Consider the following 40991-nt stretch of genomic DNA (forward strand, 5'->3'; position numbering starts at 1 on the left):
CATTGATGAAATCAATTTGCCGATTTCGTCGCTGGAATGTGCTTGCAGGTCTTGTGTCAGATCACCTTGGGCGATGCGTTCAGAGGCACTGACAGCTTTATTTAAACCACGAACGATGCTGCTGATAATGGCTAATGACAGGGTGACACCGATAATCATGCCGACGATGGTGACGATGCTCATCGTACTGATGGCCTTCGCTTCTTCTTTTTCCACGGTGTCGATAGCGTCTGCGGTGAATTTTTCAACTTCAGCCAGCACGTTGCTGAGATCCTTGTTGAGCTGTTCTTCCAGTTTTTCCACTTCTTCTGCAGCTAAGGCAGCTTCGTGCAAATTATTTTTTGCTACCAGTTGGAAAATCGCTTCTACTTTTCGATCGTAGCTGGCATGGGCTTTTTCCAACGCGATGATTTGTGTCAACAGCTTGGTGAACTCTTCGATTTGCTCTTTGTTGTGCGCGGTGTCCAAGCCCTGTTTTGCAATTTTCTCAGCTTCTTTTAGTTCTTCATCAACAGTGGCTCCCAGCTTCTTAAATTCTTCCAGCGCTTTTTGGTAACCTTCACGCGCGGTTTTTTCTTCAGCCAATACGTTGCCATAGCGCAAAGCTTTTTCCATAGTGATGGATTGTTCCAACTGATGTTCGGTAATACTCGTCATGCTCTTGGTTAGAGGCATGTCGTTGCTGGTGATATCGTGAAGTTCATTACCGATGGATTGCAAACTGCTGATGCCGGTGGCAGTCAGGGTCAGCGCGGCGATAATCAGGGTGCTGGCGAGAATAATGATTTTTGATCTTACAGACAGATTGATAAGCATGTTCATAGTACTCTCCTGATCCAGAATTAAAGCGTCACTACCATGTTGTTGTTGAAGTACAGCAATGCTTGGTTTGGATGTGCTGGTTACTACTGTTGCATGGTAGGTTTTCGTCTGCCGCCGGGATGGTTGAATGTAACTCAAATGTAAACTGCGAGATTAGTCTCAAACAAAACGTGACGTTTTTTGAGGATTTGAAGTTTTTTGTCTTGTAAATGCCTGGTTTTGCCGGCCAGTTCACAGTTTGTTGAGCAGAAAGTGAACTAGTCACTAATGGTGGGCATATGCCCGCGCAGGATTTACAATAGCCGTCTCCCTTAATTTCCAGTGAATTGTAAATTGCATGCTCTATCCCCTGATCAAACCAGTGTTATTCCGTCTTGATGCTGAGCGCGCGCATCAATTGACCCTGAAATCATTAGACTTGCTCCAAGGTCTTGGGCTGGCCGGTTGTCTGGCCAAAGCCAAGGTTGAGGATAGCGTCGAGGTCATGGGCATCCGCTTTCCCAATCGGGTGGGTTTGGCGGCGGGCCTGGACAAGAATGGCGAGCACATTCTCGGGTTGGCGGCGCTGGGGTTCGGTTTTGTCGAGATCGGTACCGTGACGCCGCGCCCGCAGCCGGGCAATCCCAAGCCGCGTTTGTTCCGGGTGGTCGAAGGCGAGGGCATTATCAATCGCATGGGGTTTAATAATCTTGGGGTGGATTACCTGCTCGAGCAGGTGAAGCGGACGCCCTTTGATGGAGTGCTTGGCATTAACATCGGCAAAAATTTCGATACGCCCATTGAAAAAGCCACCGATGATTATTTGATTGGTCTGGAAAAGTCCTACGATCTGGCCAGCTACATCACGATCAACATTTCTTCGCCCAACACCAAGAATCTGCGCCAGTTGCAGCAGGGTGACGAAATGCAACTATTGCTCAGCTCACTGAAAAATCGCCAGCAGCAATTGGCTGCCGAGCGTGGTCGCTACGTGCCGCTGGTGGTGAAGATTGCCCCCGATCTGGATCACGAGCAAATTAAAACCATTGCCCGTCTGCTGAAAGAAAACGGCATCGACGGCGTGATTGCCACCAACACCACCATCGGTCGCGAAGGCGTCGAAGGGATGAAAAATGCCAATGAAACAGGCGGCCTGAGTGGCGCGCCGCTGACGCACAAGTCAACGGAAGTGGTGCGGGCGCTGAAAGCCGAGCTGGGCGAGGCGCTGCCCATTATCGCTGCTGGCGGCATCATGTGCGGTGCCGACGCCGTGGCGAAAATCGAAGCGGGAGCCAAACTGGTTCAAGTCTATAGCGGTTTGATTTATCGCGGTCCGGCGCTGGTGAATGACGTGGCCAGCGCGTTGGCGAAGATGCGATGACCGAATTTGTCCAGCCGGATTACCAGGGCGCAGGGCTGATTAATTTAATCAGCAGTATTCGTCTGGCCAGTGGTGATCCAAGCAGCGCACATCCGCCTTTGGCCGGGTTGCCGCTGGAACCATTGCAGCAGGCGCAGCATCTGGTGCTGCTGGTGATTGATGGCCTGGGCTACGATTTTTTGCAGCGCCAGCAAGGCAGTTTTTTACAGCGGCATTGTCAGCAGTCGCTGACATCGGTGTTTCCAACCACGACCAGTGCGGCGATTACCTCGGTGATGTCCGGGCTGGCGCCCGCGCAACATGCGCTGACCGGCTGGTTTATGTACCTGCAGGAGCTGGGGGCAGTGACTGCGATTCTGCCGTTCACCTCTCGTTGTGGCAATGTCAGTTTTCAACGGCAGGGAATCGACATCAGTCAGGTGGTGGATGCGACGGGTTATTATTCGCGGCTGGATCGTCACGTGTATGTGGTGAGTGAACAGCGCCTGTTGAATTCGCCATTCTCCAACTGTTTTACCGGATGTGAATAATCTGGGCTACGACAATCTCGCTGGCTGTTTCAAACAATTGAACAAGGTGCTGGCTCAGGATAGTCGTACGTTCAGTTATGTCTACTGGGCGCAACTGGATCACGACGGTCATGTGTACGGCATGAACAGCCCGCAGACGCAGCAGCATTTTGCGGAACTGGATGCTGCGCTGGAAGCGCTGGCCGATTCGTTGGCTGGCAGCGATGCTTGTGTGCTGATTACTGCCGACCATGGTTTGGTTGATACGGAGCTGACTCAGGTGATTCACCTGGAACAACACCCTGAGTTGCAGGCGATGCTCAGTCATCCGTTGTGTGGCGAACCGCGTGCGGCGTACTGCTATCTCAAACCTGGTCGAGAAGCTGCGTTTGAAGCCTATGTTCAAACCCATCTGCAGGAGTTTTGTGAGGCTCGTCCCAGTCGGGAGTTGGTGCAGCAGGGGTATTTTGGACCCGGCGAGATTCATCCCAAATTACTGGACAGGATTGGCGATTACACCTTGCTGATGAAATCCAACTACGTGATCAAGGATAGGCTGCTGGGGGAAAAAGCTTTCAATCAGCGGGGCGTACACGGCGGTCTGAGCCGCCAGGAGGTTTACATCCCGCTGATTTGTTTGACGGGCAGTGGCTAGCGGCTAGCCCATGGTTTCGTAGGAGTTGTTCCAATCATCGTCGTCATCCAAAAACTCGGCGGTGATTTCGTCGATCTCGGCGTCCGGTTCTTCAAGACCCCCGCTCCAGCTATCAGGCGTTGCGCATTCCTCAATGGTCATTCCTTCCCACTCAGAAAATGAAAGCTCGTCCATGGTGCCGTCAAAGTATTGAATTTCTATGGCCTCTGCATCATCGTCAATGTCAACGATCAGAAAAGGTTGCCCCTGATCCGGGTGTTGATACCACTGGTCGACGATGGGAGAAAGTTCGTTCAGCATAGCCCCGTCTCCTTTTTTGGATGATCAAACTGAGCATAGAATTGCGGCTGCTGGTTTGCAAATTCATGCCCCAAAAAACATTAGCTAAATTGGTGTAACAACCCATCCAGTATGTACTGGATGGCCAGGGCGGCGAGCAGCAGTCCGAGGACGCGACCAACCACATTGGTTCCGGTTTGCCCCAAGATGGCCATGATTTGGGCCGAAAAAATCAGGGCGATGTAGTGCAATATCAACACAAGCGCCAAGGTGCCTAGCACAATGCCGATCAACGGCGCTTGTTCTTCGGCTTCGCCGAGCAGAAGCAACAGCGTGGTCATGGCACCGGGGCCGGCGATCAGCGGAATGGCCAGGGGAAACACGCTGATGTCGGTACGCTGTTTGGCTTCGGATTCTTCGCCATGGGTGGTGGAGCGCAAACCCGATTGGCGGGCGAACACCATGTCGATGGCGAGTAAAAACAGCAGCACGCCACCGGCAATGCGAAATGCATCCATGCTGATGCCGAGGCTGCCCAACAAAACGTGGCCACCCAGGGCGAACAAAAATAATAAAATTGCTGCGATCAGTGTACCGCGCAGGGCGATGGCCCGGCGTTGGGCGACGGTTTCGTTTTGCGTCAGGACAGCAAAAATCGGCGCAACCCCGATGGGGTCCAGCACCACAAACAGCACAATAAAAGTATTGATAAAAAATTCCAGCATGAAGACTCCGCAATGCCGTGCATACACGTTAGCTGCGGCATTTTGTATGCCAGGCTTTAGTTGTTTGTCGCCTGCTGGATGAAGGTTTTGCAAACCTCGTTGAGGTAATCGCCGGCCCAGCGGCCAAAGAAATTGACCTTGCGCACGGTGTAGTGATCCTGATCATAGCGATCAGCGGGCATGAGGTAGCCGATGTAGTCGCCGTTGAATCCGGTGACCCAGGTATAAACGCCGCGCTCTTGTCCCCATTGCTCTAAACGTTGGGTGAGTTCATTGGCGTAATCGGCGGGTTGACCGAATAAAAACAGCGGACCAATGCGCAGTGCGTGGATATAGCTGTTGCGGTCATGGAATACCGCGCCAACCAACAATGGGCTGAGTCGCCATTGATCGCCGATGCGAAATTGCTGACTGGGTAATTCCACCGGAATGAGTGCAACGTCGAGCACGGCCTGATCGGCCTGCCATTGCGCTTGCTGTTTCTGTTGCGCAAACCACTGAACCAAGCGGTCGCTCATGTCCTGCATTTGTGCGAGTTGTGTTGTCACTTCGCCATCGGGAATTTTTCCGTGACCGATGGGCAAGGCACCGCCGACGCCGCCCGAGGCAAACAGCACCGGACTGTTCAATTGTTTTTCCAACAGCGATTGCAGCAGGCCAGGATAATCACCGCTGATTTGATGATTGAGTTTGCCTAAAAAAGTGGCGTGCGCGTTAAAGGTGATGAGGTTGGCCAGTGGTTGGTTTTGCGCATCACGCATTTGCAGCCAGTGCAAACTGCTGCGTTCGTTGTGGCCATCTTGGTGGAGTTGGTTGTAGACAAAACTGTCAGCCGTGGCCGCATCCATGTCCAGGCGTTGATAGCGCAATGAAATGGGTTGCTGTTGGCTGCGGCTTTGACGGGCAATGTCGGCCAGCGACTGGGTCAGTTGACGGAAGTAGCTCGCGTTAAATTCGCCCAAGGTTTGTTGTTCCACCAGACCGTGCGCGTATCCTCCCGGACCGGAATGGGTGTGGGTCGCGGTAAAAAATAATTGCTCGCGGGGAATGTGGCTAAGCCGACTGACTTCGTCGACCAATTCCGGCATGGGCAACAATAACTCGGCTCCGAGCAGCGTGACCTGCTGCGTCCCGTTACTGATGGTGATGGCCTTGGCATACACCGGGCTGAGTGCGCCCTGATTTTCTTTGGGATCACGCGCCGAATAACCACCCATCGGCGAACCCGGCGCGGGCGTAATGTCGGCACTGGCGAAGCCCCCGAATAGCGGCAAGGCTTGCTGCGGGTATTGGCGAGTCTGCAATGGTGCCAGGGTGTCGTGTGCGTAGCTGGTGTCAGTATACGGGGTATCATCGACCGGCCACGGGCCAATGCCCACAATGCACAGGCTGCAAACCAGCAACAGCAGGATGATTAAGCGGCGACGACGGGTAATCTTGTTCTTCAGCATAGCGGAGAAGTTTAGCAGATTGTCGCCGGTTATCTGCACAGACGCTGTCAGTGGTGGCTGATATAATCGCCAACCGAACGCGAAGGGAAGAAAGCATGAAGCATTTGATACTGGGGGGCGTACGCTCGGGAAAATCGGCCTATGCCGAGGACCTGGCGCAACGCAGTGGGCTGGAGGTGTGTTACATCGCCACGGCTCAGGCCTGGGACGACGAAATGCGTCAGCGCATCGAACTGCACCAGCAGCGGCGCCCTTCGGCCTGGCGTGGAATAGAGGAGCCGTTGGCGTTGGCCGAACGACTGACGGCCGAGGCGGCCAGTCACCGCTGTTTGTTGGTGGATTGTCTGACGTTGTGGCTGACGAATCAGCTGATGAACCAGCCGTCGCCGACCGCGATGGCGCAGTTACGGCAGCAATTGGTCGCTGCCGTGGTGAATGCCCCCGGACAGATTATTTTAGTAAGTAACGAAACCAGTTTAGGCGTGGTTCCCATGGGGGAGTTAAGCCGCCGTTTTTGCGATGAAGCAGGGCGCTTGCATCAGGCGCTGGCGGCAGAATGTGATCGGGTTAGTCTGGTCATCGCTGGACTGGCTCAACAGTTGAAAGGATAAATATGTGGTTTGAACAATCGGTGGCATCCGTGGATGTTGGGGCTCAACAGCGAGCCAGCGAGCGTCAGGGGACGTTAACCAAACCACCTGGTTCATTAGGTCGGCTGGAAAGTTTGGCTATTCAATTGGCCGGACTGCAAGGTCGGGAGTTGCCGCAAATTGATGGTGTTTACATCGGTGTTTTTGCCGGTGACCACGGCGTGGCTGACGAAGGTGTGTCAGCGTTTCCGCAGGTGGTGACTGGCGAAATGGTGAAAAATTTTGCCCGTGGTGGCGCCGCGATCAGTGTGATGGCGCGTATGCATCAAGCCAGGCTGGAAGTGTTTAACTGCGGCACCGTTGGCGAATTAGCACCGATGGACGGTGTACTGGATCGTCGTGTCGCCGCAGGTACGCAAAATCTTGCCAGGCAGGCGGCCATGAGCGAAGCGCAACTGCAGCAGGCTTTGGCTATTGGTCAGGAAGCCGTGACGCGGGCCAAGCAAAATGGCGCGAACGTTTTTATCGCGGGTGAAATGGGTATTGCCAATACCACTGCGGCCACGGCAGTGGCGTGTGCGTTATTGTCTAAACCGGCTGCGCAAATTGTTGGTCCAGGTACTGGCATTGATGCGGCGGGTGTGGCGCACAAGGCGCAGGTGATTGAACAGGCGTTGGCGCTGCATTCGCTGGCTGCAAATGCACCACTAGAGGCATTGCGCTGTGTGGGTGGATTTGAAATTGCCGCGATGACTGGCGCCTATATCGCTGCTGCGCAACAAGGCATGACTATCGTGGTTGATGGGTTTATTGCATCGGCGTCGGCGCTGTTGGCTTGTCGCATCAATGCTGGCGTACGCGATTGGATGGTGTTTGCCCATGCATCGGCAGAACCCGGTCATGTAGCGATGATGAATGCGTTAGATGCAAAACCGCTACTGGATCTTGGGATGCGTTTGGGTGAAGGCAGCGGTGCGGCTGTTGCTGTGTCTCTGTTGCAGGCGGCGTGTGCGCTGCATGGACAAATGGCGACGTTTGCCCAGGCCGGCGTTTCTGAAAAATCCAATTAAAAAATCGGCCCTGAACAGGGCCGATTTTTTTTCTACTGTTGTCGCTGTTAATCAAAACTCGCCGCGTAAATCGCGATGCTCACGATAAATTTCTACACACTTGTTGATCACGGCATAGAAAGGATCCCAAACTACCATGGTAGTAATCCAAAGGTAGATGGTTAATACGTGCATCGCCGCAAACCAGGTGCTGGTGATGTTCATAGCATAGGTGACGATTAGCAGCATGACACCAAAGACGACACGTAGAATTCGATCGAATGGGCCGATGAGGGATGCTTTGATCATAGGCTGTCTCCTGTCCTAGGGGGCACTTTAAGTGGTGCAATAGCCGCACCGTTGTTACCAAAAAAATTTCAGACTGCTATGTATTGCATCGTCTTCCGGACAAAAAACTAGACCGAGAGTGATCGTCTTTTTAGGGATGATTTCTTTGTTTAGCGAGGGGTTTTGCGCTGGAGTAATTGAAAAATATCCTAATTTGAACAGGTTAGTTTGATTGTTGTGAGATACAGTATTTGGTCTGGATTTGTTCTAATTTGCAGATGGACCGCTATTCAAAGACCAAGTAGCCGATCTGTTTCCTGGAGTAATTTTTGGCCATCAATGGGTTTGGTAAAATAAGCGCTGAAGCCGTGGGCCATGGCATATTCAACTTCTGCGGGCATAGCATTAGCGCTAATGGCGACAATGGGTAGTTGTGGATTGGTATGGCGCAATCGTTGAGTGGCTTCAATGCCATTAATGCCGGGTAAATTGATATCCATCAAAATCAAATCGTAATGATGCTGAGCGATGAGTGCGAAGCCTTCTTCGGCACTGGTGCTGGTATCTAGTTCAATTTGTGGATTTTTTTTATAGAACAGTTTGACTAGCTTGAGATTGGGGGCATTGTCTTCAATGTATAACACACGACGGCGTTGGTAAGTGGCGCAAGTGTGGCTCTCGGTCACAGATATCCCCCCCAAAAAATCTTTTGTATATTTCCCAGCAGCTGTCGTTGTGACAGACGAAAAATAACGACGATTCCTATTTATCTGCGATTCGGCGGAAAAGCTGAGCGGTAAAATCACAAAATGCGAATATTTACGCAAAAATTTTGTGATTACTACCGTTTGGCTTTTGGATGCAGCGTGGGAGGGGTTTTGCTGGGGCAGGGCAGGCTGATGGAAAAGGTACTGCCTTTGTTGATTTGGCTTTCGGCCCAAATGCGTCCGCCCATCTTTTCCAGCAGGTGGCGAGTGGTGATCAGTCCAATGCCGGCACCCTCCACACCCTCGGAGTAGGCGTCAAAACGATTAAATGGTTCAAACAGATGGTTGATTTGTTGGGGTTTAAGTCCTTTACCGGTATCACTAATACTGATGACAAATTCACCGTTGGGTTTAGGGTTGCAGCGAATGGTAATTCTGCCGTTTTGTCGATTGTATTTGATTGCATTGGATAGCAGGCTGATCAACACTTGTTTGAGACGCTGTTCGTCGGCATTAACCAAATTGGATTGTTGATAGGCGCGGATGATGCCGATGTTGCGTTTCTCCATCATTGGCTGTAGCTCGTTCAAACAGGTATCAAGGATTTGGTGACAATCCAGGGTGCGAATCTGCAAATTCATCTGTCCGGATTCGATTTGTGACAGATCTGAAATGTAACGAACCACCGACAGGATATGATTGCCTGAACGGTAAATTTCGCCGGCAAAATCTTTGATCTCTGCTTGAGTGATGCGATCAGACGTTAAGTCCATGATACTTGAAAAACCGATGATGGCATTCAATGGTGTCTTTAGTTCCGTGGCAACGCGGGACAGAAAATCGAAGCTGGATGGGCGAACGCTATGATTATGGGGGCGCGTTTGGACAGTGAGCAGTAGATGTTTATCCAAAGGAAGCCCAGGCATGACCAAGCGCTGCAATTTGCCACTGAGGCCGAATGTCTCCAGATTAATTTCCAAAGGCTCGGGAGCAATGCTATCCAGTTCCTTTGACAATGCAGTTCGATCGCAATGAGGTATTAATGCGTACAGATTTGTATCCTGTGGTGTGTTCTCCGGGAAAAAACGCTGTGCTGCGCGATTCATTGCAGACAGGGAGGCGTACTCGTCAAACAACAGAATGGGTTGCTGGTAAGCATTGTAAAGCGAATTAAACAAACCCTTTTGGGTATCGCAATCTGGCTTGGCAAATTTGTTAGTTGGTTTTCCGTTTTCCACGCGTTGATCCTTGCGTAAGCCGTGATGGCAGTGGGTTCTCGCAAAATCTCTAGTGGTTATCGAAATTGGGTGGGAAATAATTAGCAGACAAAAATTGAGAAAAACCGCCCTGGTGGGCGGTTTAAGCATTTAGCGAACACGTGCTGGCAGGATGTTTTTTAACTCATTGCGGGTGTTGCGAATGAGTTCTTCCGTGGTTTCCCAGTCAATACAGGCATCGGTCACCGATACACCGTATTTCAGTTGTGACAAATCCTGTGGGATAGGTTGATTGCCCCAGCCCAGGTTGCTCTCCAGCATGAATGCCAGGATGGAGTGATTGCCGTTTTTGATTTGTTGTACCAGATCTTCAGTGACCAAAACCTGTTTGGCTGGATCTTTGGACGAATTGCCGTGGCTGCAATCAACCGTGATGTTGAGTGGCAGTCGAGCCTTGCGCAATTCATTTTCAGTTTTGCCGATGTGTGGTGCATCATAATTAGGAGTACCGCCGCCACCGCGCAGAACCACGTGCCCATAGCGGTTACCACGGGTATGAAATACTGCGCACTGTCCGTTTTGGTTGATGCCGAGGAAGTGGTGTGGGCGAGATGCCGAGTGCAGTGCGTTGATCGCTACATCCAGGCTACCATCGGTGCCGTTCTTGAATCCAACCGGCGTAGACAAGCCGCTGGCCATTTCACGGTGCGTTTGTGATTCGGTGGTACGCGCACCAATCGCAGTCCAGGTGATCAGGTCGGACAAGTATTGCGGCGTGATGGGATCAAGTGCTTCAGTGGCGGTAGGCAATTCCATTTCCGCAAGTTGCAGCAGCAAACTGCGCGCAGTGTGCAGACCCTTTTCTATATTAAAAGAGTCATCCATGTTCGGATCATTGATGAGTCCTTTCCAGCCGACTGTGGTACGCGGCTTTTCGAAATAGACGCGCATCACTAGATACAATGTATCGGATACTTCGTCAGCGAGCTTTTTCAGGCGACGTGCATAGTCAAGCGCAGCGTCTACATCATGAATGGAGCAGGGACCCAACACGACAAACAAGCGGTGATCTTTGCGGTCCAGAATATTGCGCAGGGTTTGACGTCCTTGAAGGACAACCTGTTCAGCGCGGGGTGTCAGCGGATGCTTTTGCTTAATTTCATCGGGCGTGGGCAACAGCTGCTGCGAGATAACGTTGATGTTGCTGATTTCTGCTTCGGACATGACTATTAACAGGCTAACTACACTATTATAAAGGTCGTGTATTCTCCCTTTCTTTGCCCGGTTGGACAAGGTTTTTTCGCAGAGGTGGTTCAATTTTAGCCAAAAAATGGGGAGTTTGCTTTGGTTGTCCTTGGGAAAACGTCCGAGATGTGACGAAAATCCCAATCCGGTCAATATATTGCATCTATAATGGGTTCGTATGATCTGGTAGAGACACCTTTAATATGTATCCTTTTCAGGAGGGGATTATGTTTAAAAAGACGTTGTTGGTGGGCGCGGTATTGGCGGGTCTGGGGATGCAATCGGTACAGGCTGCGGCAATTGACCTTAACAGTTTGACTGGCGGACAGGCTGCGTTCAAAGCACTGAGCGAGGATTTGACCTCGGCACTGAGTTACAAGGCCATCACGCCAGCCGAGCCACTGGGAATTCTTGGTTTTGACGTGGGTGCCGAGTTGACACTGACAAAACCTGCGAACGATGACAAGTGGGCCAGTGCGATCGGTGAATCCAGCGTTTCTATGTTGCCAATGCCCAAACTGCATGCACACTTAGGTTTGCCGTTTGGTATTGATGTCGGCGCGGTGTATTCCAATTTGTCAGTCGCAGACATCAGCTATTTTGGCGGTGAGCTTCGCTACAGTTTTGTCGGCGGTAACACGCTGTTGCCCGCTGTGTCTGTGCGCGGCACCATGACCAAAATGAGTGGTGCAGATCATCTTGATCTGGATACCAAGGGATTGGAGCTGAGTATCTCCAAAGGCTTTTTGATGATCACGCCCTATGCAGGTATTGGTCAAGTTTGGGCAACAAGCAAACCCGGAGCTACATTTAAAGCTCTACCTGCTCCAGCAACACTGTCGGATGTGGATGTTAGCCAAAGCAAGTGGTTTGTCGGTGCCAATATCAACATGGGTCTGATGAACTTCGCGTTTGAAACGGATAAAACCGGGGATGCCAGCTCGTACAGTGCGAAAGTTGGTTTGCGCTTCTAAGCACAACGTTACCGCGTTTCCGAAAGCGCCCTTTTTAGGGCGCTTTTTTTTGTTTGGTGAAAACCGAGGCGAGGGCGGTGATGCAGGCTATTATTGTCAAAGCGGGTTTGTTTTGATAGTACGGACTCAAAATGTCGTTGGGTTTGAGTTGAGCCACACTATTTTTACCACAACTGATTGTGGATTCCTGTTGAGTGATGTGTTGGTTAGGGGGAAATCTTGGTTGTCGGTGTAATAAGCATGTCGAAAATTTTTTGTGTCGAGAGATTTTGTCTGGCGGAATGTTAGGGAAAAGGTTTTCCGTGTTCCTTTTTCTGATGTTGAGAGACAAAAAATCAAAATTCAGGGGACCAAAAATGGAAAAATTTGCCTCTTTGCGAAAAAAAATTGCCAAAAACTGGAAAACTTTTCAAAAAAAACCAAAATTTCTTAAAGTAATGTACAATTTTTCCGAAAAAGGTTTGCGTGAGAAGTAGTTTTTTGTGATGATAAGTTCGCTATAATCTTGGGGACGCTATAAGGAGCAAAAAGTTATGGCAAAGAAGAAAGCAGGTAAGAAAAAGGCAGCTGCTAAGAAGGCAACTTCTGCAGTTTCCAAAGTGAAAGCAGTTGTTGCCAAGAAAAAGGCAGCTGCTGCGAAGAAAAAGGCAGCAGCAGCAGCTAAGAAAAAAGCAGCCGTTGCTAAGAAGAAAGCAATGATGCTGAAGAAGAAAGCAGCCGCAGCCAAGAAAAAAGCTGCAGCCGCTAAGGCTCGTGAAGCAGCCATTGCCCGCAAGGAGAAGGCAGCCGCTGAAAAAGCTGTCTCTGCTAAGAAGTCCGCCAAAGCTAAAGCCTTGGCCGCTTTCGAAGCCAAGTGGGAAAAAGCGTGGGAGAAGAAAGCTAACGCTAAAGCGAAAGCTGCTTCCAAGCGCAAAAAAGCAGGTCCAAAGAAGCGTAAGGCTAAAGCTGCTAAGGCATAAGCCCGAGTTTTTGATGACCGGTTTGAAAAGGGCTGCCCAGGGGTGGCCCTTTTCATATTAAGGTAATGGCTACATTAGTTCGACAAGAACTTTTTCCCCGGCGTTTATCCCTTTGTTGTCCCTATCCAAAATGATGTAACAGTTGGCCTGGCTCATTGATGTCAGTACGTGAGATCCTTGTGGCCCGGTTGTCTTGACGCACAATTCATCTTCGTCGTAGCACAATATGCCCCGTTGGAATTCAACTCTACCCGGACTTTTTTTAAGTTTGGACAGGCAGCGCAATGTCAGACGAATCGCAGAGCGTGGCGTTTCACCGGACATTTGCTGTAGCGAGTTGGCCAAAAATTGTTGAAATGTGACCATGGCGGAGACTGGATTGCCGGGTAAACCGAAGAAAATTGTTTTGCCGAGCTGGCCGAAGGCGAGCGGTTTGCCAGGTTTCATCGCGATTTTCCAGAAATCCACTTGGCCGCGTTCGGCGAGTATCTGTTTGATGTAATCGGCGTCGCCGACGGAAACACCACCCGTAGTGATGAGAATATCGGCGGCATGGGCGCGTGAAAACGCATCGCGAATGGCTTGCGGCTGATCAGCGACAATGCCCAGATCGTCAATGTCGACATTGTGCTGTTGCAGCAGACCGAGTAATGCGTATCGATTGCTATCGTAAATCTGGCCGGGTTGCAGTGTCTCGTCCAGCATTTTAAGTTCGTCTCCGCTGGAAAAAAACGCTACGCGCAATCGTCGTGCAACCGTGACAGTGGCAATGCCTAACGAGGCTAACAATCCCATGTCGGCAGGTTTGATGCGATGTCCGGCGGGAAAAACGACATGATTTTTTTTGATATCTTCGCCGGAGTGACGGACGTTATCACCCGCACGATGCTGATGACCGATGACAATATGCGATGCATGTACTTCGACGTGTTCTTGCATTAATACGGTATCGGCCCCCGCTGGAATTGCCGCACCTGTCATGATGCGCAGGCATTGGCCGGCTTGTAATTGGCCAGGATAGGGCGCGCCAGCGAAAATTTTGCCGACAATTTCCAGAGCTCGACTGCCTTGAGCGGGGATATCGGCTGCACGGATAGCATAACCGTCCATGGCCGAATTGGCGTAGGGCGGAACGTCCATGGGGGAGGTGATTGGTTTGGCGAGTACTCGATTGAGTGCGTGCTCAATGGCGACGATTTCTGTCTCGGCAATCGGTGTGACCAGATTTTTTATGCGCTCGCGAGCCTGTTCCACCGTAAGAGAGTTTGGATCATATTCATCACACGGCTGGAGTTTGGATGTGTCACTACTCATGATGGTTTCCTGTAAAAATGGCTGGCGAAGTAGCCGAGAATAAATTCCACAATTTCATTTGGCTTGTTGACGTCGAGTTGCGGGATGATCGGGGCGTCGTTTGGTCGCTCATCGCAGGCCAGGGCAATGATGCGCGGGTCTTGTAGGCACAACAGCGGCTTGCCAAGCGATGGCCGATGTATTTCTATGCGCGGTATGGATTCGTGTTTGAATCCTTCCACCAGAATTAAATCCAGTTGGCGTTCATCCAGTTGCTTGATGAGTTCGTTCAAATTTGGTTCGGCATCCGGGCTGGGATTTTCGTGGATGAGTGCCCAGCGTTGTGCAGAGGCCACGATGGTTTGCGTTGCGCCAGCATGACGTAATCGATAGCTGTCTTTGCCGGGGTGATCAATGTCGAAATCATGGTGGGCATGTTTGATGATCGCTACCCGCAGCCCCTGTTGTCGAAACAGCGGAATGATTTTTTCCAGCAGGGTGGTTTTTCCACTGCCGCTGTAAGCAACAAAACCGACGATGGGGGGAGAACTATTAGCGGGCATGACGAATCCGTGATTCGAGTCTGTTCAGATCATCGGGAGTGTTGATATTGGCAAATTGCTCCGCAGAGTGACTGCAATCGAGTTCGGCAAATCGCTGGGTTTGCAGCCAGCGGTAAACCGCAAACTCCTGGCGGCGTAATGCCTCCTCCATGCTGGCAACACAGCTTGTTTCCATTTGCATGCTTAACAATTGCAGGCGCTCTCCATCATGGGGAACGGCGATGGGGCATTGCTGGCGCAGGCGTTCAGCCGCCAAGCGGGAAAACAGGTCCAGCGGTAACAGCGGCGTGTCGCAGCTCACGATTTGAGTGACAGGGTGATTGATGTGTGGCGCACAACTGACTATGCCGGCCAGCGGCCCGGCGTAATTTTGATTGTTGTCAGCGATGATCGGTAAACCAAATTGCTGGTAGTGTTCGGGGTGATCGTTAGCGCTGATCAAAATTTGCGGAATATCTTTAGGAATGCGCTGCAGAACGTGTTGAATCAGCGGTGTACCGTTGAGAGGCAGCAGACTTTTGTTTTTTCCGCCCATGCGCGTGCTTTTGCCGCCGGCAAGTACGATAACGCAAAGGGACTGGTGAAACGCGAGTGTGTTGGGCATGGCAAATGAAAATCACTGTTTGCGTGCTGGAGTTAGTCTACGTTCTATCATGAGTGTCGCGTATCGGCAAATGTTCAGGAAATTTGTGCCGCATCGCGACCGCGTTGTTCATCGACGCGAGTTAGCAGCAATAATCCGCCGATAAAAAACAGGGTTGTGCACAGCAGCGCCAGTCGATGATCACCGTCGCTGAGATAGGTCAACACTCCGTAGCTGAGTGGGCCGATAATTGCCGCCAGTTTGGTTGCCAGTCCCCACAGACCAAAATATTCTCCACTGCGTGCAGCGGGCGAGAACATGCCGACCAATGCGCGTCCGGCACTTTGACTGGCCCCCAGCGCCAATCCAATCAAATTGGCGACGATCCAGAAGGTGAGGCGCTCACTGGAAAAGTACGCCAGCAGCATTGCTGCAATCCAAATCAGTAAGGTTAAAATCAGAGTTCGCTTGGAACCGATGCGATCCTGTACGCGACCAAAAATAAAGGCACCGATTGCTGCAGTAATGTTGACGACCAGGATGAGCAAAATCGTATCCTGGGTTTGAAAGCCCATGACTTCCTGGGCGTAAATGGCGGCGAGCACGATGACGGTGTTGATGCCTGCAGTGAAAACCGTGAGTGCGATCAGAAAGCGAAACAGGTCCTGATGTTGGCGTGCGTGCGTTAAGGTGTGTCGCAGGCGTTGATAACCTGTAGCTACATAGTCTCTGGCGCGAAGCTTTTGCTGCGCTGTTGCACGCTCTTTTAGCCACAGCAGTGTGGGGCTGGCGGCCAAGGCAAAGGCGGCGGCAACAATGAGCATGGTGACGGGCACAAATTGCTCTGCGCTGTCGCCCCGCGCCTGCGCAAGGTTGACGTAGTACAAACACACGCCTAGCACCAACAGGCCGCCGACATATCCCAGGGTCCAGCCAAAGGCTGAGATTCTGCCCATGTGATCTGCAGGAGAAATTTCCGGTAAAAATGCCGCGACCAGATTTTCTCCAGAGGCAAACATGAACGTGGCGAAAATAATCAGGCCGATTGCCAGCGCGATGTTACCTTCACCACACAAAGACAGCAGCGCGGTAAAGAGCACACAGCCCAAGGTGGAAAATGCCAGGAAGCGTTTTTTATTGGCGCTGTAATCGGCAATGGCGCCAATGATGGGAGCGCTGAGCAGCACCAGCAAATTGGCGCAGGCGATGGCCAGCGTCCATAATAAGGTGGCAGTGCCGTTGCTGTGCTGGCCAGCGATGACGCCAACAAAATAACTATTAAATATGGCGGTAAGTACCACGGTGGCGTAGCCTGAATTGGCAAAATCGTACATTGCCCAGGCGATAATTTCTTTTTTGGGAGCCATTCTGGTAGTCTGCGCGTTCATCTTAACCATTGATTATTAGTGAGTTTTGACTCATTCTAACACGCCTTAAGAGGCTATAAATATTCCCCCTTTAATATTGGCGTCTCTCGAACAGGAATCAGGAACCCCTTAATGATGTCCACGTATTTGTTCAATTTCTTTCGCCTGTCCCTCGTGTTGGCAGCCGGTTTAAGTATCAGCTCTCTGACTTCGACAGCCTTGGCTGGGGCGACAGCGCCCGGCTCAGCTTTCAGCGATAGCGCAACTGCCGGTGGCGCCCAAGGTGGCGACGCCCGTGGTCAGTATTTGCTGGCCAAAAAATATCGCGATGGCGATGGTATTTTACGCAATTTGAATCGCGCCAAGCATTGGTTTGAGCGTTCCGCCCAGCAAGGGTTTGCGCCTGCCCAGATTGACTTGGGGCAAATGTATGCGCGTGGCTTGGGCATGGATGTGAATTATTCCAAAGCCGTCTACTGGTTTGGCAAGGCGGCTGATCAAGGGTATGCGGTGGCGCAGTTTAACTTGGCCAACATGTATCGTCGTGGTTTGGGCGTGAAGCAGGATGAAGCCAAGGCATTTCAGTTGTACCTGCAGGCGGCCGAGCAGGATTTCGCCGAGGCACAGTACAACCTGGGGCTGATGTACAGCAATGGTATGGGCGTAGAGAAAGACTTGCAGAAGGCATCAGAATGGATGTCCAAGTCAGCCAAGCTGGGCATGGCTCGCGCCCAGTATCAAATGGGTAAGTTGTATCAGGATGGCGAAGGTGTGCAGCAGGACCTGGTTCAGGCGGTTTACTGGTATCGTCGTGCGTCGTTGTCAGGCCATGCGGATGGTTACCGCGATGCGGAATTATTGAAAGTGAAGCTGACCGAGCAACAGCAGGTTCAGTTGGACAAGTTGGTACTGGGGGAGTCCATGGCGGCCAACTAGGTTGGTTCGCATCGGAGGGAAAGGCGCCTTCGGGCGCCTTTTTTGTGTCTGTTGTTTAGGCGAACGCGGGGAAGCCGCTACGCATCATTTCCCGCTTGGCGGTAAGCGCGGTTTCGGCCATCAGCAATTCTTCTTCCCAATCGTAAACCTCGGTCGGTGACGGTAGCGGCAGTTGTTCCAGGGGCTGGTTGGAATAAATTCGCACCAAGCGAACTTCTTCAATGTTGCCGGTGAGGTCAGGCCAGACCTCATGGAACATGTCTTGCGAACGGATGACTTGCCACTCATCAATCAGTTGGTAATCCGCGCTGAGGCGATCACCAAACGAACTGCCCAGGCCGGTTTGCGGCTCTGCAGTTTCTGGATGAGTGTGCTCGGTGTAGACGTAGACCACCAGCTTGGGTTTTAGGCGATTAATGTCGTCGCTGATATCGGAACAGGATGGCATCCAGGATGAAAAAACAACGTCAGCTGGGCCATCGTAGCCGGCCAAGGTGCCTGGCTGCTGGCGGTAGCAGTTTTCGTCCATGAAATTTTCGATCTGATTGGGTTTTTCTTTGGGATCGCGCAGACCAACCACTTGCCCTTGGGGCAGTTCGCGGGCCAGCAGTGAGCCGATGAAGCCGTTTCGTCCATGGGCATCGACCACGACGGGTTTGTCGGCAACCTGGGCGGCATAGTGCGCGATGGCCAGCATCTCTTTGCGCAGCGGGTAATAGTGGGCAACCGTGGGGCCATGAGTTTCGGGATCACGGTCGGCATTGCTAAACACCAGATAGTGCAGCGGCAGACCCTTGATGCGTTCCGCAAAATCAGCGGTTTTGTCCCAGGCAGCATGTTCTTTTTCCTGAAAACCGATGATGCGATTGAACATGTCGCGGGTAAAACCCTCCATGTTGCGGAGTATTTGAAAATTCATAGCCACCTCGTCGTCTGCAGAGCGCAGTATTATACACTAAGCGAGCGCGGAACGAGGCGTAGCGTACTGGCTTCGGGCCACAGATCCCGTTGTTCGTTGAGTATGGGTCTGGAGCGATTTTTCTTCAGCCAGGCCATGGCTTCGGTGGAGGAAAGTGGTCGACTGAACAGGAAGCCCTGAACGCGGTCGCAGCCACGGCTGCGGAGGAAAAACACTTGCTCCTGGGTTTCCACGCCCTCGGCAATGACGTGTAACCGCAAGCTTTGTCCCAGCGCAATGATGGCTTCGGCGATGGTGGCACCATCGGGATCGGTGGAAATATCCTTGACGAAGGACTTGTCGATTTTTAGCGTGTTGAGCGGGAATTTCTTCAGATAACTGAGCGAGGAGTAGCCAGTCCCGAAATCATCAACCGAGATGTGGACACCTAAATCACGCAGTTGATGCAGGGTCTCTGCGGTTTGCTCGACGTTATGCGCGAGGAAGCTCTCGGTAATTTCCAACTCCAGCAGCGACGGATTAATCTGGTATTCCTGAATGGCTTCGCGCACCATGTCGACGAACTTGGTTTGACGGAACTGGCGCATCGACAAATTAAGCGCCATCCGCAACGGCGGAATACCTGCTTTTTGCCAGCGAACTAATTCTTTGCAGGCAGCGTGCAATACCCACTGACCGATCGGGTGAATCAGGCCGGTTTCTTCGGCAAACGGCACGAACTGTTCGGGCAGAATCAAGCCCTTCTCCGGGTGTTCCCAACGCACCAAGGCTTCGATGCCGATGACACCGTGGGTATGCAAATCGATTTGCGGCTGGAAGTACAGTCTGAATTCTTCTCGGTCCAGCGCATGGCGCAAGGCGTTTTCCAGAATCAGATGTTCATACGCCTTGGCATTCATGTCAGCGGTGTAGAACTGATAACGATTTCGGCCCTTTTCTTTTGAACGATACATCGCCGTGTCGGCATTTTTCAGCAATGACTGCATGTCTGTTGCGTCATCAGGGTAGAGTGTAATGCCAATGCTTGGCGAGGCGACGACTTCATGGCCATCGAGTATGTAAGAGGGCGCCATGACCTCAAGGATTTTTTGAGCGACTATCGCAGCGTCGTCTGAGTTGTTAATGTCTTCGAGGATGATGGTGAATTCATCACCGCCCAGGCGCGCGATAGTGTCATTGCGGCGGGCGAATTGTTCCAAGCGGCTGGCAACGCCACGCAATAGCTGATCACCTGCATGATGTCCTAAGCTGTCGTTAATGTTTTTGAAGCGATCCAGGTCGAGAAAAAACAGGGCTAAACGGCGATTGTTGCGCTGCGCGCGCAACATGGCGCGGCGCAGACGATCGCGGAACAGGGCGCGGTTGGGCAGGCCGGTGAGTGAATCGTAGTTGGCCAAGTAGGTCAGGCGCTCTTCGGTTTCTTTGCGTTCAGTTACATCGCGAGACACAGCGACAATTTGTTGGACGCTTTGGCCATTTTCATATTCGGTAATGCACTTGCTGTAGGTTTCCAGCCAGATGTAACCGCCTTCTTTATGGCGAATACGGTAATTGACCGGGGTTTCGAAACTGTCGTCAATCAACTGGCTGATTAGTTTGCGACGGGCCTTTTTGTCGTCAGGATGCAGAAAATCCAGTACGGATTGACCACGAATTTCATCGGGCGCATAGCCCAAAACACGCTCAACCGAGGCAGACATGAATGTGCACTGCCCGTCCAGGGTGTATTTACTCAGAAAGTCATTGCTGTACTCGGTGAACAATTGATAGTGCTGATAATCTTCCCGATGACGCTGCTGTTCTGACAGTTTAAGCAGCATCATGGTCGCGCCGGTGTAATGATCTTTGCGATTCGGCAGAACAACAACCTGATAAAGACCATCGGCAAAATTGAGTGTGGTGGAAACGGTTTCACCCTGATGCACATTCGGCATTAGTTGACTGACGTCAGTAAATGGCGCAGGCAGTTGATGCAGATTGTTTTGATAATACGCTGCGTGATCCTGTGGACTGAATCCGTGGGCGGCAGTGATGGTATCCTGGTCGTCCATCACCAATATGAATGCGCCAGAGTAATCTTTCAGGGCGAAATTCGTTGTCTGATCCATAGTTTATTCTGCGCGCCTCAGTCGCGAAAATTGGTGAACTGAACAGGCATCCCCAGGTCTTCGCTGCGCAACATGGCGATAACTTCCTGCAAATCGTCGCGCTTTTTGCCGGTGATTCGTACTTGTTCACCTTGAATGGCGGCCTGAACCTTCAGTTTTTTGTCCTTGACCAATTTGACGATTTTTTTGCCGAGCTCTTTATCGACGCCTTCTCTGACGGTGATAATTTGCTGAGATTTATTTATCCCCATTGACTGGGTTTTACCGGACTCCAGGCTGCCTACTTCCAAGCCTCGTTTTGCCATTTTGTTGTACAAAATGTCGCGAATCTGTCCGAGCTGGAAATCATTGTCTGCCCACAAGGTGAGTTTTTTGTCGCTGTGCTCAATTTTTGCGCAACTCCCTTTGAAATCGTAGCGTGTGCCGATTTCGCGAGTAACCTGATCAATGGCATTCGCTAGTTCGTGCTTGTCAATTTCAGAGACTACGTCAAACGAGGGCACAAAAACTCCTTCAAGGAAACTAGCTAAACGATTGGGTGATACTGGGGGGTGAAGCGCCGGTGTAAGTCATACCTTAAACCACCGAGAATGTGTTGTTCAAGCATAAATAGGGAAAAATTTTGTTAATTCTTTGCGAGCGGAAAATTGGTTTTTCGGGCCTGGATATTGCTCATCCTAGCGGTTTTGTCTTGAGGGCGTGATAATGATTCCTGCTCGGATCAATCTGGTGGTTGGAACGTCCTGTGCTACAATGCGGCAGCTTTATCATAGCCAGAAAAAAACTCTTTGGGAGAAAATATTCATGTATAAGGTTTTGATTGCACTCTTGTTTGGTGCTTTTGCCTTAAGCGCGCAGGCGGAAATTAACACAGGTATTGGTCATGCTCCGGGCAAGCCGAGCGCAGCGGGCCCTCATGACATGCCCGCCGGCGGAATGGGGGACGTGGGACAGATGATGATGCCTCCCGAAGGACCCTTGGTTGAAGGTACTGTCATCAGCAGTATTCCGGGTGCCGGATATGTCTACATCGAAGCAACCGTGGCCGGCAAAAAGACCTGGATTGCTGGAGTGTCCATTGATGTGAAAAAAGGCGACAAAGTCCAGTTTGTGGAAAACACAGTGATGGAAAATTTCACCAGTCGCAGTTTGGGACGTACCTTTGACCGGATCATTTTTGCGTCCAGCCTGAAAAAAGTCCAATAAAGACGAACTAGGGTTGTTCTTTGGGAGGAGCCTGCAGGTTGGTCTGTATGGCTTTTTCCAGAGCACTTACCCGGGCTTCAGACTGTAGTTCGCCATGAAACTGGCCGTTAGTGTAGAGCATCATGGCGGGTAAGTGGAATAACTCAAACTCGTGTGCCAGTGCGGGTTCCTGTTCGACATCGACATGATACAAACTGACCGCCGGATGGACATGCTGGTAGGCCAGCAGGATTTGCTCCCACTTGCGACATGATCCACAACCCGGTTTGGAGAAAAACACGATCGAGATGCCACGGCGGCTCGCTAGTGTGTGATGAAACTCAAACTGGGAAAGATAGACAAAAGGTGAAGCTGGATTGGTTTGGCTCATAAGTTTGTCTATGTCTGTGTTTTCATTGGTCAGTTTACTTGTTTTCAGGCTGAAAATCGATAGAATGGCTTCCACCTCTTGCCGATAGAAAAGGTCGGGAATAGAGGTCAATTTGTTCAAGCAACAAGGGATACGAATTCATGAAAGCGTTAATTGCCGCCTTAGTGGTGGGTGTAATGACACTGGGATTTTCAATCGACAACGCCGAAGCCAAGCGTATGGGCAACGGCAAGTCTTTTGGTGGAAAACAGAGCTTTAGTCAACCGCAAAACCGTTCTGCACAGAAAGAGCAGGCGGCTGCACCGACAGCGGCTCCTCAGCAGGGGGCTGGCGCTGCGGCGGCTGCTTCGGGCGGTGCTGCCAAGGCTGGTTTGATGGGCGCGTTGGGCGGATTGATGATCGGCGGCCTGTTGGGCGCGCTGTTCTTCGGTGGCGCATTTGAAAATATCAATTTCATGGATATTTTGATCATCGCGCTGATCGCCTTTGTGGTGTACAAGATTTTCGCTTCGCGTCGCCGTGCGGCGACGCAGCAGCAGCCCGTGGCGGCAGGGTATGGTCAGGTCGACGTCACTCCTGAGCAACACCACGCGCCTCAGCAGCGCCAGGCTCATCAGGAACCCGTTGCTGCACCTCAGCAAAAACAAGGTGCTGGGTTTGACACAGATCTGATGTTCAAAGGTGACAAGCCTGATCTGGGTAGCGCGGCAGTTGCGCCTCGAATCGTCAGCAAGCCAGCGGGCTTTGACGAAGCGCACTTCCTCACGGGAGCCAAGGAGCTGTTCGTGATGATGCAAAAAGCCTGGGACAACGGTGATCTGGCCGACATCCGCGAATTTACGACAGACGCGGTGTTCGCTGAAATTCAGGATCAATACCGTGCCCGCGAAGGTAGCAGCCAGACCGAAGTGATCAGTGCCCATGCAGAACTGTTCGATGTACGCGAAATCGACAATGCGACAGAAGCGGCAGTGCTGTTCACCATGAGCCTGAAAGAAGACGGCGTCGACGTTCATGCTCAGGAAATTTGGCACTTCACCAAACCCAAGGCAGCTTTCAAGCCGACTTGGTACCTGGATGGCATACAGCAGGTTGAAGCCTAAGCGCTAAAACGCAATCCGTTGATGTGAACCGGGCTCCCGTATGGGGGCCCGGTTTTTTATTGGCCAATGAAAGGCTTTTTCTGGTACAAATGGGAGAGGTACCAATTAAGTACATGAGGAGCATGCCATGGCCGACACGACAGATGATGTTAAGCAGAAAGCGAAATCTGCAGTACTTGATGGCGAGGATTTGCGTCAAGCGGTGCGCGATATCACCTTGCAAGCGCTACAGTCACGCAAGTTGGACCACCAGAATATTCGCGCAGTCGTAGAGGCTGTTTTGGCGGGCGTGAGTGGCGGATTGCAACAGCCTTGGGATAAGGCTCGTGACGATGCTGCGCGCGCCTTGCATGGTGTTGATGACGCCCTGCAAAAAGCGGCTCAAGCGGCGAAACTGGCTACCGAAGAAGCCATCGGTCGCGGAACTGAATTTAGCGATCATGATTTGCGTGCAGCGATTGATGAATTGTCCACGCTGGAATCGATGTTCCTTGAAACTGTCAAAGTGGTTGCCAGCCAAAGCAGCGGCGTTGTCGCTGATATTTTCAATGATTTGGGCAAACATCTGAAAGCCACGGGCACTCAGGCAGGTGGGCAGGCAAAGGAGGCAGTCAATTCGCTCTACGATATTCTGTCATCGGCAGGTCGTGACGGCGTTGCCAATCTGACCGTGGCCGGTAAGCACGTGGGTGAGCAATTGGCGCACATTGCCGCCGGATTCCTTGGCGGTATGGCCGAAGCGATCGCACCCAAGAAAAAATAACAAACATGCTATGGGAAACCTTGAGTGCGGCGCGTGATTTAGGTCGCTTGCACGATATCGCCACGGTGTTGATTCGTTGGGGATTTGGTGATGTGGTTCGCCGCCTGGGCATGAGCCATGCGCTGGAGCGCGCCGGTAAGGTGTTGCACTGGGGAGCTTCACCTATTCTGAGCGATATGGAGCCACCGCAACGGGTGGTGAAAGCGTTGCAGGAACTGGGGCCGACGTTTGTCAAATTGGGCCAGTTGCTGGCGACGCGCGTTGATCTTTTTCCTCCTGACTGGATTGCTGCCTTCGAAACCTTGCAGGATCAGGCTGGAATGCTGGATTTTGAGCAGCTGCGAGCGCAATTAACCGAAGATCTTGGTGCTGATCCTGACAGTATTTTTGCGGAGCTGGACAAGCACGCTCTGGCGGCAGCCTCGATTGCTCAGGTGCATAGCGCAAAGCTGGTTGATGGCACGCCGGTCATTTTGAAAATTCGCCGCCCCGACATCGTCAACAAGGTCGAGGCTGACTTGCGGTTGTTGGCGCGCCTGGCCGAACTGGCTGAAAATAACATTCAAGAGCTCAAGCGTTTTCGTCCAACCGAAGTGGTCCGACAATTTTCGTTGTCATTGCGGCGCGAACTGGATTTGTCGGGTGAGTGCCGTCATGCCGAACGGATTGCGGCGAATTTGCAGGACGAATTTGACGTTGTTATTCCCCGCGTTTATTGGCAGTGGAGCAGCGAGCGGCTGAATGTTCAGCAATATATTTTTGGTATCAGCGGTCGCCAGTTTGCCAAGCAATCTGATCAATTGCACAACGGCCAACGTATTGCCAAATTGGGTGCTCGGGCCATTTTGCACATGGTGCTGGTCAATGGCTTTTTTCACGCTGATCCGCACCTGGGCAATATCATCGTTACGCCGGATAACAAACTCGCGCTGGTGGATTTTGGCATGGTGGGACGTCTGTCCGATCAGCGCCGTGAAGAGTTGATTGATTTGCTGTATGCCTTGGTCAAAAAGGACAGTGTGGCAGTGGTTGATGTACTTCTGTTGTGGGTCCGTGGCAGTAACATTGATGAAACGGCATTAACCGCAGAAGTTGAAAATTTTCTCGACCACTATCATGGGCTGAGTTTGCGACAACTGGATTTTACCGCTGTGTTGATCGATTTAACGTCGATCCTGCGCGAGCATCAATTGACCTTGCCTGCTGATTTAGCGTTGCTGATAAAAACGTTTATTTCTCTGGAAGGTGTAGGGCGCAGGCTGGATCCTGATTTTAATATTGTCGAAGAAGCAACGCCCTTTATGGAGCGGTTGGTGCGTGCCCGTTATGCGCCATCGGCCTTGCTGAAGCGAGGCGCATCTGATGCGCAAGCGATATGGCGAATGTTTTCCGATGTGCCCAGGGATGTGCATGCCCTAATCAAATCCATGCGCCGTGGCGGCATGCAGGTGCATGTGGATCTGACGCGCCTGGATCATTTCGGTCACAAGATTGATCGCGCGGTCAGTCGATTAACCGTGGGAATTGTTGTGGCCGCGTTAATCGTCGGTACGGCGATTGTCAGCTCAAATCAAAGCGAAATCACGTTGTTTGGCATGCCGATTTTGGGCGTGGTTGGCTTTCTGATCGCCTGTGTGGGCGGAATAGGTTTGCTGGTGTCTGCCTGGCGCAGTGGGCGGGATTAAATCGCCGGGTCTATGCGGCTTTGCAGCAGCAGCTCGATAAAATGCTCTGCATATGGATGCAGCTCTTGATCAGCTTGTTGCAGGTACGAGCGGAGTTGTTCGCCGTTGAGCGCGCAATGGTGAAAGCTGGTTTCCAATGCGTGTTGCCTGTCCTGATTGACAAATAAATATGCGATTATAATTTTGTGAGTTTGCTGTAACAGCAAACAACGTAAAGCATTGCCGGCTATCGTCGCAACGCGTTCAGTGACATAGGTATGAGCACATATTTTTATGCCGTGACTGACCAGTTTTTTACTGATCTGCCATTCGCTGTCTTCCAGCAGTTCTTGCTCCATGAGCATGATTTCGTGTTGTTCGCGTTGAGTTAGTTCGCTGCTGATCGGTGTGAGTCCCAGACGCTGCGGTATTTGGTGATGCAGTTTCGCAATGAGCGTGGCGTTGTCGACAGATTTTCCTTGTTGCTGGATGGATGTCATGCGTTGCTGGAGTTGCTCTGCAAACAACTGACGATATTCGTCAGAGGGCGCGTGGATGACATTGGCCATCAGTCGCGCATCAAATGCATGAATGAAATTGCCGACCAAAACGGTGGCTTCACCGATGCTGGCTGCGCCGCTGCCAGTAATTTTTTTGCCGCCTACCTGCAAATCCGTCAGACCAATTTGTTGCGCAGCAATGCCAATGTGCTGGTAGCAGTCGATGATGGGCTGTAACAACCGGGGATAAAGTTCATTTGCGGTTGTGGGTGCGATGGAGCGATGGAAAATGAATTGAAAAAACAGTTGCTGCTGATCCAGTAACACGCAGCCGCCACCGGTTTGTCGCGGAATAATGCTCAGATTGTGTGCCTTGCATCGCTGTAGATCAAACTCAAGTTCGGCTTGCTGATGCATGCCGACGCTGAGATACGGGCGGCCAGGTGAACAAAGCACCAGCACGGGCGCGTCGCCGGCACGCATGGCGTGTGCGATGCCATGATAAACCGACTGGGATTTAAGTGGTGAAACACTGCCCAAATTGATAACGCGCAATTGCACCCGGTACGTCCATGCGATTGATGTAGCAGTCACTATACGGGAGTGGGGTGGGAAAAAGAAGTTGGTCATTGGCTGGAGGGGGAGGCGGCATCCGCGGTAGAATGAGACCCCTTTTTCAGGATTGTCGCTATGCCCATCGTTAAATTCGATAATGTTTCCCTCGCCTTTGGGCACGTGCCTTTGCTGGACAAGGTCAATCTGGCCATTGATCCCGGTGAGCGGCTGTGCTTGATTGGTCGCAATGGCGCGGGCAAATCGACCCTGTTGAAGGTGATCATGGGCGAGGAGCACGTCGATGATGGTCTGATGTGGAAGCAGGATGGCGTGGTGATTTCTCGCCTGCGTCAGGACGTGCCCATGGATGATGACCGTCTGGTGTTTGATGTGGTGACCGATGGTTTGGGTGAAGTGGTGCAACTGCTGCGTGTGTACCACGAAACCTTGGTACAACTGGAGACCGATAGCAGTGATGAACTGCTGAACAAACTGAGTCGTTTGCAGCATGATCTGGAAGCGCTGGACGGTTGGAGTTTGCAGCAGCGGGTGGATTCGGTAATTTCGCAGTTGCAGTTACCGGCTGAAAAACGCATTAACGAACTTTCCGGCGGATGGCGTCGTCGCGTGCTGTTGGCACAGGCTCTGGTGAACGGGCCGGATTTGCTGCTGCTGGATGAGCCGACCAACCACTTGGACATTGCTGCGATTCAGTGGCTGGAAGAGTTTTTATTGCAGCAACGCATCGGTTTGCTGTTTATCACCCATGACCGCGCGTTTCTAAAACGCCTGGCAACCCGAATTATTGAATTGGATCGCGGCAATTTGACCTCCTGGCCGGGCAACTACGAGAATTTCTTGCGCCGCAAGGAAGAACGTCTGGCCGCAGAAGAAATTCATAACGCTGAATTTGACAAGAAACTGGCCCAGGAAGAAGTCTGGATTCGTCAGGGAATCAAAGCACGCCGTACTCGTAACGAAGGGCGGGTGCGCAAGCTCAAGGCATTGCGCCAGGAGCGAACCGAGCGACGCGAATTGCAAGGCAAGGTCAGCATGGCCGTTGATACCGGCAAAGCCTCAGGCAAGCTGGTGTTTGAAGCCGAGCACATGCGTTGCGATTACGACGGTGAAACGCTGATTGCGGATTTTTCCACCACCATTATTCGCGGTGACCGGATTGGTCTGATTGGCCCCAACGGTTCGGGCAAAAGTACTTTGCTGCGACTCTTGCTGGGAAGACAGCAGCCCACGGCGGGCACCGTGCGTCAGGGAACCAATTTGCAGGTTGCCTACTTTGACCAGCAGCGCGAACAGCTCGATCTGAAGAAAAACGTCATCGACAACCTTGCGGAAGGTCGCGAAACCATTGAGATCGGCGGTCGCCAAAAGCATGTGATCAGCTACCTGCGCGATTTTCTGTTCGACCCGGCCCGGTTGCATTCGCCGGTTGAAAGCCTGTCCGGCGGTGAACGCAATCGTCTGTTGCTGGCCAAGCTGTTTTCCAAGCCCGCCAACCTGTTGGTGCTGGACGAACCCACCAACGATCTGGATATGGAAACGCTGGAGTTGCTGGAGGACCTACTGGGCGAATATGAAGGAACGGTGTTGCTGGTCAGCCACGATCGTGATTTTCTCGACAATGTAGTGACCAGTACGATTGTGTTTGAGGGCAATGGTGTGGTCCACGAATACGTGGGCGGCTACGAGGATTATCTTCGCCAAGCCAAAACCCGGGTGGCGTCGCCCAAGGAAACCAGTCCCGCCAAGTCTGGGGTAACGCAGGCTCCCGCTTCTGCCCCAGCAGCTCCAGTCGAGGTGCCCAAGGCGGCCAAGCGCAAGCTCAGTTACAAGGAGCAGCGCGAGCTGGAGTCTTTGCCTGGCTTGATCGAATCTCTGGAAAATGAGCAGCAGCGGCTACAAGCAGAAATGGGAGGGGCGGATTTTTACAAAAGGGATAAGGATCAAATTGCTAAGGTTTTAGCCCGGGTCGATGAGGTTAATGCGGCCTTGGAAAAGGCGTTCGAGCGCTGGACCGCGCTGGAGTAACCTGCTGAATCCATAGAAGTTCTAACAGCATCACAATGGCTGTGCGACGGGCGTCACAGATTTACAAGTTCGGCCTGTTGAAAACCCCATAGCCGTCGACTAATAGGTTGAACCTATGGATGTTGTGAGGGACGAATTGTGAAAGTAAAAATCAGCCATCTACATGTAAACCATGCCAAGCGCGAAGAAGGTACCGTGGTGATCAAAGCGGCAGCCAGCGTTGTGGTTGCGGGTATTTTGTTTGCTGCAGCGGTCGAAGGGGCCGGATTAGTCAACTCCTACAAAAAAGAACAGCTCTATGATCAAGTGATGGCCATGGAGAGTCAGGTCTGGGGTTATTACCAGCAAAATGGTCGTTGGCCAGGGGACTGCAATAAGGATGGCGTGATCGGCTATCAACCGCCGCACAAGTTAGAAACGGGGCAGTTTGCGCCGCAAGCATGCACAGGCAAAGCTGAGGGCTTTACCCAGGCGCTGGGTGATTTGCAGCAACTGGGCATGGAAAGTGGGCTGCAGAAAAAGGTAGCCCAGGGCGAGTTGCAGATTGGTTCTGGCGAAATTGCCGGGCAAAAAAGCAATGCGATCGTGAGTTACGACGTGCCGGTTGAAGTGGCGCAATGGTTGGATATACGCATTGATGGCTTGGCTAACGCCAGTGATGGTCGTTTGCGTATCTGGGGCGAGAATGCTGATGCAACCCAGTGGGATCAATCAGGCAAGGCAACGGTGACCGTGGCCTATTATTTCGACAAGAGTGTACCTAATTCGTAATTTGCTGAAATTGATTTGAAAAGCAAAGGCCGGGAATTTCCCGGCCTTTGTGTTTTACTCTTGCGGATTACAAGCGGTCGTCGACCTTATCCTTGGGCAGAATGGATTTTACGTCGTAGAGCACGCAGCCGGGGCGGCCTAGTGCCCGTATGGCGTCTGCGCCCATGTCGACAAACTCTTTATGAGCCACGGCCAGGATGATGGCATCGTAGTGGCCGGTTTTGGGCTTGTCGATGGGGGTTACACCGTACTCATGCTGGGCCTCGGCTTTGTGTACCCAGGGATCGTAGATGTCGACCTTGGCATTGTACTCTTTGAACGCATACACGATGTCAATTGCGCCGGTGTTTCTCAAATCAGGACAGTTCTCTTTAAACGTCAATCCCAATACCAGTACGTTGCTGTCAACGACGGCTAGGCGGTTCTTGATCATTTTCTTGATGACGGTGCTGGCGATGTGCTGCGCCATTTGGTCGTTGACCCGACGACCGGACAAAATGACGGCCGGGTGGTAGCCAACTTCCTCGGCTTTATGGGTCAGGTAGTACGGATCAACGCTGATGCAATGGCCACCCACCAAACCGGGACGGAAGGGGAGGAAGTTCCATTTGGTGCCCGCGGCTTCCAGCACTTCCAGAGTGTCGATGCCGATTTTATTAAAGATCAGCGCCAGTTCGTTGACCAAGGCGATATTCAGGTCGCGCTGGGTGTTTTCAATGACTTTTGAAGCCTCGGCAACTTTCAGGCTGCTGGCTTTGTGGGTGCCGGCCACGATGACGGTGCGGTACAGGGCATCCACATAGTCGGCAACTTCAGGGGTGGATCCGGAGGTTACTTTTTTGATGGTGCTGACACGGTGTTCTTTATCGCCGGGATTGATACGCTCTGGCGAATAGCCGGCGTAAAAATCGACGTTAAATTTCAAGCCAGAGACCTTCTCCAGTACCGGAACGCAAACTTCTTCTGTTGCACCGGGATAGACGGTGGATTCGTAAATGACGATGTCATTTTTCTTCAGTATCTTGCCCAGGGCTGTTGATGCGCTGACCAGCGGGGAGAAATCCGGGCGTTTGTTTTTGTCGACCGGGGTCGGCACAGTCACAATGTAAACGTTGCACTTGGCGACGTCGTTGAGCTGATCGGTGTATGACAGCTCGGTCGCTTCCCTCATCTCCTCGTCGCTGACTTCCAGTGTGCTATCATGACCTTGCTTCAATTCCTTGACGCGCGCGCTGTTGATGTCATAGCCGATGGTGGCCATTTTTTTTCCAAACTCTACCGCCAGAGGCAAACCGACGTAACCCAAGCCGACGATCGCGAGGCGGGTATTTTTTAATGAAAACGTCATTTGATTATCCTTAAAAATGGTTCAAAGAGAATTGGTAAAGTAAAAAATTCACGCTGTGAAATTTTTCGTACCCAAGTACGGTTTTATCGTCATAGTACGTTTCGGCAAGAGAAATATTACCTTTAGCGTGGTTTGGGTTTGAGGTGATTCTAACTCAGCCGGGTGCAAATTTATAATAAAACCTTTGGGTGGGTTGGGCTGGCGTAGGCGGAATTTGTTGCGCAATTGAGTAATTTTTGTGCGATATCGGAAAAGGGTCTAACGAATTTCTCATCTTGGACCGCTACCGTGGTAATGACAGAATTAATGGGAGAGGTTGGGCATGGCCTGTATTGAACCGCTGATATCGCACCCCGATTTTACGGAGGGAGAGTATTGGCAGCGCATAATAGTTGAGAGGGACACTAAGATAATTGAGCAAGGGCAAGCGGGTCAGCATTTTTACTTCCTGGAACAGGGACAGTTGCGGGTTTTGGGGCGAGTGGAACTCGAGCAGGACAAAAATGTCAACCCGGGTGTCTACGATGTTGAACCTGGCCAAATTGTTGGTGAGCTGATTTTGTTTGATGACCAGCCGCGTTCGGCCACGGTCAAGGCCGTTGAGCGTTCGGTATTGCTACAATTTGATGGTGTAAAGACCATGCAGTTCCTGGAGCATCATCCCGAGGTGGGCTTTGGCTTTATGCGTGAGCTGATGAAGGTGATGGTTGGGCGGCTGCGCTCTACTAACCAGAAGGTTTTTTCGTTGCTAGCCTGGGGGCTAAAAGTTCATGGAATTGGTAAGGAATTATAATTACTACTTTAGTGTTGTATAGCGTCCGTGAATATTTTGATAACATTAACAAAATCATGCCTTTGTTGCCGGGACAACCTGATTAATCAATGATTCGTCTATTCAAGCACTATATCCATCGAGCTCAAATCATATTGGCATCGGTCGAGACGGCTATATTTTTTGTGGCCATCTACGTCGGGATGCAGGTCCGTTTTCCATCATCCACTCCTAATCTTGAGCTGTTGTTGCCCAAAGCGGTGCTTTTTACGCTTGTGATGATGGTGAGTTTGGTGTCGGTCGGATTATACCAGCGTCATCTACGTGATGAAGCTCTGGGGGTGTTGCTGAGAATTGGCGTTGCTTTTGTGGGTGGCACCGCGTTCATGAGTTTGAGTTTCTATTTGCTGCCGGAGTTTTTCGTGGGACGGGGTGTGTTCCTGATAGCGCTGGTGTTTTCGTTGGTGCTGGTACTGGTTAACCGCGCATTTTTTGGAAGAATTGCTGATCATCATGCCTTGCAACGTAGAGTGTTGGTGATTGGTGCTGGTGAAATGGCGTTGACGATTGACCGTCATTTAAAGCGCAAAACCGATCGGCGGGGCTTTGTTATTGTCGGCTATGTTCCTTTTGGTCAGGAGGAAGTCAAAGTTGATAAAACGCAGTGTCTTCGCAAAGAGGAGAGTTTGATTAATCTGGCTTTGCAGCTGGGAGTCAGTGAAGTTGTTTTGGCGCTGACAGAGCGCAGAGGCGGAGCGCTTCCCGTGGAAGAAATGCTCGACTGTAAATTGAGTGGCATTGAAATTATCGATTTGCAGACGTTTATGGAGCGCCAGACCGGAAAGGTTTTATTGGAGATATTGAAGCCAAGCTGGCTGATTTTTTCTGACGGTTTTGCACAAGGGGCTGGGCGCGCATTTGGTAAGCGCGTATTTGATATTTTGGCGAGCTTGATATTGCTGTCGTTCGCGCTGCCGATTATGGTGATCGCGGCAGTTTTGATTTATTTGGATGATCGAGGCCCAGTTTTTTATAGTCAGGTGCGAGTTGGTCAGAACTGGAAGTTGGTGCGCATACTAAAGTTCCGCAGCATGCGAGTGGACGCTGAAAAAAATGGTGCTCAATTTGCCCAGAAAAATGACAGTCGTGTTACTCGAGTAGGGTCATTTATTAGGAAGACGCGCATTGATGAGTTGCCTCAGTTGATCAATGTTTTGAAGGGAGACATGAGCTTTGTTGGGCCTCGTCCTGAGCGCCCTGAATTTGTTGAGGAGTTCTCTAAAACCATTCCTTACTATGCTGAGCGGCATCGGGTGAAGCCAGGAGTGACCGGTTGGGCACAAATAAGCTATCCCTACGGTGCTTCACATAAAGATACTATTGAAAAGTTTCAGTACGATCTCTATTACGTGAAAAACTACAGTATGTTTCTTGATTTTTCCATCTTACTCCAGACCGCAGAAGTCGTGCTCTGGGGTAAGGGGGCTCGTTAGCTGCGCTTATGAGTGACTTTGGCGCGGTCTTTTATGCTTCAGCCGCACTGGTGTCACTTGCGCTGATTCTTCTAATTTTCCTGTATTGGCGAGCGAAGATGTTCGCGAGCTGGTTGATTGCTCCGCTGCTGGTCAATGCCGGGTGGGCGGCTGCGTTGTCTTGGGCAAGTTATGTTCAGGCACCAATCACGTTATTTAGTTTATTTGCTGAAATTGTTCGTGATTTGGTGTGGCTGATCTTTTTGGCCGCTATTTTGCGATATGCACGAAAAAGCCAGAAGGATGTGCCCAGGATATTTTTACGTATTTTTTTCGGAAGTGTATTGCTGGGTGTGCTGTTGTTGTTTCTGTTGGTTGCACTTAGCACGTTCAAAATTTCAGTACCTGTTTGGTTAGGGTACGATTTTCGGGTTATCGTACAGGTATTGTTTGCTCTTTCGTGTTTGATATTTGTCGAGCAAATTTTACGAAACACACTTTCTCATGAGCGTTGGGGAATCAAGTTTTTCTGCATTGGATTGGGGGCGCTGTTTGCCTATGATTTTTATATGTATTCCGATGCATTATTGTTTAGGGAGTTAGATCCCAATATTTGGTATGCGCGCGGGGTGGCTGAGGTGTTGGCGCTAGGTATGGTGGCGCTGGGCATTAGCCGCATGCCGATGGGTGATAGCCGATTGATGTTTTCCCGGCAAATTGTTTTTTATACCACTGGTATGGCGGCGGCGGGCGCCTACCTTCTAGTAATATCACTTGGTGGATATTACATCATGGTGTTTGGCGGTGAATGGGCTGCCATTATTAGAAATGTTTTTATTTTTTCCTGCATTATCGGCTTTGTTGTTTTGGTATTTTCGGGGCAAATTCGTGCCAGGCTGCGCGTTTTTGTTGATAAGCATTTCCTTAATGCAAAATATGACTACAAAAATGAATGGCTTTCTGTTATCAGAGAAATGTCGGCGGAAGATGAAAGCAAGGGGAGCGTGGAAACTCGAACCTTGCGTGTAATGCTGACAGCAATGGATTGCCAAGCAGCAGCTCTTTGGGTGCGTGATAACAAAACGAATTTTATATGCGAAGATCAATTTGGATTTGGTGAATTTGAAGGTATTGAAGTAAGCAATCATAGTCGCATAATTCAATTCCTGGAGGAAAGTCAGTGGGTAATAAATATTGATGAATACCACATGGGTATGGAACAGTATCCTGATTTTCTGTTGCCTGAGTGGATAGAGAAAAACCCAAGGGTCTGGTTAATAGTCCCACTGATGTTGCAATCAAAATTGCATGGATTTGTCATTTTGTCGCGGCCGAGGGCAGAGCAAACATTTGGCTGGGAGGATGTCGACCTCCTGAAAACGTTGGGGCGACAGTTAGCGACACATTTAGCTCACGCCCGTTCTGCGAGCGCATTGGCACATTCCAGGCAGTTTGAGGCATTTAATCGACTGTCGGCGTACGTTATACATGACCTAAAAAATTTGGTGTCGCAGTTAGATTTGGTTGTGAAAAACGCACAGAAGCATAAACACAACCCTGAGTTTATGGACGATGCAATCAGTACGGTAGGGAATGCGGTAAATCGCATGAACAAACTATTGATTCAACTACGAGGGGGGGGAGTGATCTCTGATAGAGATGAGCAGGCCAATATCCGTGATATAGTAGCACAGGCAGTAAGGGAAAAATCAGCTACCGAGCCTATCCCTTGTATTGAAGGAGAGGGCGTGAATGCCACAATACGAGCAAACAATGACAAACTGGTCTCTGTAATTGGTCACTTAGTTCAAAATGCACAGGAGGCTACTTCTCGGGATGGTCACGTTGAAGTGCGAACATTCATTGATGGCAGCGATGTAGTGATCGAAGTAGAGGATAATGGGTGTGGTATGAGTGACTCATTCATTCGAGATAGACTATTTACTCCGTTTGACACCACTAAAGGGTTGACCGGAATGGGCATTGGAGCTCATGAGTCAAAGCTCTATATCGAGCAGTTAGGTGGAAAGTTACGAGTAAAAAGCGAAGTTGGTAAGGGAACGCTTTTTACTGTGCGCCTCCCTCTGAGTTCAAATTTGTAAAGTGGAGAATTGGATTTGGCTGAAAAATCTACCTTGCTGATTGTTGAAGACGATTTGGGAATTCAAAACCAACTCAAATGGTGTTTTGATGCTTACGAAATTGTTTTAGCCTCCAATCGTGAAGAGGCAATAAATGCATTGCGTAGATTCGAACCTCAAGTTGTAACGCTGGATATGGGATTACCGCCTGATCCTGGTGGAACAAGTGAGGGGCTGGCGACATTGGAAGCGATATTGAATTTGGCGCCAAAGACAAAAGTCGTTGTTGTTACCGGAAATGATGACAAGCCTACTGCAGTAAAAGCAATTGGCTTGGGGGCGTATGACTTTTATTTGAAGCCCATTGATGCAGATATTTTAGGATTAATTGTAAATCGCGCGTTTCGGGTTGCCGAACTGGAAGCTGAGAACGAGAGGTTGTATCAGGGGGCGCATTCTCCTTTAGAGGGATTGATCGCAAGCAGTCCACAAATGATGAAAGTTTGTCGTACCGTGGAAAAAGTGGCGCCAACAAATGCGACAGTTTTACTTTTGGGAAGCAGTGGTACTGGAAAAGAAGTGCTGGCGAGATCTATACATAGATTGAGTTCTCGGGTGGAACAGCGGTTTGTGGCAATTAATTGTGCGGCGATACCTGAAAATCTTCTCGAAAGTGAATTATTTGGATATGAAAAAGGTGCTTTTACTGGAGCAGTGAAGCAAACGCCTGGAAAAATAGAGTATGCGCATGGTGGAACTCTTTTTCTTGATGAAATAGGTGATTTACCCATGGCTCTTCAGGCGAAATTGCTCAGATTTTTACAAGAAAGAGTTATTGAGCGAGTTGGTGGACGTGGAGAAATTCCTGTTGATGTGAGGGTGATTTGTGCAACTCATCGTACCTTGCAGGACATGATTGCTGAAGGGCTTTTTAGGGAAGACTTATTCTATCGATTGAGTGAGATAACTATCAATATTCCTGCCCTAAAGGATAGGGATGGGGATGCATTAATGATTGCTAGAGCGATATTGAGCAGAGTTGTTGTTGAGTCTGGCGGAAAGACAAAAGACTTTACTCAGGATGCAGTTGCTGCGATTGAAAATTATGCGTGGCCAGGAAATGTACGTGAGCTGGAAAATAGGGTGAAGCGCGCATTTATCATGAGCGATGGTACGAAAATATCGGCGGAAGATCTTGAGCTAAATGAAATCGGTGATGAGAAAATGCCATTTAACCTTAGAGAAGTGCGAGAGGCTGCAGAAAAAAGAGCGGTTAGTCGCGCGCTACACTATTCGAATGGGAATATTGCACAGGCTGCCGAGCTATTGGGAATAAGTCGGCCTACGTTGTATGACCTAATGAAAAAACTTGGAATACAGTAAATGAACATTCGTATGCCGGCTCTAGGGCTTCACATCTTATTCCTGGCGACATTAGCATTGGTGTTGCTAATGTATTCAGCAGGTATCGAATTTTTAATGCTGAAGTGGCTGAATTTTGATCATGGAACCTATAATCACGGTTTTCTATTGTTGGCTGTGGCGATTTATTTCTTTTACAAACGATTTCCAGCACAAAAATTTTCAGATGAAAGATTCAAAGTAGTTGGGGCCGTATGCTCTGTATTACTAGCGCTAATTGGATTTGCTTTAGGCGCGATCAATATAGTTGCAGGTCAGGTATTGGTTCTGTATCTATTACTGTTTTTTATGCTGTTGGCAACGTATGGCTGGGGAGGAGCAAAAGCCTCTATATTTCCACTAGCAATACTGTCATTTGCAATACCCGTCTGGGACGTTATTGACGGAGTTCTACAACAAACTACCGCATTGATGTCTTATTATCTTGTTCAGTTGAGTGGTATACATATACTGAAGCAGGGAATTGATTTAGTTGTTCCTGCCGGAAGGTTTGAAGTTGCACCATCGTGCAGTGGAATTAGTTATTTTCTTGCAGCAGCGCCGCTGGCAATTATTTACGCTGCCCGGAATTTTGGATCAAAAAAGCATCAAACTATTGTTGTTGCTTCGATTGTTTTGGCAGCAATTGTTTCCAACTGGATTAGGGTTGCGATTATTGTTGTTGTTGGTGAAACGACAAATATGCAGCATAGCCTGGTTGAAGATCATTTCAATTTGGGGTGGGTGATTTTCGGTGTTTTCTTTATTGGTGCGATTTTAATTTTTAATAGAGTATTTCCAGGTCCTGGGGACGAAGCTCAAATTAATACTGAAACTCCCATTAGCTCCAAGGTCGCTGCGTCACACGCGACACTTCTATCAGCAGGAATTTTGATTATCTTTCTGGCAAATCTTACGATCACGCAAAAGCTGAATAATGTTTCTAGTGCATCTGCGCTGGAAGGTATCTCCGTGCCGAGGGAATTCACGTTGACTCAACCTATATCGTTGGCACGGAAAATTGATGTTCCAGGAGACGTGAATGTTGATTACTTGGCAGTGTCTATGGATTCGCCGGTATATTTGCGCATTAGTGGTTTTGAGAGACAAACTCAGGGATGGGAGATTGTCTCCTCGTTGACTAAACCAGAAAATTATTTTGAAACTCCAGGAGGATGGGTGGAGTATGCGGGAAAACGGAATCTTTCCTCTTTGGTTGTTAATAAATATTTTTTACACATTAATGGAATGAAGCGTTATGTGGTGTGGCAATGGTATTTCGTCAATGGGCACCACACTGGAGTGAGTGTTGAAGCAAAGCTTGCTGAATTCGCTGGGTATGTGCGTGGTAATAATGCCGGCGCCGTCATTTTTTTGATGGTGGAAACTGGAATGGAGGACTCGCTGATTCAGTTTGCTCAAGAACTGACTGCGAATGAACGGTAAATACGTAAGGGATAGTAGTGATGAAACCGATATCTAAAATTTCTGTTTTTCTTTTGGCCATGTTTGTTCTGTCTTCGTGTGGATACTTTAAAAGTACCGAGGATAAATTGGCCGATGCAGCCGACTTATTGGCTGAGGATAAGTATGGGGCTGCGGTTATCGTGATTAAAGGCGTATTGGATAGTGAGCCAGATAACGCGGCGGCGAGATACTTATTAGGAAAAACGTATTTTTTGCTCGGTGATAATGAAGGTGCGGAAAAAGAGCTTGAGATTGCCTTCAGGAAAGGCGGTCGTGATATCAAGGAGTTGCCCTATTTATGGTTGTCATCATTGCGAGAGGCAGGAAATGTTGTTGCGCTTGAAGAAAAACTGGCAACTTCAGAGATTTCCGGAAAATTAAGTGATTTACAAAGAAAAAATTTCGAAGCCTGGATTTTGTTAAGAAAGGGAAATGCAGGTGAAGCAAAAGCTCTCTTTAATGCAGTGCTTGGGGAGAATGCAGCCGATGTTGATGCGTTATATGGTTTAGCGTGGGCTTCAGTAGCGGAGAATAATGATGTCGCAGTGTTGGAATATCTGAAGTCATTATTTGACGCCTCATCTTCTGTTAATGTCCCTGCAGCGCTGTTATATGCGGAAGTATTATTTAAGCTCAATCGTGGTTCGGAGGCGGAAGAAAAGTTGCGTCAGGCGTTGGCGACCGAGTCGCAAGATTTATTCACATTGAGGAATTTAAATATTCGGATTGGTTTGATACGAATTTTGCTTGAGAAAAATAATTTTGAAGAAGCTAGTGTCCTTATAGAGAAGACATATAAATTAGCGCCAAATCATGGTTTGGTGGCGTATTTCCAAGGGTTTAATCTATACAGAAAGCAAAACTACGCACAAGCGAAGCAGATATTAACGACGGTTATTAACTCTGTTCCTGATCATAAGCCAACTCTGCTCTTATTGGGCAGTATCAATTACATTGAAGAAAATTATGCCCAGGCAGGATTCTATTTAGAGCGATATTTGCAAGATCAGCCTGATAACTTGCAGGCCAGAAAAATGCTGGGGGCTGCCCAGCTGAAGTTGAATGAGCCAGGCGCTGCGTTGCAATCACTAAAACCAGTGATGGGGAGTGGTGATGCCGATGTATTGAAAATAGCAGGGGCCGCTTCTTTGGCTATGGGAAAGCAGGATGCAGGTATCGATTATTTCAAATCGGTTGTTCAGTCAAATCCGGATGATGTGGATGTCAGGGTCGAATTAGCCAAGGCATACATCATGGCTGGTGATGATGTAAATGCCAAAAGGGAACTCGAGAAAACACTGAAAGCAGGAAAAACATCTGAGCAGGCGTTTTTGTTGCTGCTCAATATGCACTTGAAAGCGGGCAATAAGGATCTTGCGACCGATTTGGCAAAAAGTGAAGTCGATCGTCATAAGGGTGGGGCGTTCTATAGAAATGCATATGGTCAGATGCTAGTTCAGCAAAATAATCTATCCGAGGCAAAAAAACAGTTTGTAAAAGCGACAGAGGATGATGCCGAATTCTGGCCTGCCAAACTTAACTTGGCTAAGACCCGGGTATTAGAGAATGATATTGCCGGCGCGCTGAAGACGTATCGTGCGTTACTTGATGATAAATTAAATCCACAAATAGCCACTGAGTACGCTGGATTTTTATTAAAACAGAATGATGAAAAGCATCTGATTGAATTTCTAGAGTCGTTGCCGATTGAGACAGAGTATTTGAGGTTATCTTCGTTTTTGCTGACTTTGTATAATAAATCGAACAATAAAGATGCTTACGCGCGATACCTCACAAAACTTGAGGAGTCAAAAGCGGGGCGGGTGTTGGCGCTGAAGATAAAAGGGCGCGATATTCTTCGTGAAGGAGATACTGCCCAGGCTACATCTTTGTATAAAAAGGTTGTTGATAATGAACCGGACTCTCCATCTGCCTATTTTGACTTGGCACGAGCACAAAGTGCTGGTGGTGATAATTCAAAGGCGAAGGATACCTTGAAAAAAGCGTTGACGTTGAATCCCAACTTTGTACCAGCCATTGCTGCATTGAGCAGTCTTTATGCCGAGGATGGGAATGCAAAAGCTGCAGGTGATTTAATTGATCAATTTATTGCTAAAAATCCTAATGCAGCAGTAGGTTATGAAATGAAAGGAGATCATTTCGTACGTAACAATCGAACAGCTGAAGCAATAGCCATGTTTCGGAAAGCACAGCAATTTGACCCACGGCGGTTGCCTTTGGGGATAAAGTTGGCTCGAGCGTATGGTAAGCAGGGGGATGTTAAATCAGCCATTAATACCCTAAATCAGTTGCGAGATGTTGTAGACGCATCGTCCCAGTTTGACGTGGAACTGGAGCGAGTACGAGTTTTTGGTGTTGGTGGAAATATTGCGCAACTTAGGGAAGAGGTACAAAAAACGGCTACTCGTTATCAGAGGGATCCGGCAAAGCTAAATGATCTAGCTTGGGTTATGCATGAATTTGAGGTGATTTCGGCGTTAAAGCTGGCTGAGGATGCATGGCGACAGTTGCCAGATAATGCAGCGGTTAATGATACGTATGGCTGGATTTTGTATAAGAGTGGAAAGTTCCCGCAAGCTATTGAAAAACTGAAGAAAGCATATGAATTGGCTCCTAAATCGCCAGAAATTGCCTATCACTATGGGGTAGTTTTGCATGAAACCGGTCAGAAAGATGCGGCAAAGAAAATTTTGTCGGCTCTTAATGCGCCAGGAGTGAATTTTCCAGGCAAAGACTCATTGAATAAATATCTGCGGTAAATGGATCAAGTTTAAGAAGGATTCGTTTGGTCCGATACAGTCTGATGGTTTTGAAACTTTTTTAAGAGTAATAAAACGTATGCCTAGATTTGT

38 protein-coding genes are annotated in these 40991 nt (G+C 49.9%); 20 read left to right on the forward strand and 18 right to left on the reverse strand.

Annotated features, from left to right (window positions below):
- Nucleotides 1-822: HAMP domain-containing protein (locus OEW58_07990; GenBank protein MDH5301285.1), on the reverse strand; the 822-nt coding region annotated here is incomplete at its 3' end.
- 337 nt (nucleotides 823-1159) lie between these two features.
- Here OEW58_07990 and OEW58_07995 point away from each other — a divergent pair.
- The 3 genes from OEW58_07995 to OEW58_08005 are packed head-to-tail and all read left to right on the forward strand — an operon-like array spanning nucleotide 1160 to nucleotide 3346.
- Complete coding sequence (locus OEW58_07995; GenBank protein MDH5301286.1) at nucleotides 1160-2182, forward strand: quinone-dependent dihydroorotate dehydrogenase; 1023 nt, start codon at nucleotides 1160-1162, stop codon at nucleotides 2180-2182.
- On the forward strand, nucleotides 2179-2712 hold the full coding sequence (locus OEW58_08000) for an alkaline phosphatase family protein (protein ID MDH5301287.1): 534 nt from the start codon (nucleotides 2179-2181) through the stop codon (nucleotides 2710-2712). Before OEW58_07995 ends, OEW58_08000 begins: the two co-directional genes overlap by 4 nt.
- Nucleotides 2705-3346 (forward strand): alkaline phosphatase family protein, encoded by a 642-nt coding sequence (locus tag OEW58_08005; GenBank protein ID MDH5301288.1) that lies wholly within the window; start codon nucleotides 2705-2707, stop codon nucleotides 3344-3346. Before OEW58_08000 ends, OEW58_08005 begins: the two co-directional genes overlap by 8 nt.
- A gap of 3 nt (nucleotides 3347-3349) precedes the next feature.
- On the opposite strand, the gene OEW58_08010 is transcribed toward OEW58_08005, so the two are convergent.
- The 3 genes from OEW58_08010 to OEW58_08020 all read right to left on the reverse strand — a co-directional run bounded on the left by OEW58_08010 (nucleotide 3350) and on the right by OEW58_08020 (nucleotide 5840).
- Nucleotides 3350-3646, reverse strand: a complete 297-nt coding sequence (locus OEW58_08010; GenBank protein ID MDH5301289.1) for a hypothetical protein — start codon at nucleotides 3644-3646, stop codon at nucleotides 3350-3352.
- Nucleotides 3647-3726: 80 nt separating this feature from the next.
- The gene (locus tag OEW58_08015) at nucleotides 3727-4350 is read right to left on the reverse strand and encodes a MarC family protein (protein ID MDH5301290.1); all 624 of its coding nucleotides are present in this window, start codon (nucleotides 4348-4350) and stop codon (nucleotides 3727-3729) included.
- Between the two features lie 56 nt (nucleotides 4351-4406).
- Entirely contained in the window at nucleotides 4407-5840 is a 1434-nt protein-coding gene (locus tag OEW58_08020; protein ID MDH5301291.1) for a neutral/alkaline non-lysosomal ceramidase N-terminal domain-containing protein, read from the reverse strand.
- Nucleotides 5841-5896: 56 nt separating this feature from the next.
- Here OEW58_08020 and cobU point away from each other — a divergent pair, with 56 nt between their 5' ends.
- Nucleotides 5897-6412 carry a bifunctional adenosylcobinamide kinase/adenosylcobinamide-phosphate guanylyltransferase gene (gene cobU, locus OEW58_08025; protein MDH5301292.1) on the forward strand — a complete coding sequence of 172 codons (516 nt, stop codon included), beginning with the start codon at nucleotides 5897-5899 and terminating at the stop codon, nucleotides 6410-6412.
- A 2-nt stretch (nucleotides 6413-6414) separates the two neighbouring features.
- Nucleotides 6415-7461, forward strand: a complete 1047-nt coding sequence (cobT, locus tag OEW58_08030; protein MDH5301293.1) for a nicotinate-nucleotide--dimethylbenzimidazole phosphoribosyltransferase — start codon at nucleotides 6415-6417, stop codon at nucleotides 7459-7461.
- A 51-nt stretch (nucleotides 7462-7512) separates the two neighbouring features.
- On the opposite strand, the gene OEW58_08035 is transcribed toward cobT, so the two are convergent.
- From OEW58_08035 to OEW58_08050, 4 genes are all read right to left on the reverse strand, one after another.
- Nucleotides 7513-7749 carry a hypothetical protein gene (locus OEW58_08035; protein ID MDH5301294.1) on the reverse strand — a complete coding sequence of 79 codons (237 nt, stop codon included), beginning with the start codon at nucleotides 7747-7749 and terminating at the stop codon, nucleotides 7513-7515.
- Nucleotides 7750-8018: 269 nt separating this feature from the next.
- Nucleotides 8019-8555, reverse strand: coding sequence for a response regulator (locus tag OEW58_08040; GenBank protein ID MDH5301295.1), 537 nt, complete (start codon nucleotides 8553-8555; stop codon nucleotides 8019-8021).
- Nucleotides 8556-8569: 14 nt separating this feature from the next.
- Nucleotides 8570-9673, reverse strand: a complete 1104-nt coding sequence (locus OEW58_08045) for a HAMP domain-containing histidine kinase (protein ID MDH5301296.1) — start codon at nucleotides 9671-9673, stop codon at nucleotides 8570-8572.
- 129 nt (nucleotides 9674-9802) lie between these two features.
- Nucleotides 9803-10876, reverse strand: coding sequence for a 3-deoxy-7-phosphoheptulonate synthase (locus tag OEW58_08050; GenBank protein ID MDH5301297.1), 1074 nt, complete (start codon nucleotides 10874-10876; stop codon nucleotides 9803-9805).
- Nucleotides 10877-11124: 248 nt separating this feature from the next.
- On the opposite strand from OEW58_08050, the gene OEW58_08055 reads away from it, so the two are divergent.
- Nucleotides 11125-11871, forward strand: a complete 747-nt coding sequence (locus tag OEW58_08055; protein ID MDH5301298.1) for a hypothetical protein — start codon at nucleotides 11125-11127, stop codon at nucleotides 11869-11871.
- 533 nt (nucleotides 11872-12404) lie between these two features.
- On the forward strand, nucleotides 12405-12830 hold the full coding sequence (locus OEW58_08060) for a hypothetical protein (protein ID MDH5301299.1): 426 nt from the start codon (nucleotides 12405-12407) through the stop codon (nucleotides 12828-12830).
- Between the two features lie 69 nt (nucleotides 12831-12899).
- Here OEW58_08060 and OEW58_08065 read toward each other — a convergent pair whose 3' ends face one another.
- The 4 genes from OEW58_08065 to OEW58_08080 all read right to left on the reverse strand — a co-directional run bounded on the left by OEW58_08065 (nucleotide 12900) and on the right by OEW58_08080 (nucleotide 16636).
- On the reverse strand, nucleotides 12900-14144 hold the full coding sequence (locus tag OEW58_08065) for a molybdopterin molybdotransferase MoeA (GenBank protein ID MDH5301300.1): 1245 nt from the start codon (nucleotides 14142-14144) through the stop codon (nucleotides 12900-12902).
- Nucleotides 14141-14686 carry a molybdopterin-guanine dinucleotide biosynthesis protein B gene (gene mobB, locus OEW58_08070; protein MDH5301301.1) on the reverse strand — a complete coding sequence of 182 codons (546 nt, stop codon included), beginning with the start codon at nucleotides 14684-14686 and terminating at the stop codon, nucleotides 14141-14143. Before mobB ends, OEW58_08065 begins: the two co-directional genes overlap by 4 nt.
- Nucleotides 14676-15290 carry a molybdenum cofactor guanylyltransferase gene (mobA, locus tag OEW58_08075; GenBank protein MDH5301302.1) on the reverse strand — a complete coding sequence of 205 codons (615 nt, stop codon included), beginning with the start codon at nucleotides 15288-15290 and terminating at the stop codon, nucleotides 14676-14678. The genes mobB and mobA overlap by 11 nt, the downstream gene beginning before the upstream one ends.
- A 74-nt stretch (nucleotides 15291-15364) precedes the next feature.
- Complete coding sequence (locus OEW58_08080; protein MDH5301303.1) at nucleotides 15365-16636, reverse strand: MFS transporter; 1272 nt, start codon at nucleotides 16634-16636, stop codon at nucleotides 15365-15367.
- A 132-nt stretch (nucleotides 16637-16768) separates the two neighbouring features.
- Between OEW58_08080 and OEW58_08085 the strand changes: the two genes are divergently transcribed.
- Entirely contained in the window at nucleotides 16769-17572 is an 804-nt protein-coding gene (locus OEW58_08085) for a sel1 repeat family protein (GenBank protein ID MDH5301304.1), read from the forward strand.
- 55 nt (nucleotides 17573-17627) lie between these two features.
- On the opposite strand, the gene OEW58_08090 is transcribed toward OEW58_08085, so the two are convergent.
- The 3 genes from OEW58_08090 to OEW58_08100 are packed head-to-tail and all read right to left on the reverse strand — an operon-like array spanning nucleotide 17628 to nucleotide 21102.
- A complete protein-coding gene (locus OEW58_08090) occupies nucleotides 17628-18491 on the reverse strand; it encodes a hypothetical protein (GenBank protein ID MDH5301305.1) in 864 nt (287 codons plus the stop codon).
- 29 nt (nucleotides 18492-18520) lie between these two features.
- Nucleotides 18521-20599, reverse strand: coding sequence for an EAL domain-containing protein (locus tag OEW58_08095; GenBank protein ID MDH5301306.1), 2079 nt, complete (start codon nucleotides 20597-20599; stop codon nucleotides 18521-18523).
- A 17-nt stretch (nucleotides 20600-20616) separates the two neighbouring features.
- Nucleotides 20617-21102, reverse strand: coding sequence for a YajQ family cyclic di-GMP-binding protein (locus tag OEW58_08100; GenBank protein MDH5301307.1), 486 nt, complete (start codon nucleotides 21100-21102; stop codon nucleotides 20617-20619).
- A gap of 301 nt (nucleotides 21103-21403) precedes the next feature.
- On the opposite strand from OEW58_08100, the gene OEW58_08105 reads away from it, so the two are divergent.
- A complete protein-coding gene (locus tag OEW58_08105) occupies nucleotides 21404-21805 on the forward strand; it encodes a hypothetical protein (GenBank protein ID MDH5301308.1) in 402 nt (133 codons plus the stop codon).
- 7 nt (nucleotides 21806-21812) lie between these two features.
- On the opposite strand, the gene OEW58_08110 is transcribed toward OEW58_08105, so the two are convergent.
- The gene (locus OEW58_08110; GenBank protein ID MDH5301309.1) at nucleotides 21813-22295 is read right to left on the reverse strand and encodes a thioredoxin family protein; all 483 of its coding nucleotides are present in this window, start codon (nucleotides 22293-22295) and stop codon (nucleotides 21813-21815) included.
- A 20-nt stretch (nucleotides 22296-22315) separates the two neighbouring features.
- Between OEW58_08110 and OEW58_08115 the strand changes: the two genes are divergently transcribed.
- The 3 genes from OEW58_08115 (at nucleotide 22316) to OEW58_08125 (ending at nucleotide 25726) form a co-directional block, all read left to right on the forward strand.
- Nucleotides 22316-23278, forward strand: a complete 963-nt coding sequence (locus tag OEW58_08115; protein ID MDH5301310.1) for a Tim44-like domain-containing protein — start codon at nucleotides 22316-22318, stop codon at nucleotides 23276-23278.
- Nucleotides 23279-23405: 127 nt separating this feature from the next.
- On the forward strand, nucleotides 23406-24041 hold the full coding sequence (locus OEW58_08120; protein MDH5301311.1) for a hypothetical protein: 636 nt from the start codon (nucleotides 23406-23408) through the stop codon (nucleotides 24039-24041).
- A 5-nt stretch (nucleotides 24042-24046) separates the two neighbouring features.
- Entirely contained in the window at nucleotides 24047-25726 is a 1680-nt protein-coding gene (locus tag OEW58_08125) for an AarF/UbiB family protein (protein MDH5301312.1), read from the forward strand.
- On the opposite strand, the gene OEW58_08130 is transcribed toward OEW58_08125, so the two are convergent.
- On the reverse strand, nucleotides 25723-26766 hold the full coding sequence (locus OEW58_08130) for a lipoate--protein ligase family protein (protein MDH5301313.1): 1044 nt from the start codon (nucleotides 26764-26766) through the stop codon (nucleotides 25723-25725). The two genes, OEW58_08125 and OEW58_08130, sit on opposite strands and share 4 nt — an antisense overlap.
- Nucleotides 26767-26895: 129 nt before the next feature.
- Between OEW58_08130 and OEW58_08135 the strand changes: the two genes are divergently transcribed.
- Together OEW58_08135 and OEW58_08140 are read left to right on the forward strand one after the other, a co-directional pair.
- The gene (locus tag OEW58_08135) at nucleotides 26896-28806 is read left to right on the forward strand and encodes an ATP-binding cassette domain-containing protein (GenBank protein MDH5301314.1); all 1911 of its coding nucleotides are present in this window, start codon (nucleotides 26896-26898) and stop codon (nucleotides 28804-28806) included.
- Nucleotides 28807-28944: 138 nt separating this feature from the next.
- Nucleotides 28945-29577 carry a hypothetical protein gene (locus OEW58_08140; protein MDH5301315.1) on the forward strand — a complete coding sequence of 211 codons (633 nt, stop codon included), beginning with the start codon at nucleotides 28945-28947 and terminating at the stop codon, nucleotides 29575-29577.
- 67 nt (nucleotides 29578-29644) lie between these two features.
- On the opposite strand, the gene tviB is transcribed toward OEW58_08140, so the two are convergent.
- Nucleotides 29645-30925: a Vi polysaccharide biosynthesis UDP-N-acetylglucosamine C-6 dehydrogenase TviB gene (gene tviB / locus OEW58_08145; protein MDH5301316.1), complete on the reverse strand. Its 1281-nt coding sequence runs from the start codon at nucleotides 30923-30925 to the stop codon at nucleotides 29645-29647.
- A 322-nt stretch (nucleotides 30926-31247) separates the two neighbouring features.
- Here tviB and OEW58_08150 point away from each other — a divergent pair, with 322 nt between their 5' ends.
- The 6 genes from OEW58_08150 (at nucleotide 31248) to prsT (ending at nucleotide 40898) form a co-directional block, all read left to right on the forward strand.
- Nucleotides 31248-31718: a cyclic nucleotide-binding domain-containing protein gene (locus OEW58_08150; protein ID MDH5301317.1), complete on the forward strand. Its 471-nt coding sequence runs from the start codon at nucleotides 31248-31250 to the stop codon at nucleotides 31716-31718.
- 89 nt (nucleotides 31719-31807) lie between these two features.
- Entirely contained in the window at nucleotides 31808-33190 is a 1383-nt protein-coding gene (locus tag OEW58_08155; GenBank protein MDH5301318.1) for a TIGR03013 family PEP-CTERM/XrtA system glycosyltransferase, read from the forward strand.
- A gap of 8 nt (nucleotides 33191-33198) precedes the next feature.
- Entirely contained in the window at nucleotides 33199-35271 is a 2073-nt protein-coding gene (gene prsK, locus OEW58_08160; protein MDH5301319.1) for a PEP-CTERM system histidine kinase PrsK, read from the forward strand.
- 15 nt (nucleotides 35272-35286) lie between these two features.
- Nucleotides 35287-36633: a PEP-CTERM-box response regulator transcription factor gene (gene prsR, locus OEW58_08165; protein MDH5301320.1), complete on the forward strand. Its 1347-nt coding sequence runs from the start codon at nucleotides 35287-35289 to the stop codon at nucleotides 36631-36633.
- Nucleotides 36634-38097: an exosortase/archaeosortase family protein gene (locus OEW58_08170; protein ID MDH5301321.1), complete on the forward strand. Its 1464-nt coding sequence runs from the start codon at nucleotides 36634-36636 to the stop codon at nucleotides 38095-38097.
- A gap of 20 nt (nucleotides 38098-38117) precedes the next feature.
- Nucleotides 38118-40898: a PEP-CTERM system TPR-repeat protein PrsT gene (gene prsT, locus OEW58_08175; GenBank protein MDH5301322.1), complete on the forward strand. Its 2781-nt coding sequence runs from the start codon at nucleotides 38118-38120 to the stop codon at nucleotides 40896-40898.
- The last annotated feature ends 93 nt before the right edge of the window (nucleotides 40899-40991 follow it).

Source organism: Gammaproteobacteria bacterium (assembly GCA_029884425.1).
GTDB lineage: Bacteria > Pseudomonadota > Gammaproteobacteria > S012-40 > S012-40 > JAOUHV01.

Excerpts from the sequence above, each read along its gene's own strand:
- OEW58_08155 (MDH5301318.1), top strand. The coding sequence starts at position 31,808 with ATGATTCGTCTATTCAAGCACTATATCCATCGAGCTCAAATCATATTG.
- cobT (MDH5301293.1), top strand. The coding sequence starts at position 6,415 with ATGTGGTTTGAACAATCGGTGGCATCCGTGGATGTTGGGGCTCAACAG.
- OEW58_08015 (MDH5301290.1), bottom strand. The coding sequence starts at position 4,350 with ATGCTGGAATTTTTTATCAATACTTTTATTGTGCTGTTTGTGGTGCTG.
- OEW58_08105 (MDH5301308.1), top strand. The coding sequence starts at position 21,404 with ATGTATAAGGTTTTGATTGCACTCTTGTTTGGTGCTTTTGCCTTAAGC.
- OEW58_08150 (MDH5301317.1), top strand. The coding sequence starts at position 31,248 with ATGGCCTGTATTGAACCGCTGATATCGCACCCCGATTTTACGGAGGGA.
- OEW58_08035 (MDH5301294.1), bottom strand. The coding sequence starts at position 7,749 with ATGATCAAAGCATCCCTCATCGGCCCATTCGATCGAATTCTACGTGTC.
- OEW58_08065 (MDH5301300.1), bottom strand. The coding sequence starts at position 14,144 with ATGAGTAGTGACACATCCAAACTCCAGCCGTGTGATGAATATGATCCA.
- mobB (MDH5301301.1), bottom strand. The coding sequence starts at position 14,686 with ATGCCCGCTAATAGTTCTCCCCCCATCGTCGGTTTTGTTGCTTACAGC.
- OEW58_08085 (MDH5301304.1), top strand. The coding sequence starts at position 16,769 with ATGATGTCCACGTATTTGTTCAATTTCTTTCGCCTGTCCCTCGTGTTG.
- mobA (MDH5301302.1), bottom strand. The coding sequence starts at position 15,290 with ATGCCCAACACACTCGCGTTTCACCAGTCCCTTTGCGTTATCGTACTT.
- OEW58_08125 (MDH5301312.1), top strand. The coding sequence starts at position 24,047 with ATGCTATGGGAAACCTTGAGTGCGGCGCGTGATTTAGGTCGCTTGCAC.
- OEW58_08080 (MDH5301303.1), bottom strand. The coding sequence starts at position 16,636 with ATGGCTCCCAAAAAAGAAATTATCGCCTGGGCAATGTACGATTTTGCC.
- OEW58_07995 (MDH5301286.1), top strand. The coding sequence starts at position 1,160 with ATGCTCTATCCCCTGATCAAACCAGTGTTATTCCGTCTTGATGCTGAG.
- OEW58_08135 (MDH5301314.1), top strand. The coding sequence starts at position 26,896 with ATGCCCATCGTTAAATTCGATAATGTTTCCCTCGCCTTTGGGCACGTG.
- tviB (MDH5301316.1), bottom strand. The coding sequence starts at position 30,925 with ATGACGTTTTCATTAAAAAATACCCGCCTCGCGATCGTCGGCTTGGGT.
- OEW58_08050 (MDH5301297.1), bottom strand. The coding sequence starts at position 10,876 with ATGTCCGAAGCAGAAATCAGCAACATCAACGTTATCTCGCAGCAGCTG.
- OEW58_08060 (MDH5301299.1), top strand. The coding sequence starts at position 12,405 with ATGGCAAAGAAGAAAGCAGGTAAGAAAAAGGCAGCTGCTAAGAAGGCA.
- OEW58_08120 (MDH5301311.1), top strand. The coding sequence starts at position 23,406 with ATGGCCGACACGACAGATGATGTTAAGCAGAAAGCGAAATCTGCAGTA.
- prsT (MDH5301322.1), top strand. The coding sequence starts at position 38,118 with ATGAAACCGATATCTAAAATTTCTGTTTTTCTTTTGGCCATGTTTGTT.
- OEW58_08000 (MDH5301287.1), top strand. The coding sequence starts at position 2,179 with ATGACCGAATTTGTCCAGCCGGATTACCAGGGCGCAGGGCTGATTAAT.
- OEW58_08095 (MDH5301306.1), bottom strand. The coding sequence starts at position 20,599 with ATGGATCAGACAACGAATTTCGCCCTGAAAGATTACTCTGGCGCATTC.
- prsK (MDH5301319.1), top strand. The coding sequence starts at position 33,199 with ATGAGTGACTTTGGCGCGGTCTTTTATGCTTCAGCCGCACTGGTGTCA.
- OEW58_08010 (MDH5301289.1), bottom strand. The coding sequence starts at position 3,646 with ATGCTGAACGAACTTTCTCCCATCGTCGACCAGTGGTATCAACACCCG.
- OEW58_08090 (MDH5301305.1), bottom strand. The coding sequence starts at position 18,491 with ATGAATTTTCAAATACTCCGCAACATGGAGGGTTTTACCCGCGACATG.
- OEW58_08055 (MDH5301298.1), top strand. The coding sequence starts at position 11,125 with ATGTTTAAAAAGACGTTGTTGGTGGGCGCGGTATTGGCGGGTCTGGGG.
- OEW58_08170 (MDH5301321.1), top strand. The coding sequence starts at position 36,634 with ATGAACATTCGTATGCCGGCTCTAGGGCTTCACATCTTATTCCTGGCG.
- cobU (MDH5301292.1), top strand. The coding sequence starts at position 5,897 with ATGAAGCATTTGATACTGGGGGGCGTACGCTCGGGAAAATCGGCCTAT.
- OEW58_08115 (MDH5301310.1), top strand. The coding sequence starts at position 22,316 with ATGAAAGCGTTAATTGCCGCCTTAGTGGTGGGTGTAATGACACTGGGA.